57 protein-coding genes and 1 tRNA gene (2 of these 58 only partly in view) are annotated in these 54,064 nt (G+C 72.3%); 33 read left to right on the top strand and 25 right to left on the bottom strand.

Annotation, left to right across the window (positions count from 1 at the left end):
• Nucleotides 1-1,596: the 5' portion of an aldehyde ferredoxin oxidoreductase family protein gene (locus tag NO900_RS05760; protein ID WP_256408256.1), read on the bottom strand. 279 nt of this gene lie to the left of the window's left edge; the window shows 1,596 of its 1,875 coding nt (coding positions 1-1,596); the start codon lies at nt 1,594-1,596; its stop codon lies beyond the left edge, outside the window.
• Nucleotides 1,597-1,748: 152 nt separating this feature from the next.
• On the opposite strand from NO900_RS05760, the gene yqeC reads away from it, so the two are divergent.
• Nucleotides 1,749-2,480, top strand: coding sequence for a selenium cofactor biosynthesis protein YqeC (gene yqeC, locus NO900_RS05765; RefSeq protein ID WP_256408257.1), 732 nt, complete (start codon nt 1,749-1,751; stop codon nt 2,478-2,480).
• 29 nt (nt 2,481-2,509) lie between these two features.
• Here yqeC and NO900_RS05770 read toward each other — a convergent pair whose 3' ends face one another.
• Nucleotides 2,510-3,133 (bottom strand): hypothetical protein, encoded by a 624-nt coding sequence (locus NO900_RS05770; protein WP_256408258.1) that lies wholly within the window; start codon nt 3,131-3,133, stop codon nt 2,510-2,512.
• A 90-nt stretch (nt 3,134-3,223) separates the two neighbouring features.
• Here NO900_RS05770 and NO900_RS05775 point away from each other — a divergent pair, with 90 nt between their 5' ends.
• Nucleotides 3,224-4,351, top strand: coding sequence for a CobW family GTP-binding protein (locus NO900_RS05775; protein WP_256408259.1), 1,128 nt, complete (start codon nt 3,224-3,226; stop codon nt 4,349-4,351).
• Here NO900_RS05775 and NO900_RS05780 read toward each other — a convergent pair.
• Nucleotides 4,348-4,500, bottom strand: a complete 153-nt coding sequence (locus tag NO900_RS05780) for a hypothetical protein (protein WP_256408260.1) — start codon at nt 4,498-4,500, stop codon at nt 4,348-4,350. The genes NO900_RS05775 and NO900_RS05780 overlap by 4 nt on opposite strands.
• Before the next feature lie 148 nt (nt 4,501-4,648).
• Between NO900_RS05780 and NO900_RS05785 the strand changes: the two genes are divergently transcribed.
• Nucleotides 4,649-4,816, top strand: coding sequence for a hypothetical protein (locus NO900_RS05785; RefSeq protein ID WP_256408261.1), 168 nt, complete (start codon nt 4,649-4,651; stop codon nt 4,814-4,816).
• 45 nt (nt 4,817-4,861) lie between these two features.
• Here NO900_RS05785 and NO900_RS05790 read toward each other — a convergent pair whose 3' ends face one another.
• Nucleotides 4,862-6,031, bottom strand: a complete 1,170-nt coding sequence (locus NO900_RS05790) for a glutathione-independent formaldehyde dehydrogenase (RefSeq protein WP_256408262.1) — start codon at nt 6,029-6,031, stop codon at nt 4,862-4,864.
• A 203-nt stretch (nt 6,032-6,234) separates the two neighbouring features.
• On the opposite strand from NO900_RS05790, the gene fdhF reads away from it, so the two are divergent.
• The 4 genes from fdhF (at nt 6,235) to NO900_RS05810 (ending at nt 11,312) form a co-directional block, all read left to right on the top strand.
• On the top strand, nt 6,235-8,379 hold the full coding sequence (gene fdhF, locus NO900_RS05795) for a formate dehydrogenase subunit alpha (RefSeq protein WP_256408263.1): 2,145 nt from the start codon (nt 6,235-6,237) through the stop codon (nt 8,377-8,379).
• Nucleotides 8,380-8,472: 93 nt separating this feature from the next.
• Nucleotides 8,473-8,790, top strand: coding sequence for a DUF5785 family protein (locus tag NO900_RS05800; RefSeq protein ID WP_256408264.1), 318 nt, complete (start codon nt 8,473-8,475; stop codon nt 8,788-8,790).
• A 420-nt stretch (nt 8,791-9,210) separates the two neighbouring features.
• Nucleotides 9,211-10,269 carry an N-acetyltransferase DgcN family protein gene (locus NO900_RS05805; RefSeq protein WP_256408265.1) on the top strand — a complete coding sequence of 353 codons (1,059 nt, stop codon included), beginning with the start codon at nt 9,211-9,213 and terminating at the stop codon, nt 10,267-10,269.
• The gene (locus tag NO900_RS05810; RefSeq protein WP_256408266.1) at nt 10,266-11,312 is read left to right on the top strand and encodes a dipeptide epimerase; all 1,047 of its coding nucleotides are present in this window, start codon (nt 10,266-10,268) and stop codon (nt 11,310-11,312) included. Before NO900_RS05805 ends, NO900_RS05810 begins: the two co-directional genes overlap by 4 nt.
• Nucleotides 11,313-11,364: 52 nt before the next feature.
• On the opposite strand, the gene NO900_RS05815 is transcribed toward NO900_RS05810, so the two are convergent.
• The gene (locus tag NO900_RS05815) at nt 11,365-12,255 is read right to left on the bottom strand and encodes a PspA/IM30 family protein (protein ID WP_256408267.1); all 891 of its coding nucleotides are present in this window, start codon (nt 12,253-12,255) and stop codon (nt 11,365-11,367) included.
• A gap of 187 nt (nt 12,256-12,442) precedes the next feature.
• On the opposite strand from NO900_RS05815, the gene NO900_RS05820 reads away from it, so the two are divergent.
• Together NO900_RS05820 and NO900_RS05825 are read left to right on the top strand one after the other, a co-directional pair.
• Nucleotides 12,443-13,414, top strand: coding sequence for a sugar phosphate isomerase/epimerase family protein (locus tag NO900_RS05820; RefSeq protein ID WP_256408268.1), 972 nt, complete (start codon nt 12,443-12,445; stop codon nt 13,412-13,414).
• 19 nt (nt 13,415-13,433) lie between these two features.
• Nucleotides 13,434-14,579, top strand: coding sequence for a Gfo/Idh/MocA family protein (locus NO900_RS05825; protein ID WP_256408269.1), 1,146 nt, complete (start codon nt 13,434-13,436; stop codon nt 14,577-14,579).
• Nucleotides 14,580-14,609: 30 nt separating this feature from the next.
• Here the strand turns inward: NO900_RS05825 and NO900_RS05830 are convergent, their stop codons facing one another.
• Nucleotides 14,610-15,086 (bottom strand): type IV pilin domain-containing protein, encoded by a 477-nt coding sequence (locus tag NO900_RS05830; RefSeq protein ID WP_256408270.1) that lies wholly within the window; start codon nt 15,084-15,086, stop codon nt 14,610-14,612.
• A 150-nt stretch (nt 15,087-15,236) separates the two neighbouring features.
• Between NO900_RS05830 and NO900_RS05835 the strand changes: the two genes are divergently transcribed.
• A complete protein-coding gene (locus tag NO900_RS05835; RefSeq protein ID WP_256408271.1) occupies nt 15,237-15,851 on the top strand; it encodes a YIP1 family protein in 615 nt (204 codons plus the stop codon).
• 82 nt (nt 15,852-15,933) lie between these two features.
• Nucleotides 15,934-18,117: a DHH family phosphoesterase gene (locus tag NO900_RS05840; protein ID WP_256408272.1), complete on the top strand. Its 2,184-nt coding sequence runs from the start codon at nt 15,934-15,936 to the stop codon at nt 18,115-18,117.
• A 36-nt stretch (nt 18,118-18,153) separates the two neighbouring features.
• Here the strand turns inward: NO900_RS05840 and fer are convergent, their stop codons facing one another.
• Nucleotides 18,154-18,810 carry a ferredoxin Fer gene (gene fer / locus NO900_RS05845; protein WP_256408273.1) on the bottom strand — a complete coding sequence of 219 codons (657 nt, stop codon included), beginning with the start codon at nt 18,808-18,810 and terminating at the stop codon, nt 18,154-18,156.
• A gap of 152 nt (nt 18,811-18,962) precedes the next feature.
• Here fer and fen point away from each other — a divergent pair, with 152 nt between their 5' ends.
• From fen to gcvPB, 4 genes are all read left to right on the top strand, one after another.
• Complete coding sequence (gene fen / locus NO900_RS05850; protein ID WP_256408274.1) at nt 18,963-19,940, top strand: flap endonuclease-1; 978 nt, start codon at nt 18,963-18,965, stop codon at nt 19,938-19,940.
• A 233-nt stretch (nt 19,941-20,173) separates the two neighbouring features.
• The gene (gcvH, locus tag NO900_RS05855) at nt 20,174-20,557 is read left to right on the top strand and encodes a glycine cleavage system protein GcvH (protein ID WP_256408275.1); all 384 of its coding nucleotides are present in this window, start codon (nt 20,174-20,176) and stop codon (nt 20,555-20,557) included.
• Nucleotides 20,558-20,710: 153 nt separating this feature from the next.
• Entirely contained in the window at nt 20,711-22,039 is a 1,329-nt protein-coding gene (gcvPA, locus tag NO900_RS05860) for an aminomethyl-transferring glycine dehydrogenase subunit GcvPA (protein WP_256408276.1), read from the top strand.
• A complete protein-coding gene (gcvPB, locus tag NO900_RS05865) occupies nt 22,040-23,470 on the top strand; it encodes an aminomethyl-transferring glycine dehydrogenase subunit GcvPB (protein WP_256408277.1) in 1,431 nt (476 codons plus the stop codon).
• A gap of 42 nt (nt 23,471-23,512) precedes the next feature.
• Here gcvPB and NO900_RS05870 read toward each other — a convergent pair whose 3' ends face one another.
• The gene (locus NO900_RS05870) at nt 23,513-24,256 is read right to left on the bottom strand and encodes a helix-turn-helix domain-containing protein (protein ID WP_256408278.1); all 744 of its coding nucleotides are present in this window, start codon (nt 24,254-24,256) and stop codon (nt 23,513-23,515) included.
• A gap of 178 nt (nt 24,257-24,434) precedes the next feature.
• Between NO900_RS05870 and NO900_RS05875 the strand changes: the two genes are divergently transcribed.
• The gene (locus NO900_RS05875; protein ID WP_256408279.1) at nt 24,435-25,673 is read left to right on the top strand and encodes a threonine synthase; all 1,239 of its coding nucleotides are present in this window, start codon (nt 24,435-24,437) and stop codon (nt 25,671-25,673) included.
• A gap of 16 nt (nt 25,674-25,689) precedes the next feature.
• Here NO900_RS05875 and NO900_RS05880 read toward each other — a convergent pair whose 3' ends face one another.
• Nucleotides 25,690-26,166: a cupin domain-containing protein gene (locus NO900_RS05880; protein ID WP_256408280.1), complete on the bottom strand. Its 477-nt coding sequence runs from the start codon at nt 26,164-26,166 to the stop codon at nt 25,690-25,692.
• Here NO900_RS05880 and NO900_RS05885 point away from each other — a divergent pair.
• From NO900_RS05885 to NO900_RS05900, 4 genes are all read left to right on the top strand, one after another.
• Entirely contained in the window at nt 26,165-27,244 is a 1,080-nt protein-coding gene (locus NO900_RS05885) for a decarboxylating 6-phosphogluconate dehydrogenase (protein ID WP_303654683.1), read from the top strand. The genes NO900_RS05880 and NO900_RS05885 overlap by 2 nt on opposite strands.
• Before the next feature lie 111 nt (nt 27,245-27,355).
• The gene (locus NO900_RS05890; protein ID WP_256408423.1) at nt 27,356-27,700 is read left to right on the top strand and encodes a DUF5802 family protein; all 345 of its coding nucleotides are present in this window, start codon (nt 27,356-27,358) and stop codon (nt 27,698-27,700) included.
• A gap of 480 nt (nt 27,701-28,180) precedes the next feature.
• On the top strand, nt 28,181-29,089 hold the full coding sequence (locus NO900_RS05895; protein ID WP_256408282.1) for a Vms1/Ankzf1 family peptidyl-tRNA hydrolase: 909 nt from the start codon (nt 28,181-28,183) through the stop codon (nt 29,087-29,089).
• Between the two features lie 116 nt (nt 29,090-29,205).
• Nucleotides 29,206-31,416 carry a CARDB domain-containing protein gene (locus NO900_RS05900; protein ID WP_256408283.1) on the top strand — a complete coding sequence of 737 codons (2,211 nt, stop codon included), beginning with the start codon at nt 29,206-29,208 and terminating at the stop codon, nt 31,414-31,416.
• Here NO900_RS05900 and NO900_RS05905 read toward each other — a convergent pair whose 3' ends face one another.
• Genes NO900_RS05905 through NO900_RS05915 form a run of 3 tightly spaced genes read right to left on the bottom strand, consistent with a single transcriptional unit; the run spans nt 31,417 to nt 33,153 of the window.
• Nucleotides 31,417-31,827 carry a rhodanese-like domain-containing protein gene (locus tag NO900_RS05905; RefSeq protein ID WP_256408284.1) on the bottom strand — a complete coding sequence of 137 codons (411 nt, stop codon included), beginning with the start codon at nt 31,825-31,827 and terminating at the stop codon, nt 31,417-31,419.
• On the bottom strand, nt 31,827-32,153 hold the full coding sequence (locus NO900_RS05910; protein ID WP_256408285.1) for a cupin domain-containing protein: 327 nt from the start codon (nt 32,151-32,153) through the stop codon (nt 31,827-31,829). Before NO900_RS05910 ends, NO900_RS05905 begins: the two co-directional genes overlap by 1 nt.
• Nucleotides 32,154-32,196: 43 nt before the next feature.
• Nucleotides 32,197-33,153 carry an alpha/beta fold hydrolase gene (locus NO900_RS05915; protein ID WP_256408286.1) on the bottom strand — a complete coding sequence of 319 codons (957 nt, stop codon included), beginning with the start codon at nt 33,151-33,153 and terminating at the stop codon, nt 32,197-32,199.
• A gap of 310 nt (nt 33,154-33,463) precedes the next feature.
• Between NO900_RS05915 and NO900_RS05920 the strand changes: the two genes are divergently transcribed.
• Nucleotides 33,464-34,966, top strand: coding sequence for a sulfatase (locus NO900_RS05920; protein WP_256408287.1), 1,503 nt, complete (start codon nt 33,464-33,466; stop codon nt 34,964-34,966).
• Entirely contained in the window at nt 34,966-35,388 is a 423-nt protein-coding gene (locus NO900_RS05925) for a GtrA family protein (RefSeq protein ID WP_256408288.1), read from the top strand. Before NO900_RS05920 ends, NO900_RS05925 begins: the two co-directional genes overlap by 1 nt.
• 50 nt (nt 35,389-35,438) lie before the next feature.
• Here NO900_RS05925 and NO900_RS05930 read toward each other — a convergent pair whose 3' ends face one another.
• From NO900_RS05930 to trmY, 4 genes are all read right to left on the bottom strand, one after another.
• Nucleotides 35,439-36,140 carry a TVP38/TMEM64 family protein gene (locus NO900_RS05930; protein ID WP_256408289.1) on the bottom strand — a complete coding sequence of 234 codons (702 nt, stop codon included), beginning with the start codon at nt 36,138-36,140 and terminating at the stop codon, nt 35,439-35,441.
• A 168-nt stretch (nt 36,141-36,308) separates the two neighbouring features.
• A tRNA-Pro gene (locus tag NO900_RS05935) sits at nt 36,309-36,381 on the bottom strand.
• 358 nt (nt 36,382-36,739) lie between these two features.
• Nucleotides 36,740-37,204 (bottom strand): CHY zinc finger protein, encoded by a 465-nt coding sequence (locus NO900_RS05940; protein WP_256408290.1) that lies wholly within the window; start codon nt 37,202-37,204, stop codon nt 36,740-36,742.
• On the bottom strand, nt 37,185-37,817 hold the full coding sequence (gene trmY, locus NO900_RS05945) for a tRNA (pseudouridine(54)-N(1))-methyltransferase TrmY (protein ID WP_256408291.1): 633 nt from the start codon (nt 37,815-37,817) through the stop codon (nt 37,185-37,187). Before trmY ends, NO900_RS05940 begins: the two co-directional genes overlap by 20 nt.
• Nucleotides 37,818-37,868: 51 nt before the next feature.
• Here trmY and NO900_RS05950 point away from each other — a divergent pair, with 51 nt between their 5' ends.
• On the top strand, nt 37,869-38,012 hold the full coding sequence (locus NO900_RS05950; protein WP_256408292.1) for a hypothetical protein: 144 nt from the start codon (nt 37,869-37,871) through the stop codon (nt 38,010-38,012).
• A gap of 31 nt (nt 38,013-38,043) precedes the next feature.
• Here the strand turns inward: NO900_RS05950 and pyrF are convergent, their stop codons facing one another.
• From pyrF to NO900_RS05970, 4 genes are all read right to left on the bottom strand, one after another.
• Nucleotides 38,044-38,874, bottom strand: a complete 831-nt coding sequence (gene pyrF, locus NO900_RS05955) for an orotidine-5'-phosphate decarboxylase (RefSeq protein WP_256408293.1) — start codon at nt 38,872-38,874, stop codon at nt 38,044-38,046.
• 77 nt (nt 38,875-38,951) lie between these two features.
• Nucleotides 38,952-39,725: a class I SAM-dependent methyltransferase gene (locus NO900_RS05960; RefSeq protein WP_256408294.1), complete on the bottom strand. Its 774-nt coding sequence runs from the start codon at nt 39,723-39,725 to the stop codon at nt 38,952-38,954.
• Nucleotides 39,722-40,519 (bottom strand): hypothetical protein, encoded by a 798-nt coding sequence (locus tag NO900_RS05965; RefSeq protein WP_256408295.1) that lies wholly within the window; start codon nt 40,517-40,519, stop codon nt 39,722-39,724. The genes NO900_RS05960 and NO900_RS05965 overlap by 4 nt, the downstream gene beginning before the upstream one ends.
• Before the next feature lie 72 nt (nt 40,520-40,591).
• Nucleotides 40,592-42,226 carry a succinic semialdehyde dehydrogenase gene (locus NO900_RS05970; protein ID WP_256408296.1) on the bottom strand — a complete coding sequence of 545 codons (1,635 nt, stop codon included), beginning with the start codon at nt 42,224-42,226 and terminating at the stop codon, nt 40,592-40,594.
• A gap of 126 nt (nt 42,227-42,352) precedes the next feature.
• On the opposite strand from NO900_RS05970, the gene NO900_RS05975 reads away from it, so the two are divergent.
• From NO900_RS05975 to speB, 4 genes are all read left to right on the top strand, one after another.
• Nucleotides 42,353-43,504, top strand: coding sequence for an aminotransferase class I/II-fold pyridoxal phosphate-dependent enzyme (locus tag NO900_RS05975; RefSeq protein WP_256408297.1), 1,152 nt, complete (start codon nt 42,353-42,355; stop codon nt 43,502-43,504).
• A 1-nt stretch (nt 43,505) separates the two neighbouring features.
• A complete protein-coding gene (locus NO900_RS05980; RefSeq protein ID WP_256408298.1) occupies nt 43,506-43,790 on the top strand; it encodes a hypothetical protein in 285 nt (94 codons plus the stop codon).
• Nucleotides 43,791-43,896: 106 nt separating this feature from the next.
• Entirely contained in the window at nt 43,897-44,274 is a 378-nt protein-coding gene (locus NO900_RS05985; protein WP_256408299.1) for a translation initiation factor IF-5A, read from the top strand.
• 8 nt (nt 44,275-44,282) lie between these two features.
• Nucleotides 44,283-45,113: an agmatinase gene (gene speB / locus NO900_RS05990; protein WP_256408300.1), complete on the top strand. Its 831-nt coding sequence runs from the start codon at nt 44,283-44,285 to the stop codon at nt 45,111-45,113.
• A 43-nt stretch (nt 45,114-45,156) separates the two neighbouring features.
• On the opposite strand, the gene NO900_RS05995 is transcribed toward speB, so the two are convergent.
• Together NO900_RS05995 and NO900_RS06000 are read right to left on the bottom strand one after the other, a co-directional pair.
• A complete protein-coding gene (locus tag NO900_RS05995; protein ID WP_256408301.1) occupies nt 45,157-45,408 on the bottom strand; it encodes a SelT/SelW/SelH family protein in 252 nt (83 codons plus the stop codon).
• Between the two features lie 104 nt (nt 45,409-45,512).
• Complete coding sequence (locus NO900_RS06000; protein ID WP_256408302.1) at nt 45,513-47,084, bottom strand: amidohydrolase; 1,572 nt, start codon at nt 47,082-47,084, stop codon at nt 45,513-45,515.
• A gap of 120 nt (nt 47,085-47,204) precedes the next feature.
• Here NO900_RS06000 and NO900_RS06005 point away from each other — a divergent pair, with 120 nt between their 5' ends.
• Nucleotides 47,205-47,654 (top strand): universal stress protein, encoded by a 450-nt coding sequence (locus tag NO900_RS06005; RefSeq protein ID WP_256408303.1) that lies wholly within the window; start codon nt 47,205-47,207, stop codon nt 47,652-47,654.
• Nucleotides 47,655-47,832: 178 nt separating this feature from the next.
• Nucleotides 47,833-48,204: a DUF8153 family protein gene (locus NO900_RS06010; RefSeq protein WP_256408304.1), complete on the top strand. Its 372-nt coding sequence runs from the start codon at nt 47,833-47,835 to the stop codon at nt 48,202-48,204.
• A gap of 631 nt (nt 48,205-48,835) precedes the next feature.
• Here NO900_RS06010 and NO900_RS06015 read toward each other — a convergent pair.
• A complete protein-coding gene (locus NO900_RS06015) occupies nt 48,836-49,204 on the bottom strand; it encodes a hypothetical protein (RefSeq protein WP_256408305.1) in 369 nt (122 codons plus the stop codon).
• 72 nt (nt 49,205-49,276) lie between these two features.
• The gene (locus NO900_RS06020) at nt 49,277-50,236 is read right to left on the bottom strand and encodes an alpha/beta hydrolase (protein WP_256408306.1); all 960 of its coding nucleotides are present in this window, start codon (nt 50,234-50,236) and stop codon (nt 49,277-49,279) included.
• A 49-nt stretch (nt 50,237-50,285) separates the two neighbouring features.
• Between NO900_RS06020 and NO900_RS06025 the strand changes: the two genes are divergently transcribed.
• Together NO900_RS06025 and NO900_RS06030 are read left to right on the top strand one after the other, a co-directional pair.
• Nucleotides 50,286-51,731 carry a DEAD/DEAH box helicase family protein gene (locus NO900_RS06025; RefSeq protein ID WP_256408307.1) on the top strand — a complete coding sequence of 482 codons (1,446 nt, stop codon included), beginning with the start codon at nt 50,286-50,288 and terminating at the stop codon, nt 51,729-51,731.
• A 117-nt stretch (nt 51,732-51,848) separates the two neighbouring features.
• Complete coding sequence (locus NO900_RS06030; protein ID WP_256408308.1) at nt 51,849-52,058, top strand: hypothetical protein; 210 nt, start codon at nt 51,849-51,851, stop codon at nt 52,056-52,058.
• Nucleotides 52,059-52,088: 30 nt separating this feature from the next.
• On the opposite strand, the gene udk is transcribed toward NO900_RS06030, so the two are convergent.
• A complete protein-coding gene (gene udk / locus NO900_RS06035; protein ID WP_256408309.1) occupies nt 52,089-52,784 on the bottom strand; it encodes a uridine kinase in 696 nt (231 codons plus the stop codon).
• Between the two features lie 210 nt (nt 52,785-52,994).
• Between udk and NO900_RS06040 the strand changes: the two genes are divergently transcribed.
• Together NO900_RS06040 and NO900_RS06045 are read left to right on the top strand one after the other, a co-directional pair.
• Nucleotides 52,995-53,624, top strand: coding sequence for a CBS domain-containing protein (locus NO900_RS06040; protein ID WP_256408310.1), 630 nt, complete (start codon nt 52,995-52,997; stop codon nt 53,622-53,624).
• A gap of 101 nt (nt 53,625-53,725) precedes the next feature.
• Nucleotides 53,726-54,064 carry the 5' portion of a GNAT family N-acetyltransferase gene (locus NO900_RS06045; protein WP_256408311.1) on the top strand. 189 nt of this gene lie beyond the right edge of the window, so only the first 339 of its 528 coding nucleotides appear in the window; its start codon is at nt 53,726-53,728; its stop codon lies off the right edge, out of view.

The following is a 54,064-nucleotide window of genomic DNA, read 5'->3' on the forward strand; positions in this document are numbered from 1 at the left end:
GGTCCAGATCCGCTCGCCGGTCGTCGCGAGCGCGACGTCAGAGCCGGCGGCCGGGTGGTCGACCGCCGCGAGCCACTCCGCGCCGAGGTCGGTCCAGACCGCCTCGCCGACGAAGTCGTCGACGACGAGGCTCCAGAGCACGGACCGGGCGTTCTGTTCGCCGACCACGCCGCGCACCAGGTCGCCGGGCGAGCGCTCGCCGGCGGCGAACGGCTCGCTGTCCTGCGGTCGCGCCCGGCGGTGACACGCGCCGCGGTCGCTCGTCGCGTACGCGAGGGCGACGCCGACCGCGGCGCGGGGGTCGAAGCCGGGCAGCGCCATCGACTTCACCGTGGGCACCAACCCCTCGCCGCCGAACCGCGCCGCGGCGACGTCGATCCCGTCGGCGAGCGCGTCCGGGAGGTCGGGGTCGATGTCGAGGTCGGGAGGCGCCTCGCGGGCCGCGATCGCCTCCAGCAGTCGCTCGGCCCCGTCGGCGTCGCCGAACCCGACCGGACAGTCGACGACGCCCGCCTCCCCGGCGCGGACCGCCCACGCGACCGCGTTGCCCGCGCCGATCACGTCGAGGCCGAGCCGGTCGCAGACGCCGCAGAGCTCGACGACGCGGTCGAAGTCGTCGATCCCCAGCCCCGCGCCGAGCGTGATCGGCGCCGCGCCGCGCGGGACCACCTCGCCGTCGGGCGTGTCGATCCGGAAGCCGCCGGGGACGACCGGCCCGTCGCCCTCGGGGCGTCCCGGCTCGTCGCCGGCTCCCCGGTCGCCGACCCGCTCACGCCCCGTCGCGCGCTCCAGCGCGGCCTCGACCCCGATGTCGTCGGTCCCCTCGAACCCGGTCTCGGTCCACCCCTCGGCGGCGAGGATCCCGACCTCGTTCGCGTAGTCGACCGTCTCGACCGTCTCGCCGGCCGCCTGCCACTCGCCGGTCGGATCCCGGCCGTACGCCGCCGCGTCGCGGTCGCGGAGGGCCGCGAGGTCGTCCGGGACGGCCGGCGGGGGACCGCGGGCGACGACGGCCTTCAGGCGCTTCGATCCCATCACCGCGCCGGCCCCGCCGCGGCCCGCGTGGTGGGCGCCGCCGTCGCTCGCGACCGTCGCGTAGGCCGCCTCGCGCTCGCCGGCGGGACCGACGCAGGCGACCCCGGCGTCCGGGAAGCGCTCCGCGGTCTCGGCGGCGTCGGCGCCCCACGCGTCGCTCGGCTCGATCCGGGCGCGCCCCTCCTCGACCTCGATCCGGACCGGGCGGTCGGCGGCGCCGGTCACGAGCAGCCCGAGGCAGTCGTCGAGCGAGCCCGCGAGCCGGTCGGCGAAGTCGCCGCCGGCGTACGAGTCGAGGAAGCCGCCGGTGAGCGGGGACTTCGTCACCGCGGCGTAACGCGTCTCCCCGGGGAGGTAGCCCGCGAGCGGTCCGACGAGGAAACAGAGGAGGTTCGCCGGCCCCGTCGGGTCCGTCCCCGGCGACAGCGCCTCGTAGAGGTAGCGCGCGCCGAGCCCCTTCCCCCCGAGGAAGTCGCGCCGCCAGCCGCGCGGGACGCGCTCGCGGGCGGTCTCGCCGGCCGAGAGGTCGACGCGGAGGACGCGGGTTCGGCTCCGACTCATTCAGACGCCCTGCGCGGCGGAGACGTATCAATCTGTTCGCCGGCCGGCTCGGACCGCGTTCGGCGCCCGGCCCGGACCGTCCGGCCGCCGGTCCCGACCGCCGCGCCGACCGGACCGCCAGAGTGAGGCCCGCGGCGACCGAACGGCCGGCCATGGACCTGACGACCGCGCTCGACGCCCGCGACGCGACCGTCTGCGTCGTCGGCGCGGGCGGCAAGAAGTCGACGCTGTTCGCGCTCGCCGACCGACTCGACCGGGCGGTAGTGACCGCCAGCGTCCGGATCCCGATCTTCGACGACCGCGTCGCCGCGGTGCGCGTGACCGAGGACCCGATCGCCGCGATCGAGGCGGCGGAATCCGGCGACTGGCCGCTCGGGCTGGTCCCCGAGCGCGACCGGTCGGACCGGTACCTCGGGTACGACACCGACACGGTCGGCGGGATCGCCGACGCCGCGCCGGGCGCGACGCTCGTGAAGGCGGACGGCGCGCGGCTCCGGGAGTTCAAGGCGCCGGGCGACCGCGAGCCGCAGATCCCGTCGAACGCGGATGTCGTCGTCCCGATCGCGAGCGCGCACGTCGTCGGCGAGCCCCTCACCGAGGAGCTCGTCCACCGGCCGGACGCGGTCGCCGCGATCACGGGCCGCGAGATCGGCGACGAGATCCGCCCCGCCGACGTCGCGACCGTCCTCGCGAGCCCGGCCGGCGGGCTGAAGGGCGTCCCCGGCGGCGCGACCGCGATCCCGGTCGTGAACAAGGTCGACGACGAGTCGGACGCGGCCGCGGCCCGGGCGGTCGCCCGAGAGACCCTCTATCGCGCCGACGTGCCGCGCGTCCTCCTCACGCGCCTGATCGCGGACGATCCGGTCGTCGAGGTCGTCGAGTAGGGACCCGGCGAGCGGGCCGGCCGGTCCGTCTACGATCGCGCGTCAGAGAGCTCCTCGAACGACCGCCAGAGCGCCCGGTACAGCGTCCACGCGTCGACGCCGGTCCGCTCCATCACGGCCCGACAGGCGTCGTCGAACCGCCGGTAGTCGGCGATCGACGGCGGGTCCGGGTAGGGGTCGTCGAACTCGCCGGCCGCGGCCAACACCGCCCACGTCCGGCGGTCGATCGCGACGAACCGCTCGGGGGCGAGGAACTGGCAGAACCCCGACGCGACCGCGACGTCGACCCCGTCGAGCGCGGCGAGCGCGTCGAGGGCGGCGTCGACGTCGCGGTCGGCTGAGACATCGTCGTCGCTCCCGCCTTCGCCCCGCGTCCCGACCGCTTCCGCGGCCGTTTCGACGGCGTCCGCCACGTCGCCGAAGTCGTTGTCGCGGAACGCCTCCTCGCGCTCGCGCCGCTCTCGGTCCGGGTAGTCGCCGAGGTACCGCCGGAAGTACCACCGGACGACCCACTGGGCGTCCCGCCGACCGTACTCGTCGCCGGCGAACGTCTCCGGGACCGTCTCGACGTGTTGCAGCTCCACGTCGTACAGCGGTTCCGCCTCCGCGTACGCCCGGGCGCGGTCCCGGACGGTCGACTCGCTCAGGTCCATCGCCTCGCGGTAGGGGGGTCGAACGGATGAACGTTGGTCCCGATCGTTCCGATCGATCGTTTCATACCGGCGTGGTCACTGGTACCGCACATGACAGACGACCGGGTTCCGGTCACCGTCCTCAGCGGCTACCTCGGCGCCGGGAAGACGACGCTCGTCAACCACCTGCTCTCGAACCCCGGCGACCGGCGGATCGCCGTCATCCTGAACGACATGGGCGAGGTGAACGTCGACGCCGAGAAGATCGCCCGCGAGAACGACGAGGAGGGGGTCGTCGACCTCTCGAACGGCTGTATCTGCTGTCGGCTTCAGGACGACCTGCTCTCCGAGGCCGCCGCGCTCGCCGACTCGCGGGAGTTCGACTACCTCCTCGTCGAGTCGTCGGGCATCTCGGAGCCGGTGCCGATCGCCCGGGCGTTCACGGAAGGGACCGAGGACAGCGACGTCGACCCGCGGGAGCGGTTCCGGTTGGACACGATGGTCACCGTCCTCGACGCCTACGGCTTCTGGAAGGAGTTCGACGCGGGCGAGAGCCTCCCCGGCGGGGCGGAGCCGGAGACGGACCGCCCGCTCGCGGACGTGCTCGTCGAGGGGATCGAGTTCTGCGACGTGCTCCTCGTGAACAAGACCGACATGGTGCCCGACGACGTGCTCGACCGGATCGAGGCGGTCGCCGAGCGACTGGGACCGAGGGCGAAGCGGATCCGGACCACCTACTCCGCGGTCGACCCCGGCGAGGTGCTCGACACCGGGCGGTTCGACTTCGAGGCGGCGAAGGGGTCGGCGGGGTGGAAGCGCGCCATCGCCGACGAGGAGGGCGAGGGCCACGACCACGACGGCGGAGAGGGAGGCCACGACCACGCGCACCCCGAGGGCGCGGCTGCCGCGCACGGGGTCGGCTCGTTCGTCTACCGGTCGAGCGACCCCCTCGATCCGGGCGCGTTCGGCGAGTGGCTCGACGACTGGGACGGGTCGATCGTCCGGGCGAAGGGCGTGGTCCGGGTGGCGGGCACCGACGACGTGATCGGCGTGAGCCAGGCCGGCCCGTCGGTCCAGGCCGGGCCGATCGGCGAGTGGGGGCCGGACGACGACCGCCGGACGCGGCTCGTGTTCATCGGCGAGGACCTCGACGAGACACGGATTCGCGAGGAGCTGGCCGGACTCGCCGCGGAGGGCGGCGAGCCGACGGCGGACCCGGACGCGGTGTTCCCGATCTAGATCCCCAGTTCGCTCCGGAGGTCGTCCCACTCCTCGTGGAAGCCGTGGGTCGACTCCGTCTCCGCGCCGACCGCCGACTGGTACGTCTCGTCGTACTTCAGCAGCTCCCCCCACCCGTCGTGGAAGGCCCAGTTACAGTACTGACACATGACCGGGACCACGCGCCGGAGTGGCATACCCGTTTCGGCGCGGCGGCCCCGGAGGCCGCCTCAGGGGGTTCGTCCCGTCGACACCCTCAACCGTGCCGGGCGGTTACAGGGGACAGACACGGGGCGACCCGCGTCGACGGAGCGACCAATGCCAACCTACAGACGCGGCGGACACGTTCGCGGCGACGACGAGGGCGTGGAGCGGGAGTGCGACCTGTGCGACTGGTACTGCGTGGCCGACTCGTACCCGGCGCTCGTCCGCGAGTACCAGGCGCACCTCCGGAGCGACCACCCGAAGGCGTGGCTCCGGGCGTGAGCGCGGGCGGCGAAAAAAGCGGTGTCGATCGGGCGCGACGCGGTCTCAGGGCTCTAACAGGACCTTCGTGACGCCCTCCTCGCGGGCGTCGAACGCCTCGTACATCTCGGGGGCCTCTTCGAGGTCGACCCGGTGCGAGACGACCCAGCTCGGGTCCGCCCGGCCCTCGATGATCATGTCGCGGAGGTACCGGTTGTACTCCTTGACGTTACACTGGCCGGTGCCGCACTTGAGCCCCTTCTCGAAGAACTTCCCGAAGTCGATGCCGAGCCGCCCCTGCGCGGCCATGTCGTCGGGCGCGCCGGGATCCTCGGGGACGTAGAGGCCCGGAATGCCGAGCTCGCCGGTCGGTCGGACCACGCGGATCAGGTTGTTGATCACGACCGCCGGGTTCTCCTTGGCCGGGTCGTAGGAGTAGTCCTCGGTGTCGGTGTCGACGTCGTCCGGGTCGGTCGCCTGGTAGCCGACCGCGTCGACGCCCTTGTCGACCATCCCCCCGTGCTCCTCGATGATCTGGTCGACCGGGTCGCCCTCGGAGAAGTCGATCGCGTGGGCGTCGCAGTGGTCCTCCGCGAGCTCCAGTCGGCTCGGGACCTGGTCGACGACGTAGATCTCGGCCGCGCCCTTGATCTTCGCGCTGTAGGCGGCCATCAGGCCGACCGGACCGGCGCCGAAGATGGCGACCGACTCGCCGGGCTGGAGGTTCGCCAGCTCGGTGCCGTGCCACCCCGTCGGGAAGATGTCCGCGAGCAGCGAGAACGCGTCCTCGTGTTCGCGCCCCTCCGGCAGCTTCAGCGCGTTGTGATCGGCGTACGGGACGCGCAGCTTCTCGGCCTGTCCGCCCGGGTACGGCCCCATGGCGACGTAGCCGTACGCGCCGCCCGCGAAGCCGGGGTTGACGTTGGTACAGAAGCCGGTGTACCCCTCCTCGCAGTTCTGACAGAAACCGCAGGAGACGTTGAACGGCATGACGACGCGGTCCCCCTCCTCCAGCGTCGATACCGCCTCGCCGACCTCGCTGACGATCCCCATGTTCTCGTGGCCGAAGACGATCCCCTCCTCGGCCGCGGTCCGTCCCTCGTACATGTGGAGGTCGGAGCCGCAGATACAGGACGTCGTGATGTCGACGACGACGTCGTTCGGGTGTTCGATCTCCGGTTCGTCCACGTCCTCGACGGCCACTTCGTACGGGCCTTGATAGACAACTGCTCTCATGATGGTTCCAATTGTAACGTGTTAACAATACATACTAAATGTTTTTCCATTATAATTATGCTTAACAGATCTGGAACGCAAGGCGTTGGCAGTCGCCTCGCCTTCCGTGGAGCCTCGTCGCTTCCCGGCCGGGTCCACCGACACACTCATAGACCCGGACGATCGATCGTGTGGTATGTGTTCGCACGGGGAGGGTGAGACCGATGTCCAGTGAGCCGGACGACGCGACGAAGACGATCTGTCCGTACTGCGGCGTGGGCTGCGGGATCCGCGTGCTCGAAGGCGACGAGCCCGGGGAGATGCGGTTCACGCCGTGGGCCGACGCGCCGGTGAACGAGGGGAGCGTCTGCATCAAGGGCGGCGCGGCGACGCAGGTCGTCGACCACGAGGACCGGCTGACCGAGCCGCTGATCAAGGAGGACGGCGAGTTCCGCGAGGCGACGTGGGACGAGGCGCTCGGCCGCGTCGTCGACGAGATGGAGGGCATCCGCGAGGACCACGGCCCGGACGGGATGGGATTCTTCGGCTCCTCGAAGACGTTCAACGAGGAGAACTACCTCATCCAGAAGCTCGCGCGGCGGTACGGGACGAACCAGGTCGACAACTGCACGCGGATGTGTCACGCCTCCACCGTCTGGGCGCTGCGCACCAGCCTCGGAATGGGCGCGATGACGAACAGCATGGCCGACTTGGAGGACTCGGCGGACGTGCTGTGGATCCAGGGCGCGAACCCGGGCGAGCAGCACCCGATCGCCAACAGCCAGTACTTCCGGCAGGCCGTGCTGGAGGGCGCGACCGTCATCCAGGTCGACCCGCACGCGAACAAGACCACCCGGTCGTTCGAGATCGACGACACCGACCGGCACATGCACCTCCAGCTGAAGCCCGGCACCGACATCCCCCTGTTGAACGTCGTCCTGAAGACGATCCTGGAGCGCCACGAGGAAGAGCCCGACGCGGGCTGGATCGACGAGTCGTTCGTCGAGGAGCGCACCAAGGGGTTCGACCACCTGACGGAGACGCTCGCGGACTTCGACAAGGAGGCCGCCGCCGAGGAGTGCGGCGTCCCGCTCGAAGACATCGAGCTCGCCGCCGAGAAGTACGCGATGGCGAACGACGCCGCCATCTTCACCGGGATGGGGATGAGCCAGCACACCTGCGGCGTCGACAACGTCCAGAACGAGATCAACCTCGCGCTGATCACGGGGAACCTCGGCCGACCCGGGACCGGCGTCAACCCCCTGCGCGGGCAGAACAACGTCCAGGGCACCTGCGACGTGGGCGCGATGCCGAACGTCCTCCCGGGGTACCAGCTCGTCGACGACGACGAGGCGCGCGAGTCCGTCGAGGACGTGTGGGGCTTCGAGATCCCCGACGAGCCCGGGCTGACGAACGTCGAGATCTCCCACGCGATCGGCGACACCGTCCACGGGCTCTACGTCATGGGCGAGAACCCGATCATGAGCGAGCCCGACGGCAACGAGACGGAGCGCCGGTTCCGCGAGGAGCTCGACTTCATGGTGGTCCAGGACATCTTCATGACCGAGACCGCCGAGCTCGCGGACGTGGTCCTCCCGGCGACGACGTGGGCCGAGCGCGACGGCACCGTCACCAACACCGACCGCCGCGTCCAGCGCATGCGCGGGGTCCACAAGGTCCACGAGAACACGCGTCACGACCTCGACATCCTCTGTGAGGTCGGGACGCGGCTGTTCGACGGCGACGAGTTCGACTTCGACGGGCCCGAGGACGTGTTCGAGGAGCTGCGCGAGGTGTGCCCGATCATGCACGGGATGACCTACGACGCGCTCGGCGAGACGGGGATCCACTGGCCCTGCTACGAGGAGGGCGACGAGGGCGACTCGTTCCTCTACGAGGACGAGTTCGAGACCGAGGACGGCCTCGGCCGCATCGAGGGGGTCGTCCACCAGGAGCCGAAGGAGGTCCCCGACGAGGAGTACCCGCTCGTGTTGACCACCGCGCGGCTCGAAGAGCACTACAACACCGGGACGATGAGCCGCCGGTCGCCCACGCTCTCGAACCAGCACCCGGAGAACTTCGTCGACGTCCACCCGAACGACGCCGAGCGGTACGGGATCGAGGACGGCGACCACGTCGTCCTGAAGTCGCGCCGCGGCGAGATCACCGTCCGCGCCGACGTCACCGAGGACATCAAGGAGGGCGTCGTCTGGACCACGCCGCACTTCGCGGCCGCCTCCGCGAACCGCCTCACCAACGACGTGCTCGACGAGCGCTCGAAGATCCCCGAGTACAAGGCCGCGTCCGCCGAGATCGAGGTCGACATCGAGCCCGCGAGCGGCGACGCGCCGGCGTCCGCCGACGACTGAGCGGCGCGAACCGTCTCGCGCGGGCGGAAGCGCGGCCGCCTTCGCCGCCGTCGCATCCGAAACCACTATCCCCGATCCGGCGAATTCCACGGTATGGACTGGCCACACGACCCCGACGGCGAGCAGGGGAGCGAGGGCATGCGGCAGTACGGCCACGCCGTGCTCGCGAAGAAGATCGACGAGGCGGAGGACTTCCCGCTGACGGCCGCGGAGTACGTCGAGCAGTACGGCGACCACCCGATCCGGATCGACTACGAGACGGTCGTCTCGGTCGAGGAGATCTTCGAGGGCGTCGAGAAGGAGGAGTTCGCCGACTTCGTCGAGTTCCACCAGGAGCTCGGCCGCGCGATGCGCGAGAACGGCTACTGGTTCTACGAGGGCGCCGAGCAGTTCGTCGACGGCAGCGCCTGACTACGGATCTTTTGATTCCGGTGTTGCTCTTTTAAACGGGGTTCCTGCTCATCTATAAGCCGGTGACTGTGACCCGGCGACGAACGCTTCCAAAGCCCCAGTCGCGAGGCCGCCGTACGCTCGCTGCGCTCCTCACTCGGTCGCTCACTCCGTTCGCTCTCTCGTCGCGGTGCTTGCGTCGCCTACGGCGGCCTCGCGACTGCCCCTTTAAGTCCCACCCGACCGCACAGCACCTCACGCCTCCCCAGCCTCGCGGTTCGTTCGGGCCTCCCTGCGGTCGCCCTCACTCACCGCGTCCCTCGCGCGTGCTCCTCGCGGCCGCCGAGGACGGCCGCTCGCAGGCGCGCGCCACCGCGGTCTTTTCGTCTCTCCCGACCGCCGCTCGACTCTTTTAAGAACTCGCGGGGCGACCGAGCCACCATGGATCACGAGCGGATCGCCGTCCTCGCCCACGAGAAGTTCCCCGACCGCGCGAAGACCGCGCTCGGCGTGCTACGCTACGGCGACCAGGACGTCTTGGCCGTCCTCGACCGCGACCGCGCCGGCGACCGGGTGCGCGACCACGTCCCGGACGTCTCGGACGCGCCGATAGTCGCGTCGTTCGCGGACGCGCACGCGGCCGCCGACGGCGACCTCGACGCCCTCTATATCGGAATCGCGCCGATCGGCGGCGGCTTCGACGAGTCGTGGCGGGAGGACGTCGAGGCCGCGATCGAGGCCGGCTGCGACGTGGTGAGCGGCCTCCACTACTTCCTGAACGAGGACGAGGAACTCGCCGGACTGGCCGCCGAGCACGGCGTCGACCTCGTCGACGTGCGCGAGCCCGACGACGACCTGACGGTGGCGACGGGCGCCTCCGGCGACGTCGACGCCGACGTGGTGTGTACGGTCGGCACCGACTGCTCCGTCGGGAAGATGACGGCGTCGCTGGAGATCGTCGCCGCCGCCCGCGAGCGGGGGATCGACGCGGCGTTCGTCCCGACCGGCCAGACCGGGATCATGATCGCCGGGTGGGGGAATCCGATCGACCGCGTCGTCTCCGACTTCGCGGCCGGCGCGGTCGAGGACATGCTCGTCGAGGTCGGCGACGACCGCGAGCTCCTCGTCGTCGAGGGACAGGGGAGCATCGTCCACCCGGCGTACTCGGCGGTCACCTGCGGCATCCTCCACGGGTCGATGGCGGACGGCCTCGTCCTCTGTCACGCCGCGGGCCGCGAGGCCGTCCACGGCTACGAGTCGTTCGACCTCCCGCCGCTCGCCGACTACGTCGACCTCTACGAGGACCTGGCCGCGCCCGTCCGCGAGGCGAGCGTCGTCGCCGGCGCGCTCAACACGAAGGACGTCGCCGACGACGGCGCGGCCGCCGACGCGGTCGCCGAGTTCGCGGCGGAGACGGGCGTGCCCGCCGCCGACCCCGTCAGGGACGGCGCCGACGCGATCGTCGACGGGATCGTCGACGCGGGGCTCGGTGAGCGATGACCCTCGACACCGAGTTCGAGCGGGTCTCGCTCCCCTTGCAGGACCCGTTCACGATCGCTCGCGGCACGCAGACCGAGGCGGAGAACGTGATCGTCCGGATCGCGGACGAGGCCGGGATGACCGGCGTCGGCGGCGCCGCGCCCTCGGCCCACTACGGCGAGACCGCGGCCACGGTCGAGGCGGTGCTCCCGGAGCTCCTCTCGATCGTCGAAGCGGTCGACGACCCGCACGCGATCCGCGAGGTCGAGTCCCGCATGGCGAGCGCGATCGGCGACAACCCGGCCGCCCGCGCCGCCGTCTCGATCGCCGTTCACGACCTCGCCGCGAAGCGGCTCGGCGTCCCCCTCTACCGCCTCTGGGGCCTCGACCCGTCGACCGCGCCGGCGACCTCCTACACCGTCGGCCTCGACGAGACGGAGCGCGTCCGGGAGAAGGCCGCGGCCGCGGTCGAGGCGGGCTACCCGATCCTCAAGGTCAAGCTCGGGACCGACCGGGACCGCGAGCTGATCGACGCGGTGCGGGAGGCCGCGCCCGACGCCCGGCTCCGCGTCGACGCGAACGAGGCGTGGACCCCCCGCGAGGCCGTCGAGAAGAGCGCGTGGCTCGCCGACCGCGACGTGGAGTTCGTCGAGCAGCCGGTCCCCGCCGGGGACCCCGAGGGCCTCCGGTTCGTCTACGAGCGCTCGGCGCTCCCGATCGCCGCCGACGAGTCGTGCGTGACGCTCTCCGACGTCCCGGCGATCGCCGACCGCTGCGACATCGCGAACCTGAAGCTGATGAAGACCGGCGGGGTGTCGGAGGCGCGGCGGATGATCGCCGCGGCGCGGGCGCACGGCCTGGAGGTGATGTGCGGCTGCATGATCGAGTCGAACGCGTCGATCGCGGCGGCCGCGGGGCTCGCGCCGCTGCTGGACTACGCCGACCTCGACGGCTCGCTGCTGCTCGCCGAGGACCCGTACGAGGGCATCGACCTCACGGGCGGCGAGATCCGACTCGACGACCGGGACCGCGCCGGGACCGGCGCGCGCCTCGCGTCGGAGTGAGCCGGCTCGGGGGCGAGGGCGAGCGGGGGACTACGGGGGCTAGCGAACGATATCAGTTCCGCGGCTCGTCGGCCTCGGACTCCGACTCCTCTAACTCTACGTCGAGCTCCTCGTCGAGGTCGGCGCTCGAATCACCATCGAGGTCCGATTCGAGGTCGTCCGCGTCGATCTCCGACTCGATGTCGGAGAGCTCGGCGTCGACGTCCTCGTCGCTGACGGCGTCGGCGCCGCCGTTCGACGACCCGCCCTTGCCGAGTTCGCCCTTGAGCGTCTCCAGCTCGGCGTCAACCTCGCTGTCCGTCGAGAGGCTCTCCAGCTCGCGGTCGATGCTGTCCTTGTCGGAGAGCGCGTCCTCGAACGCGCCGGAGTCCTCCAGCTCGTCCATCGCCTCCGCGCGCGCCTCCATCTCTTCCGTGCGCTCCTCGGCGCGCTCGATGGACCGGGAGACGTCCTCCATCTCGTCGCCGACGCCCGTCATCGCCTCTGAGACGCGCGAGGACGCTTCTGCGGCCTCGTATCGCGCCTTCATCGTCTCCTTCTTCGTCCGGAACTCCTCGATGCGGTTCTGGAGCTTGTTCTTCTTCTCGACGAGCTGCTCTTGAGTGTTGTTCAGCTCCGCGATCTGGCCCTCCAGCTCCTCGATCTGGCTCATCTTCGACTTCTTCTTTTCGAGGGCCTTCCGCGCGAGATCGTCGCGGTCCTGCTGGACCGCCTCCCGGGCCTGTCGGTTGTGCTTCTCGACGTTCTCTTCGAGCTTCCGCTTCTGGATCTCCAGGCGCTTCTTCTGGGTCGTCAGGTCGGCGATCCCCTGCTTGACGTCCTGGAGCTCGTCGCGCATCTGTTCGTACGAGTAGTCGAGCGACTCCGTCGGATCCTCCGCCCGGTTCAGGAGGGCGTTCACCTTCGAGCGGATGACGTAGGAGGCGCGCGAGAGGATTCCCATGTCCCGTCATACGCGTTCCACCCGTTAAAACCTCATGTGGTTCGCGCTCCTCGAAACGGGTCGGCGCGCCCGCGAACATCGGTTTCGAGGGGTCGACCGCAGTTTTGAGGGGTCGCGCGCGAGAGCCCGCGCCGGCGGGTATCGCTCATCCTGAAGATTTATTCGGAGTGTTGCGCAATCCGCACGCATGGACATCGGCGTACTGACCGTTCCGCTCGGCGGCGAATCGATCGAGGACGCGACCGCGTATCTCGACGCGATCGGCGTCGACGCAGTCGAGCTCGGCGTCGGCGGATGGCCGGGCGAGGACCACGTCGACCGCGAGGCCCTCCTCGCCGACGAGGGCGCGCGCGAGGACCTGCTCGGGCTGCTCGACGAGCGCGGCCTGCGGATCTCCGCGCTGGCGACCCACAACAACCCGCTCCACCCCGACGAGGGGCGCGCGGCCGAGGCCGACCGCGAGCTCCGGGAGGCGATCGAACTGGCCGACCGGCTCGGCGTCGACGCGGTGACCTGCTTCTCCGGGCTTCCCGCCGGGGCGCCCGGCGACTCGACGCCCAACTGGGTCACGGCGCCGTGGCCGAGCGAGCACGCCGACGCCCTCGACTACCAGTGGGACGAGGTCGCGGTCCCGTACTGGGAGGACCTCGCGAAACACGCGGACCGTCACGGCGTCGACGTCGCCATCGAGATGCACCCGAACATGCTCGTCTACGAGCCGACCGGGATGCTCGCGCTGCGCGAGGCGACGAACGAGCGGATCGGCGCCAACTTCGACCCCTCGCACCTCTACTGGCAGGGGATCGACGTGACGGAGGCGATCCGCTTCCTCGGCGAACGCGACGCGATCCACCACGTCCACGCCAAGGACACGAAGGTGTACGACGCGAACGCCCGCGTGAAGGGCGTGCTCGACACGGCCGACTACACCGAGGAGGCCGACCGCTCGTGGCTGTTCCGCTCGATCGGCTACGGCCACGACGAGGCCCACTGGAAGGACGTCGTCTCGACGCTCCGGATGGTCGGCTACGAGGGCGCGCTCTCGATCGAACACGAGGACTCGCTCACCTCCTCGCGCGAGGGGTTGGAGAAGGCGGTCGACGTGCTCGACCGCGCCGTCTTCGAGACCGAACCGGGCGACGCCTACTGGGCGGAGTAAGCGGGAGGACGAGACCACGATGACACGAGAGCCACTCAAGATCGGCGTGCTGGGGTATCGATTCATGGGGAAGGCGCACGCGAACGCGCTGGCGCGGCTGCCGATGTTCTTCCCGGACGCGCCCGCGGTCGAGCGGCACACGCTCGTCGGGCGCGACGAGGAAGCCCTCGCGGACGCCGCGGACCGGTTCGGCTTCGCGCACACGGCGACCGACTGGGCGGAGGCGATCGACGAGGTGGACGTCTTCTACAACCTCGGGCCGAACCACGTCCACGCGGAGCCGTCGATCGCGGCCCTCGACGCGGGCGTCCCGGTCCTCTGCGAGAAGCCGCTCGCGCCGACCCTCGACGAGGCGGCGGCCATGCGCGACGCCGCGGCCGACGCCGACGTGCCCGCCGGCACCGCCTTCAACTACCGGTTCGTCCCGGCGATCCGCTACGCGAAGGGGCTGATCGCGGACGGCGAGCTCGGCGAGATCAGCCAGGTCCGCGGGCGCTACCTTCAGGACTGGCTGGCCGATCCCGACGCGCCGTGGGCGTGGCGCATGGACGCCGACATGGCGGGCTCGGGCGCGCTCGGCGACCTCGGCGCGCACACGATCGACCTCGTGGACTTCCTCGTCGGCGACGAGGTCGGCGGGATCGACCGGCTCTCCGGTCACCTGCAGACGTTCGTCGACGAGCGCCCGGTGTACGAGGAGGGCGACGGCGACGATGCCGAAGTCGAGGAGTACCGCGACGTGACCGTCGACGACGCCTACTCCGCGCAGGTCGCCTACGAGTCGGGCGCGACGGGGACCTTCGAGGCGACCCGGTTCGCGACCGGCCACAAGAACGACCACACGGTCGAGGTCCACGGCTCGAAGGGGAGCCTGAAGTTCTCCTTGGAGCGGCTCAACGAGCTGGAGGTGCTCCGCGAGGGCGACCGCGGCTTCCAGACGGTGCTCGTCACCGACGAGACGGACCCGTACGTCGACCGGTGGTGGCCCCCCGGTCACGTCATCGGCTGGGAGCACACCTTCGTCCACGAGAACTACGAGTTCCTCACCGCGGTCGCCGAGGGCCGCGAGTTCTCGCCGTCGTTCGCGGAGGGGTACCGGGTCCAGGGGATCCTCGACGCAATCGAGCGCTCCGACGAGCGCGGCGAGTGGGTGAGCGTCGAGTAGCGGCGCGGCCCGGCCCGGTTCGTCCCGCTCTCAGAACCCGCCCCCGCCGCCCGCGAGCGGGTCCGCGCTCGGTCCGTCCTCCTCGGCCCACTCGTCGACCGCCGACTCCTCGCCGTCGTAGGTGCCGAGGGTCTCGCGCGTGTCGAACGCCACCGGCTCCCAGACCACGTCGAACTGCTCGTTCCCGGTCGCGTTCGGGACGACCACGCGGTCGCCGGGCTCGACGACGCCGTCGCCGGGCCAGGCGCCGAACTCGACCTCGCCGTCGGGGTCCTCGCCGCGGACGTACAGCTCCTCGGCGGGGACGGGCTCGGGGCCGGCGGCGACGACGACGATCTCGCCGCCGTCGGCCTCGACCTGAAACTCGGCGTCCGGCGGCGCGACCCCGTCGATCAGCCCGAACATCGCGGCCCCGACGACCGCCAGCAGGAGGACGACGACGCCGACGAGCATCCCCGTGCCGGCTATCGGGGTGAACCCCCGCTCGTCGCTCCGGAAGGCGCGCATTCGACTACCGCTCCGCGCGCCCCGGTATAAGGGTTTACCCGCCGCTTATCAGACGGGAGAACGAGCCGCCCGCGGTCGCTCGGACCGGGTCGACGCGCGGTCGCGCTCCCGAACCGGAACCCCGTTATCCCGTCCGCCCGAAGGGCGCACGTGACATCGTGGATCGAGGACCCGGCGGGGGGACGAGCCCGGGGGCCGCGCGGGCTCGCTCGCGCCTGGGTCGAGGCCCTCGTCCGACCGCGTCGCCTCTTCGCGAACGGCGTGGCGCGCGGCGACCAGGCGCCCGCGCTGACGTTCGCCGTCGCCGTCGCCGCCGCGTTCGCGCTCGGCTGGATGGTCGCTGACCCCTCCGTAGTCCCCGGGATCGTCGCGTCGGTACCCGTCTCGGCGCTCGTCGCCTTCCTCGTCGTGGTCGCGCTCGCGGCCCCGGTGGGGCTCCACCTGACCGCGGCGGTCGCGACGGTGAGCGTCGTCGTCGCCAGCGTCGAGGTGCGGGGCGGGCTCGGACTGCGCGACCGCGGCGGGGTCAGCGAGACCGTGCAGGTCGTCGCGTACGCCAGCTCGCCGATGGCGCTCGCCGGGCCGCCGGTCCCGGCGCTGCGGATCGCCTGCGGCGCGTACGCGGCCGTCCTGCTGCTGCTCGGCTTCCGGACCGTTCACGGGACCTCGTGGCCGCGCACGCTCGTCGCCGGGGTCCCGCCGGCGCTGCTCGGCTACGGCGTCGGCTACCGCGTGATCGCGTCGGCCCGGACGCTCTTCGCGTGACCCCGCGCCGGCCGTTTTCGAAGCGTAGCTCCCGCGAGGCTTTCGACAACCGTTTTAGGCCCGAGGCTCTCGGTGTACTCAAATGGGATCCTGTATCATCTGTGGCGTCGACGTCGACGGCGGCGGGCGCATCTGCGACCCGCACCAGGAGGACGTCGTCTTCGACTTCCGCGGCGACTCACCCGATCAGCTCGTGCCCGATCGGTTCTACCGCGGCGTCGTCGACGGCTACGCCGAGTTCGGCGTGTTCGTCGACCTCGCCCCCGGCGTGACCGGGCTGCTCCACCGCTCCGAGCTCGACCGGCGGCTCGACAGCCTCGACTGGGAGCCGGGCGACGAGGTGTTCGTCCAGGTGAAGGGCGTCCGCGACAACGGGAACATCGACCTCGCGTGGTCGATCCGACAGGCCGACCGCGAGTTCCGCGGCGTGCTCGTCCAGGACGGCGACACCGAGCATCTGCCGGAGGCGGACGAGGGCGACGAGGAGGCGACCGACGAGGGACCGGACCGCGCTGACGCGACCGAAGGCGACGGGCCGACCGCCGAGGCCGACGCGGACGAGACCGAGGTCGTCGGCGAAGCGCCGGACGGACTCGCCGACGAGGCCGACGAGGTCGACGAGTCCGACGCGGCCGACGCGGCTGAAGCGGAGCCCGAGGTCGCGGGTGACGAGGCCGGGGACGACGAAACCGTAGACGACGAGGCCGGGGACGACGAAACCGTAGACGACGAGACGGGGACCGACGAGCCCGACGACCTCGACGACGACCGCGAGCGCGTCGAGATCGGCACCCTCTCCGAGGCCGTCGGCGACGCGGTGCGGATCGACGGCGAGGTCGTCGGCGTCCGGCAGACCGGCGGCCCCACCGTCTTCGAGGTGCGCGACGAGACCGGCGTCGTCGACGTGGCGGCGTTCGTCGAGCCGGGCGTCCGCGCGTACCCGGACGTCGAGGTCGGCGACGCGGTGCGGATCGACGGCGAGGTCGAGAGCCACCGTGGCGACGTGCAGGTCGAGTCCGAGGCGCTCGTCCTCCTCGACGGCGAGGCCGCCGAGGCGGTCCGCCGCCGGCTCGCCGAGGCGCTGACCGACGAGGCGCGCCCCGAGGGGCTCCAGCCGCTCGCGGGCGACGAGGCGGTCGCGCAGCTCGCCGACGGGCTGCTCGACGCCGCGGAGGCGGTCCGGCGCGCGGTCCTCGAATCGCGCCCGATCGTCGTGCGCCACCCCGCCACCGCCGACGGCTACGTCGCCGGCGCGGCGGTCGAGCGCGCCGTGCTCCCGCTGATCCGCGACGAGCACGCCAAGAGCGACGCCGAGTACCACTACTTCACCCGCCGCCCGCTCGACGACCCGGTGTACGGGATGGACGCGGCGACGAACGACGCGACCCGCATGCTGCAGGACCGCGACCGCCACGACGAGAAGCTCCCGCTGTTCCTCCTCGTCGGCACCGGCTCGACGGTCGAGTCGGCCGACGGCATCGACCTGCTCTCCGTCTACGGCGTGGACGCGGTCGTCGTCGACGCCGAGGTCGCCGACCCCGAGACCCGCGAGGCGGTCGACACGCTCGTCTCCCCGGAGATCGACGGGGTCGACGCCGACCTCTCGACGGGCGCGCTGGTCGCCTCGCTGGCCTCCGCGGTCAACGACGAGGTCCGCGCCGACCTGCGCCACCTCCCGGCCGTGAGCTACTGGGACGAGGCGCCCGACCGCTACGTCGACCTCGCCCGCGAGGCGGGCTACGACGTCGAGCGCGTCGCGGAGCTCCGCGAGGCGGTCGCGCTGGAGGCGTACTACCAGTCGTACCAAGACAAGCGGGAGCTCGTCGCCGACCTCCTCTTCGAGGACGGCGGCAACCTCGCCGCGCACGTCTCAGAGCAGTTCCGCGAGAAGCTGGAGACCGAGGTCGAGACCGCGACCGCCAACGTCGTCACCGAGGCGGTCGACGGCGTCGAGTTCGACGTGCTCGACACGGACGGCTACACCCACCGCTACGACTTCCCGCCGACGCCGCTCCTGCTCGACGACCTCCACCGCCGGCGCGCGAACGGCGAGGCGCACGCGACCGTCGGCATCGGCACCGACGAGCTGTACATCCGGACGAGCGAGGCGGTCTCCGTGCGCGACGTGGCCGAGCGCGCGGCCGAGCTCGCGCCCGCCGCCGACGTCGCGACGGCCGGGCTCCGCGAGGGGAAGATCGAGTTCCTCTCCGGCGAGCGCGACGCGGTCGAGGACGCCGTCGTCGCCGCCGTCGCCGAGGCGTTCTGAGCGGCGCGCCGCCCCGTCCGCGCCCGCCGACGGCGCTCACCGGCGCGTGAACGGTCCGGGGGGGAGGATGAGGTCGTCGAGTTCCGCGAGGTGTTTCACGTTGAAGACGACCTTCAGCTCGTCGCTCAGCGGGTACCCGTTACAGGAGAGCCGGAACCCCCGCTCCGCGAGCTCCTCCGGCATGATGTGGTTCGCCGGCTGCGAGAGCTCGCCCTCGACGAGGTACACCGCGCAGTTCGCGCAGGCCCCGCCGCGACAGGAGAACGGCCAGCTGAACCCGCGGTTCTCCGCGGCCTCCAGTAAGCTCTCGTCGGGCTCGACGAGCAGGCGCCCGTGCTCGGCCGCGCCGAGGTCGGCGTGCGACGCCTTCCGGAATAGGTCGTCGTCGTCGAGCGACCAGCCGTAGTCGGCGAGCGCGTCGTAGTCGAGGAACTCGACGCGCACGGGGTCCACCTCGGCGGCGTCGCCCTCGTCGTCGATCAGGTCGACGTCGGCGACCGCGGCGGCGTCGGCGCCGTCACCGTTTCGGCTCCGCTCGTCGATCTCGCGGTAGGCGCGCCTGACGAGCTGGAACTCCTCGACGGTCCCCCCCTGATCTGGGTGGGCCTCCTTCACCCGGTCGCGGTAGGCGCGCTCGATCGCGGCCTCGTCGGCGTCCTCGTCGACGTCCAACACCTCGAACGGCGAGACCATTCGCTACCGAATCGTAGTCGGCTGACGCACATAAACGCCCCACAATGCGGCAGGGTCGGGAGCCGGATCGGGGCGGTCGCGCGGGTCGCCGCCGGGCCCGGTCGGCCGCCCGAGTCGATAGTTTAAGAGCCGCGGCGCCCAGCGAATGCGTAATGGGAAACGCGGACCTGCGCGACCTCGCGGCCATCCGCGACGTCGCCTTCGAGGAGATCGAGGGGAGCGTCGTCGCCGTCGACGCGCACAACTGGCTGTACCGGTACCTCACGACGACGGTGAAGTGGACGTCCGAGGGGAAGTACACCACCGCCGACGGCGTCGAGGTCGCGAACCTGATCGGCGTCGTACAGGGGCTCCCGAAGTTCTTCGAACACGACCTGATCCCGGTCATGGTGTTCGACGGCGCCGTCACCGACCTGAAGGCCGACGAGGTCGCGGACCGCCGCGAGAAGCGCGAACGGGCGGAGGAGCGACGGGCCGCGGCCGAAGAGCGCGGGGACGCGGTCGAGGCCGCCCGGCTGGAGGCCCGCACCCAGCGGCTCACCGACGCGATCCAGGAGACGACCCGCGAGCTGCTCTCGCTGTTGGACGTACCGATAGTCGAGGCGCCCGCCGAGGGGGAGGCGCAGTGCGCGCACATGGCCGCGACGGGGACCGTCGACCACGCCGGCAGCGAGGACTACGACACGCTGCTGTTCGGCGCCCCGACCACCCTCCGCCAGCTCACGAGCAAGGGCGACCCGGAGCTGATGGAGCTCGCGGCGACGCTCGACGGGCTCGGCCTGGACCGCCAGGGGCTGATCGACGTCGCCATGCTGTGCGGCACCGACTTCAACGAGGGCGTTCACGGCGTCGGCCCCAAGACCGCGGTGACGGCGGTGAGAGAGCACGGCGACCTCTGGGGCGTCCTCGACGCGCGCGGCGCCGAGATCCCGAACGCCGCCGAGATCCGCGAGCTGTTCATGGACCCGCCGGCGACCGACGTCGACGTCGACGTCGACGTGAACCCCGACGTCGCGGCCGCCCGCGCGTACGTCGTCGACGAGTGGGGCGTCGCGGCCGACGAGGTCGAGCGCGGGTTCGAGCGGATCGAGGAGTCGCAGGTCCAGACCGGGCTCGACCGGTGGTCGTGACCGGCGGCGGAGGGCGGAGGCGGTCGGCGCGGTAACGACGCGGTGGCCGCGAACATACCTTTTATTTCCCGTCGCGGAAAGGGTGCAGTACACGTGTCGTGGACCACCTCTCGACCGCGGATTCCGCCGGTCGGCGCGCGCGGACGCCCCCGACGGACCCGTTCGACCCGGCTGGGCGCGCCGGGCGGACCGCGCCAGCCGGTCCGAGCTCCCCACGACGACCCCTTTCACCAATGAGCTTCGAAGTTCCCGACGAGCTACGGTACCTGGAATCGCACGAGTGGACCACGACCGGCGGCGACACCGTCCGGGTCGGCGTCTCCGACTTCGCGCAGGACGAGCTCGGCGACGTCGTCTTCGTCGAGCTCCCCGAGGTCGGCGACGAGGTGACCGCCGGCGAGCCGTTCGGCGTCGTCGAGTCGATCAAGGCGGTCTCGGACCTCTACGCGCCCGTCTCGGGCGAGGTCGTCGCCGTCAACGAGGAGCTGTTCGACCGCCCGGAGCTCGTCAACGAGGACCCGTACGGCGACGGCTGGATGCTCGAAGTCGCGCCGGTCGACGGCGGGGACGCCGACGGCCTCCTCGACGCCGACGAGTACGACGCGCAGATCGCGTAGCGACCGCGGACCGGGTTCCGACCCGGGGGCCGGATCGGGACCCACCACCGGACACACGACCATGACCACGCCACCCTTCGACGGACGACCCGGAACCGGACGACTGAGCGACGGCGGGCGCGCGCGAGCGCCCCGATACGCGGGGGCGGACCGATGAGCGGAACGAGCGGGACCCCGTACGCCCCACACACCGACGCGGAGACCGCGGCGATGCTCGAAGCGATCGGCGTCGACGACGAGGAGGCGCTGTTCGACATCCCGGACGACGTCGCCTTCGACGGCGAGTTCGGTATCGAGCCGCGCACGGAGCGGGAGATCCGCGCGGAGTGCTCGCGGATCTTCGCGCGGAACGACGACCTGACCGAGTTCCTCGGCCGGGGCCACTACGGCCACTACGTGCCGAGCGTCGTCGACCACCTCTCGGACCGCGCGGAGTTCCTCACGAGCTACACGCAGTACCAGCCGGAGATCTCGCAGGGGTTCCTCCAGGCGCTGTTCGAGTACCAGTCGATGCTCGTGGAGCTGACGGGGCTCCCGGTCGCGAACTGCTCGATGTACGACGCCGCGACCGCGCTCGGCGAGGCGGCGACGCTCGCGGACCGGGTCCGGTCGACCGCGGGCGACACCGTCCTCGTGCCCGAGCAGCTCCGCGAGGGGAAACGGGAGGTGCTCGCGAACTACTGCGACGGCGCCGACCTCGCCGTGGAGCCGTACCCGATGGCCGACGGCAACGCCGACGTCGACGCCCTCGCCGACCGCGTCGGCGACGACGTCGTCATGGTGTACGCCGAGAGCCCGACGGTCCGCGGCTGCGTCGAGGAGCGCCTCGGGGCGATCGGCGACCTCGCGGCCGACGGCGACGCGCTGTTCGTCCTCGGGTCGGACGCGGTGTCGCTCGCCGTCCTGGAGGAGCCGGCGAGCGTCGGCGCCGACGTCGTCGTCGGCGAGGCGAGCGCCCTCGGGCTCCCGACCGCCGACGGGATGGGGCTCGGGATCTTCGCCTGCAGCGACGAGTTCCTCCGGCAGGTGCCGGGGCGGCTCGTCGGCGCGAGCGAGGACGCCGACGGCGACCGGGCGTTCACGCTCACGCTCCAGACCCGCGAGCAGCACATCCGGAAGGAGCGGGCGACCTCCAACATCTGCACGAACCAGGCGTGGGTGGCGCTGCGCGCGGCGATCCACGCGGCGGCGCTCGGCCCGGGCGGCCTCGTCGACCTCGCGAACGACTGCGTCCGCGAGGCGGCCGCGCTCGCCGACCGGCTCGACGGGCTGAAGGGCGCGGTGGCGCCGGTCCACGACCGCCACCACGTCCGGGAGTTCGCCGTGCGCGTCGACCAGCCGGCCGCGGCGATCGCCGCCGACCTGGAGACCGAGGGGTTCGCGGTCCACGTCGTCGGCGAGCACCTCCTCCAGGTGTGCGTGACCGACCTGAACGCCGGGCGGGCGGACGACCTCGTCGCGGCGTTCGAGGAGGTGATCTGAGTGATCCACGACCAGGCCAACTACGAGCGCGAGACCGAGGCGGTCCGGGAGCCGCTGCTCTCGGAGAAGGGCGAGGCGACCGTCGACGTCGGGGCGGACTCCCCGCTCCCGGACGACCTGACGCGGGACGAGCTCACGCTCCCCGCGCCCTCCGAGCCGGAGATCGCCCGCCACTACACCCGGCTCTCGCAGATGAACTGGGCGATCGACGCCGGGCCGTACCCGCTCGGGAGCTGCACGATGAAGTACAACCCGAAGTTCACCGAGGACGTCGCCGCCGACCCGAACGCGGCGGTCCACCCGGACCGCTCGGAGCGGTCGACGCAGGGGAACTTGGAGCTCCGGTACCGGCTCCAGGAGTTCCTCGCGGAGATCGGCGGGATGGACGCCGTGACGCTCCAGCCGCCGGCGGGGGCGGCCGGCGAGCTCACCGGGATCCTCGTCGCGAAGGCGTACCACGAGCACCGCGGCGACGACCGCTCCGAGGTCGTGATCCCCGCCTCCGCGCACGGGACGAACTTCGCGACCGCCGCGACCGCCGGCTACGACGTGGTCGAGCTCCCCTCCGGCGACGACGGCCGCGTCGATGTCGAGGCGCTGGAGGCGGCCGTCGGCGACGACACGGCCGCCCTCATGCTCACGAACCCGAACACGGTCGGGCTCTTCGAGCGCGACATCACGGAGATCGCCGAGATCGTCCACGACGCCGGCGGCCTGCTCTACTACGACGGTGCGAACCTCAACGCCCTGCTCGGCCGCGGTCGCCCCGGGGACATGGGGTTCGACGTGATGCACTACAACGTCCACAAGACGTTCGCGACCCCCCACGGCGGCGGCGGCCCCGGGGCGGGCCCGGTCGGCGTCGTCGACGAGCTGGCCGAGTTCCTCCCGGCCCCGCAGGTCCGCGAGAACGAGGGCGCGAACGGGTACGAGCGCTTCGAGCCGGAGCGCACCATCGGGAAGGTCCACGGGTTCGCCGGGAACTGGCTCGTGCTGATCAAGGCGTACGCGTACATCGCTCGGCTCGGGGACGCGGGGCTCGCGGACGCGGCCGCGAAGGCCGTGTTGAACGCGAACTACCTCGCCGAGCGGATCGACCTGGACGTGCCCCACGGCCCCTTCCACCACGAGTTCGCGGCGACGGCGGGCGAGCGAGACGCCGCCGACGTCGCCAAGCGCATGCTCGACTTCGGCGTCCACCCGCCGACGACGAAGTGGCCCGAGATGGTGCCGGAGGCGATGCTGACGGAGCCGACCGAGATCGAGGGGAAGTCGTCGCTCGACGACCTCGCGGAGGCGTTCGACCTCGCGTACGCCGACACCGACGAGGCGCTCGACGCCGCGCCGAACCGGACCGCCGCGAGCCGGATCGACCAGGTCTCCGCCGCGCGGAACCCGCGGCTCTCGTGGCGGGCGCTGGACGGGGAGTAGCACGGGCGAGACCCGATCTCGGAGTCGCGCTTCCGTCGCCGGCTACGGTTCCGTCGCCGGGACCTCGGTCGCCTCCGAGCCGCGGGCGGCGTCGCCCTCGCAGCCGTCGTCGAGGCCGTCGATCGGCGCGCCCGAGGCCCCGCGGTCGGCGGCGGACGCGTCGGCGCCGAACTCCTCCTCGACGAACCACCGTAACACGCGTCCCTCGGCGCGGTGGAGCGTCTCGCTGCAGGTCGACTTGGCGATGTCGCGCTCGGCGGCCAGCTCCGTCAGCGTGCACCGCCGCGGCGTGTCGTAGTACCCCGCCTCGATCGCGGCGCGGACGAGGTCGCGCTGGGCCTCGGTGAGGACCGGCTCCGGCCCGTCGCCGCCCGCCGACTCGACCGTGGCGCCCGCGGCCGCGAGCCGCCGGCCGAACGCGGAGAGCCGCTCGCGGTCGCCGACCGCCGCGAGCGTCGCCCGCCCGTCCGCGACCTCGACGGGGGGTTCGACCGGAGCGCCGGCCCGCCGCGCGGCCGCGACGTACGACGGGGGCGGTCCGGCGACGCGGACGACGGTCTCCGCCGCGCGTCGCTCGACGACGTCCACGTCGTCGACGCGGTCGAGATCGCGGATCCCCTCGACGACGCCGGCGCGGTCGACGCCCGTCACCGCCAGCGCGGTGACGTCCGCGTCGTCCGCGGCCGCGGTTCCAGTCACCCGGAGCGTCGCGTCCGGGAACGACCGCGAGACCGCCCCGAGCCAGGAGTCGGCCGGGAGGTCGAGACGCAGTCGCGTCCGACTCATCGGTTCCACCTCGCGACCGCCGTCCCGCGGTGATCTCGGCGCATTCACACGACGCTACGGCGTCCCCCTCCCTCCCGCTGTCCCTTCATTCGTTTCGGAATTAAGGCGCTCGCCGGTCGGTCGGCGACCCCCCGCCGCGATCGGTGGACCGAAGTGGGCCGCGTTCGACCCCGGCCCCATGGAGACGACGGAGGCGTTCACCGGGCTCTCGTGCGTCGACTGCGCCGGGGCGTTCGACGCGGCGACGGCGACCCACCGCTGTCCCGACTGCGGCGGGATCTTGGACCCCGACTACGACTACGACCGGGTCGACCTGACGCCCGCGGCGCTCGCGGAGCGACCGTTCGAGTCGATGTGGCGGTACGCGGAGCTGCTCCCGTTCGCGCCGGGGACGGCGGTGACGCTCGGGGAGGGCGCGACGCCGCTGGTCGACTGCCCCGCGCTCGCCGACGCGATGGGCGTCGGCCGGGTCCTGTTGAAGGACGAGGGCGCGAACCCGACGGGGACGTTCAAGGACCGCGGGCAGTCCCTCGCGATGACCGCCGCGCGCCAGCACGGCGCCGAGGAGGTCGCGCTGAACAGCGCCGGCAACGCGGGGCAGGCGGCGGCCGCGTACGCCGCGCGGGCCGACCTCGACGCGCACGTGTTCCTCCCGTCGCGGGCGGGGTTCACGCAGAAGGCGATGACGGAGGTCCACGGCGCCGACCTCACGGTGGCCGATCCGATGGACGGGAGCTCGCAGATCGGCGACGCCGGGGCGGCGTACGCCGACGCGATGGAGGACCACCCCGACTGGTACTCGGCGAAGACGTTCGTCACGCCGTACCGGCACGAGGGGAAGAAGACGATGGCGCTGGAGCTGCTCGAACAGCTCGACTGGGAGGCGCCCGACGGGGTCGTCTACCCGACCGGCGGGGGCGTCGGGCTCGTCGGGATGCACAAGGCGGCCCGCGAGGTCCGCGACCTGGGGTGGACCGACGGGCTCGTCCCGATGTACGCCGCGCAGGCGGCGGGCTGTGCGCCGGTCGTCGACGCCTACGAGGCGGGCGCCGACCGCCACGAGCCGGTTCCGAACGACGAAGTCGACACGGCCTGTAACGGGATCGCGATCCCGGACCCGGGCGCGAGCCACCTGATCCTCGACGCGGTCCGGGAGTCCGACGGCGGGGCGGTGGCGACGACCGACCGCGCGATCCTCGACGCCGCGATCGAGGTCGCCCGGTCGGAGGGGCTGGAGGTCGGCGCGACCTGCGCGGCCGCCGTCTCGGGGGCGTTCGCGCTCGCGGAGTCGGGCGAGTTCGGTCCCGACGACACCGTCGTCCTGCTGAACACCGGCGCGGGCAACAAGGACGTCGACGCGCTCCGGGCGCACCTCGGGGAGCGGGAGGCCGCGGCCGAGGGCGAGATCGACTTGTGAGATCGCGAGCCGACGCTCACATCTCCCAGTAGTCGACGTCGCCGTCGACCTCGTAATACCCCTCCAGCGAGCGCTCCTCGCTGCCGCCCGGCGGCGACCCGACGTAGACGCCGAACGTCTCCGAGTCGGGGTAGACGGTCACGTCGGGCTCGGTCATCGTCGATAGCGCGAGGTAGCGGACCGGCTCGTCGCCCTCGTTGACCACGCGGTGCGCGCCGGACGCGTCGGCCGCGAACGCGACGTAGTCGCCCGCCTCGACCGCGTGCGTCTCGCCGTCGTGGCGGATGGTCGCCTCGCCCGCGAGGACGTAGAGCGCCTCCTCGTTGGCGGTGTGGTAGTGGTACGGCCACGACTTCGCGCCGGCCGGAAGCTCGTAGAGGCTACAGCCGATCCCCTCGCCGCCGGCCGCCTCCGCGAGCCGCTTCCGACGGAACCGCGTCTCGCCGCGGTCGGTCTCCGCCCAGTCGAGCTCGTCCTCGTTAACGCGTGGCATGGCCGTGGCACTCGGGCCGCGGGCAAAACGGTTCGGGGGTCGCGAGCCGCGTCGCCGCGGACCGCCGGCGGACCGACCGGCGGTCCGGGGCGCGGCCGGCCGCCGAACCGGAACCACTACGGCGGGCGGTCGCCACCCCTCGCGCATGGAACTCGGCGTCATCGGACTCGGGCGGATGGGGCGGATCGTCGCGGACCGGTCGCTGGCGGCGGGCCACGACGTGGTCGCGTTCGACCTCTCGGCGGAGGCGACCGCCGCGGCGGCCGAGGCGGGCGCGGAGGCGGCCGACTCGATCGCGGACCTCTGCGAGCGGCTGGACGGCTCGGACGGCTCGGACGGCGACGAGGGCGGCAAGCGCATCTGGCTCATGGTGCCCGCCGGCGACGCGGTCGACGCCACGCTCGCGGACCTGGAGCCACACCTCGACGCCGACGACGTGGTCGTCGACGGCGGGAACTCCCACTTCGAGGAGTCGGTCCGGCGCGCCCAGGGGACGGACGCGGCCTACCTCGACTGCGGCACGTCGGGCGGCCCGGCGAGCGCCGAGGCGGGCTTCTCGCTGATGGTCGGCGGCCCGGCGTGGGCGTACGAGGCGATGGTCCCCGTCTTCGACGCGGTCGCGACCGGGCCGGCCGGCCACGACCGGATGGGCGAGTCGGGGGCGGGCCACTACGTGAAGATGGTCCACAACGGCGTGGAGTACGCGCTGATGCAGGCGTACGGCGAGGGGTTCGAGCTGCTCGCCGAGGGCCGGTACGACCTCGACACGGAGTCGGTGGCGCGCACGTGGAACAACGGCGCCGTGATCCGGTCGTGGCTGCTGGAGCTCTGCGAGGAGGCGTTCCGCGAGGAAGGCAACGACCTCGGCGACGTGGCCGATCACGTCGCCGGCGGCTCCACCGGGACGTGGACGGTCGAGGAGGCGCTCGAACAGGAGGTCCCGGTGCCGCTCATCTATCAGGCGCTCGCGGAGCGGTTCGACTCCCGGAACGAGGGCCGCTTCTCCCGGCGGCTCGCGAACCGACTGCGATATGGCTTCGGCCGTCACGAGGTCGCGCGGCGGTCCGACGGGGAGTAGCGGGTCGCGGGCTCCGCGTTCGATCGACCCCCGCTTTCTTCCGATTATCGACTTCGATCGGCCTCCGGGCAACGCTTATATAGTATCGTGGCAGAGGATGACACGCACAGCATGTTCGAGCGATTTTCGAGCGGGTACTACCTGGGGGAACTGTACGTCGAGCCCCACGACGGCGAACGCGCCGTCATCCGGCGGGCCGACCACGAGCACGTCAACGAGCAGCTCTACGCGGACGGCGAGGGGGTCGAGCGGCTCGACGCGCCCCTCGTGATGAAGGTCGGCGGCGGGCACATCCCCGTCGGCGGCGACGACGACGTGCCGAGCGGAACGCTCGCGGTCCCCCACGAGATCGCGGACGAGAGCCTTCCGGACCGGCGGAACGTCCTGCTGGCGGACGCGGACCGGGCGGAGACGCTGCTGCGCTGGGAGGGCTGGGAGCCGCACGTGAACGCGTGATACGAGACCGGTTCCGTTGAGTTCGTTTTCGGTGGCATCTGCGCTCCGGTTGGTGGGTTATAATTAGTCGTTCACGGATCGGTGGGAAACCCCTCCAAAGCTCCAGCCGTCTGTTTATAAACGGTTGACCGCGGATCGGCGGGTGACACCTCCAAAGCCCCAGCCACGAGGAGCGCGCACGCTCGCTGCGTTCCTCGGTCGCTCACTCCGTTCGCTCCTTGCGGTACTTACGTCGCCTGCGCGCTCCTCGTGGCTGCCCCTTTGAGACCCGCCCCGCACGGCACCGCACGGCACCTCACGCCTCCCCAGCCTCGTCGGTCGCCCTTCGCGTTGCTCCGGGCGACCGACTCCCTCGCACCGTCGGCTCGCGGCCCTTCGGGCCGCTCACCGGGGCGCGCCACCGCGACGGTTTATAACTTGTTTCGAGATTCTTCCCGCCACAGACGCACCTTTTAGGTCGCCGGGGGTCGCCGTTCGGGTATGATCGACAGGCTGCTCGGGCGCGCCGAGCTGAAGGAGCGGATCGCGGAGTTAGAGGAGGAGAAGCGCCACCTCGAACGCCGCGCGGAGGCCGAGGAGGAGCGCCGCTCGGACGCGGTCGCCGACCGCCAGCGCGCCGAGGAGCGCGTCAACGAGCTCGAACACCGGATCGAGTCGCTGGAGGAGCGCCTGAGCCGCGCGGAGGGCGAGGAGGCGTCCGTCGAGTTCCGGCGCGTGAGCGACGCCCGCGGCCCGCGCCTGTCGGACATCCTCGACCGGTTTCGGGCCGTGGAGAGCGACGACCCGGAGGGGCTGCTCACGGCGTTCGTCCCGAGCGACGACGCGGTGCCGACGAGCGTCTCCGAGTGGTTCGGCGACCGCACCCGGTTGGTTCGGCGGGCCGCGCCCGCGGTCGTCCTCGCCGACGACTCGGGCGCCGTGAGCGCGGCGATCGCGCCCCCGATCGAGCCCGAGCCCTTCGACCGGTGGGCCGACGCGTTCCGCCTGGAGGCGGCGTGGTTCCGGCCGACCGGCCGGTTCGCCTTCGCGGTGGTCCGCTCGGACACGTTCGCGCTCGGCACCTACGAGGGGCGTGAGCGCGTCGCCTTCGAGGGGTTCACCTCCGACGTGAAGGAGGCCCACTCGAAGGGGGGGTTCTCGCAGGGGCGCTTCGAGCGCCGCCGCGAGGGCCAGATCGACGACCACCTGAAGAAGGCGAACCGGGAGCTGGCGGCCGTCGCCGACGCGGACGACGTCGACCGCGTGATCGCCGTCGGCGAGCGGAGCGCCCTCGGCGAGGTCCGCGAGCGCGCCGACGTCACCGACGTCTCGGACGCGACGGGGAAGCCGAAGGCCGCCCTCGAAGACGCCTTCCGCGACTTCTGGACCGCTCGGGTCCACGCGATCTGACGGCTCGCACCGGTCTGACGCCCCCGGTCGACGCCCCCCGATCCGACGCTCCGCTCCGCCCCGACCTCGCTGCCGCGGGGGACAGGCCTATCACCGCGACGCGCGGTAGTGAATTCATGACACGGTCGGGTTCGGACCCCGCGGTTCGGTCGGTCGTCGTCGCCTCGCTCGCCGCCGTCCTGCTCGTCGCGGCGCTCCCCCTCACCGGGGGCGTCGCGGTCGGGGGCGCGGAGGCCGCGGGGGAGCGCACCTTTCACGGGTCGGTCGGCCCCCAGTCGCTCGACGGGGAGACGAGCGTCTCGGTCGCGGCCGGGGACCGGGACGAAGACGCGACGCGGGTCGCCGACGCCGCCGCGAGTCAGGTCGCCGACGCCGACGCGATCCGCCTGCGGAACGAGCTGTCCCTGACCGCCGAGCCCGGGACGATCGGGGTGACGACGCGGGCGGCGCTCCCCGACCGAGTGACGGAGTTCCGGGTGACCCTGCTCAGCGCGAACGGCGCCGCGGTCGAGCCGGACGGGTTCGAGCGGGCCGGCGACGTCGCCCCCGGCGAGTCCGTCTGGGAGTGGGACGGCGAGACGGCGACCCCGTCGCTCAGCTACGCGATCGACGCCAACGACACCGTCGAGGAGACGGGACCGCTCGGCGCCCGCGGCACCTATCGATTCGTCGACACCGGGGAGTGGGCGCTGGTCAGGACGCCGCGGACGAGCTCGGTCTGGTCGTACACCGGACGGTACGAGGGCCAGGTCCGGCTGACGCGCGAGAACGTCGTCGACGGCGAGGGGGCCGCCTCGGGGGCGATGGCGTTCCTCGGCCCCCACGAGGAGCGCGTCCGCGAGGCCGGGGGACAGCGCTACCGGCTGATCGTCCCCGCCGCGGCCGACGCCGAGGCGACCCCCGACGAGGTCTTCGACGCCTTCGAGTCGGCGTCGACCGCGCTGCAGGTCGGCGCGAGGGACGAGACGGTGTTCGCGGTCGCCGCCCCCACGGACGGCGTCTCGTGGGGCGTCCGCGGGCTCCAGCTCGGCGACGCCGACCTGTGGGTCCGCGACGCGGAGCCGGCGGGCACGGCCGACGACGTCTGGACCCACGAGTACGTCCACACGCGGCAGGCGTTCCGGACCGAGGCGAGCGGCCGCTGGATCACCGAGGCGAGCGCGACGTACTACGCCGCGCTGTTCGCCTTGGAGCGCGGCGCCGCCGACTTCGACGAGTTCGAGGCGACCCTGGCCCGCGGCGAGCGCGACCCCGACGCCTCGGCGGTGCTCGCCGACCCCGGGACGTGGGAGCGGAACCCGGACTACACCAAGGGCGCGCTCGTCGTCGGCGAGATCGACCGCCGGCTCCGCGTCGCGACAGACGGGAGCGCCTCGCTCGCGACGGTCGTCCGCGAGCTGAACGCCGCGGGGGAGCCGGTCGGCAACGGCGACGTCCTTGACGCGATCGAGGCGGCCGCGGCCGACGGCGCCGACGCCGAGACCGCCGCCGCGGTCCGCGCGGAGGCCGAGCGCCTGACGACCGCGCGGGAGGCCCCCGAGACGTGGGACCGCGCGGCCCACGCCGAGGCGTTCGGCGAGACGCCGGCGCGCGTCGGCTACGCGGTCGCCGCCGACGGCGTCCGCGCGACCGGCGAGTACCGCGACCGGCCCGTGGTCCGCGACCCGGTCGAGCTCGTCGCGGGAGAGGCGCTCGCGGTCGACGTCGACGTCGCCAACACGGGCGGGGCCGCGGGCGAGTACGACCTCGCGCTGACGGTCGACGGCGACGCGGTCGCGACCCGGACGGGCTCGGTCGACGCCGGCGCGGAGACGACCGAGCGCTTCGAGCACGCCTTCCCGGAGCCCGGCGAGTACGCCGTCCGGATCGCCGGCGAGCGGCTGTCCGTCGTCGTCTCCGAGCCCGCGCCGCCGTCGGTCCGCGACGTCTCGGCCGACCCGGACCGCGCGAGCGCCGGCGACTCGGTTCGCGTGACCGCGACCGTCGCCAACGACGCGGGGCTCCCCGCCGGCGGCGACGTCGAGTTCCGCGTCGACGGCGAGACGGTCGCCGCGGTCCCCGTACGACTCGATTCGAACGACGAGACGACGATCGCCCGGAACGTCACGCTCGGAGAGCCGGGGGAAACCGGTGGAACCGACGGCGGCGACCGCGAGGTGACCGTGAGCGTCGCCGGCCCCGAGGACGAGGCGTCGACGACCGTCACGGTCGAGCGCGAGGGCCTCGGCGGCGGCGCGACCGACGACGGCGCGCCCGGATTCGGCATTGTCGTCGCAGCCGTCGCGGTGGTCGCCGCCGCCGGGCTGCTCGGCCGACGCGACCCCTGATCAGAACGGCGCCTCGGGCCCCTCGTCGGTCGGATCGTCGGCGTCGCCTCCCCGATCGGATTCCCCGTCCGGCGTCGCGATCAGCTCCTCCCCGGCGCGCTCCCACCCCTCGATCCCGTCCCGGAGGCTCTCGACGCGCGCGTCCTCGACGCCGGCGTAGCTCCCGATCAGCTGGGCCGCCTGTCGGCTGGCGACTCCGTGCGGGCAGACGGTCACGATCCGGGAGGCGCCCGCCAGCTCCTCGATCCGGGTCGTCAGCTCCGGGAACGGGACGGGCTCACTTCCGGGGAGGTGGCCGCGATCGAACGCCCGCCGGTCGCGGATGTCGACGATCCGGAGGTCGGCCGGGGGATCTTCGCCCTCGCCGTCGAGGAGCGCCGCCAGCTCCTCGGGGTCGATCTCGCCGTCCATCAGGAGAGCGGACAGAGGCTCGCCGTGAGCACGGCCCGCTCGTCCGTGTCGTTGCGTGCGCCGTGGACCGCGCCGCGCTCGTTCGGGACCACCGCGGGCGCCGCGAGCGCCGCCTCGGTCCCCTCCCTGACGACGGTCGGCTCCCCCTCGATCACGTGGAAGACGTTGGTCGCGTCGGCGTGCTCGTGCGGGTCGACGGCGGCGTCCGGGCCGAGCGCGAACGCCTTGACGAGCACGTCGTCGGTGACGACGAGCTCGGCGGTCTCCACCTCGCCCGGCGCGGGGTCGAGGTCGTCGACGGCGTCGGCGTATCTGTCGAGCGTCATGGCCGACCGTGGTCCCGTCGATACAAAAGCGTCGTGGCGGGCGCTACTCGCGAGCGCCGGGCGGGAGGGGGTCGGCGTGGTCGGCGATCGCCTCCGCGACCCGGTGCGGCTCCTCGTGGACGACCCAGTGCGTCGCGGCGTCGAGGGTCAGCAGTCGGCCCTCGGCGCAGCGCTCCACGCTCCGGCCGGCCATCCGCTTGGTGAGGAACCGATCCTTCGCGCCCCAGATCACCAGCGTCGGGACCTCGACGCGGGTGCGTTCGGGCTCGGGGCGGTCCCGGACGATCGCTCGGTACCAGTTCACCATCGCCTCGAAGGCGCCTTCGCGGTTCCACGCGCGGCGGTAGCGTCGAATGTCCTCGTCGCTGAACGTCCCCGGATTGCTGGAGTCGCGGAGTCCGCGGACGGCCAGCCGCCAGTTCCCCGCGCCGGCGACGGCCTCGGGGAGCTTCGGGAGCTGGAACGCGAGCATATACCAGCTCTTGAGCCGCTGGTCCCACGAGGTCCGCAGCGTCTCCCTGAAGACGGTCGGATGCGGGACGTTGACCGCGACGAACTCGGAGATCCGGTCGGCGTGATGGAGCGCGAGCCACCACCCGACCGCCGCGCCCCAGTCGTGACCGGCGACGGCGGCGATGTCGCGGCCGTACGCGTCGATCACGCCGACGACATCGCGGGCGAGCTCGCCGATCCGGTAGTCGCTCACGCGCGGCGGCCTCTCGGAGCAGTTGTACCCGCGCTGGTCGGGGACCACGACGCGGTAGCCCGCGTCGGCGAGCGCCGCGATCGCCTCGTGCCAGCCGTACCAGAACTCGGGGAACCCGTGGAGCAGGACGAGCAGCTTCCCGTCCTCGGGGCCCGCCTCGACGACGTGGAGCCGGACGCCGTTCGTCTCGACCGCCCGCGACTCGCCCGGCACCGACTCGGGGACCTCGTCGTCCGGGACGTCGGCGTCGAGGGCGTCGACCCCGCGGACCGCCTCGGTCGTCGCGTCGCTCATGCGTTCCGCTTCGCGCGCCCGCGGCAAATAGCTACGCTCCCGCCGCCTCCGGTACGCCCCCGTCGTCTCCGGGACGGTCACTCCGCCTCCGGTACGCTCCCGCCGTCTCCGAGATCGAAATCCTCAAGCCGCTGGCAGGCGCTCTCTGGGATATACTCGCGTCGCCGACGCGCGGTCGACGAGGCGCGGGCCGGCCGCCGGCTCGCGCCCCGATGTCGACCCCCGCCCCGATCGGACCGCCGGGTGCTCGCGGCGCGACCGGTCGGACCGTCCCGCGGCGCCGCGACGCCGGGGACACCCGTCGCATACCATGGCACCGGACACGTCACCCTCGGACGAGACCGTTTCGGACTCGTCCGGCCCGAACCGATCGCCCCCGGCCGACGCGGAGCGAGCGGTCTCGAACGTCGTCCTCGTCACGATCGACTCGCTGCGGGCCGACGCGATCGCGCCGTACGACGCGGACCGGATCTCGCCGGTGCTCGCCGACCTCGCCGACGACGGGACCGTCTTCGACCGAGCGTTCGCGACCGGGAACTGGACCCCCTTCTCGTTTCCCTCCATCCTCGCGTCGGAGCCGGTGTTCGCCCGGAACGGCGACATCGGCGTGAAAGGCGCGCGGACCCTCGCCTCCGTGCTCTCCGAGGCGGGTATCGCGACCGGGGGGTTCAACGCCGCCAACGGCTTCCTCACGTCTCACTGGGGGTATCCCGAGGGGTTCGACGAGTTCGAGCCGTTCGTCACCAGCGTCGGGTCGAGCCGGTACAGCCGGTACCTCGCCGCGCACCCGACGGTCGAGGCGTGGATCCAGCTGTTCGCCTCGCCGTTCCGCCGGCTCGGCTCCAAGCTCCGCGGGGAGAGCGACGAGCGCCCCTTCCTCGACGCCTCGCGGATGTTCGACGTCGAGGACGCCGCCACCGAGTTCATCGACGAGACGGACGGCCCGTTCTTCCTGTGGACCCACTACATGGACACCCACACGCCGTACGTCCCGGCGCCGCGGTACATCCGCGAGGTGTCGGACGGGCTCGTCGGGACCCACCGGATGCTCCACGCGCACACCCGGACGAGCCTCGGGCTGGAGGTCGGCGAGCGGACCCTCCGCGAGCTCCGGACGCTGTATCAGGCGACCGTCAAGCAGGTCGACGACAGCGTTGGGCGCGTGCTCGACGCGCTGGAGGCGGCCGGCGTCGCCGACGAGACGGCGATCGTGGTCGCTGGCGACCACGGCGAGGAGTTCCAGGAGCACGGCCACCTCGCGCACTACCCGAAGCTGTACGACGAGCTGGTCCGCGTCCCGCTCGTCGTGAACGTCCCCGGCGAGGACGGCGGGCGCGTGTCAGAACACGTCGGGCTCGACGCGGTCCCGCCGACCGTGGCCGACCTCTTCGGCGTCGAGTCGCCGCCGGAGTGGCGCGGGGAGTCGGTCGCGCCCGCGGTCCGTGGCGACGCCGAGCCCGACCAGGACCCCGTCGTCTCCGTCACCGTCCGCGGCGAGGAGGTGACCGAGCAGCCGATCCCGCGGTCGATGGCCGACGGCGACCTCCTCGTGAGCGTCCGGGACGCGGAGTGGACCTACATCGAGAACGCGGACACGGGCGAGACGGAGCTGTACCACTGCCCCTCCGACCCGACCCAGCAGATGGATCGCTCCGCGGACCCGACCGACGAGGAGCTGGCCGTCGTCGAGCGGTTCGCGCCAATCGCCGCCGACCACGTCGCCGAGCTCCGCGACCGGGAGGCCGACGCCGCCGGGGACGACGAGGTCGACGAGGACCTCGAAGCCCGGCTCGAGGCGCTCGGCTACCGGTGATGGTCCGGGCGTTCCTCCGCAACCTCCGCAGCGGCCCGATCGCCGTCCAGATGCGCCGGTTCGTCATTGTGGGCGCGTTCACCGCCGGGATACAGCAGGGCCTGCTGTGGGCGTTCGTCGACGCCGCCGGGCTCAACTACCTGATCGGCGCGACGATCGCCATCGAGATCACGATCCTCCTGTCGTACGTGTTCAACAACGCATGGACGTTCGAGGCGACCCAGCACACGGGCGTCGGCCAGTACCTCCGCGGCATGCTCAAGACGAACCTCGTGCGCGGGACCGCGATCCCGATCCAGCTCGGGATCCTCTACGGGCTCGTGGAGTGGGGCGGGATCATGTACCTCGTCGCCAACGTGATGGCCATCTTCGTCAGCGGGCTCTACCGCTTCGCGCTCGACTCGCAGTGGACGTGGGGGTGACCGCGGTACGGTGGTGGTACGGTGGTGGTACGGGCACGCCAAGCCCCCGGTCAGAACGGGAGCCGCGGCTCGACCCGGGCGATGACGTCGCGGATCGCCTCCTGCTTGTAGTAGCCGATCACCGACGCGAGCACGACGACGAGGATGAGCGCGATCCCGGAGAGGAAGCGCCCGCTCGCGAGCTCGCCGCCGGCGTACACCGTGAGCACGTACGCGGGGAGCCGGCCGACGGCGATGACGCCCATGAACGCGGGGAGCCGCCACTTCGTGAGGCCGCTCAGGAAGCAGATCGCGTCGTCCGGGAGCCCGGGGATGATCACGAACGCGAACAGGCCCGGGAGCCCGACCGTCTCGACGAAGCCGTCGAAGCGCTCGACGACGTCCTCGTGGAGCACGTCCTCGACGAACGACCGGCCGTAGCGCTTCGACAGCGAGAACGCGATCGCGCTCCCGATGAGCACCCCGGTGACGCTGTAGACGGTGCCGGCGAGCGGCCCGAAGAGGTACCCCGCGACGAGGGCGACGACCTGTCCCGGGACCGGCGCGACGATCACCTGGATCGCCTGGATGGCGACGAACACGAGCGGGGCGAGCACGCCGAACTGCCGGAGCCAGAGGCGGAGCGCCTCGGCGTCCATCAGGAACGCGGCGTACTCGCGGACGAAGAGGTAGAGGGCGACGAAGCCGACCGCGACGGCGACGGCGGCGAGGATCCCCCGCCGTCTGTCCGACGCAGAGGCGAAGAGCTTCATTCGTGTTACACCCGGCCAGCGGCGGACTTGAAGCTTGTTAAAGGAGGGATGGGATCCGGGGGCGTGCGGACCCGTCTCATACGTATCGATACAGAGAGCGATCGGGGGCGACACGCAGGTATGCGGTCGGATGTCTCTGTGCGGTCTTAAAAACGGATGCGGGAGAAGTGGGCCGGCACGAATTTGAATCGTGGTTACGGCCACCCGAAGGCCGAAGGATACCAAGCTACCCCACCGGCCCGCACTTGATAGAAGGCCGTTCGCTCTTTTAACCTTTCCGAAACGGGGGACGACCGAGGGGACTCGGCCGCGCGGCAGTCGGTCAGATCGTCCGTGAATTCGTAGGCATTGCGGGCTCTTGAGGTCCCAGTCGCTCGCTCATAATCGTCTGATCGCGGACCGACGGCGAACTACCACTACCCCAAAGCCCCAGCCGGGAGGCTGCCCTTTTGAGTCCTCCCACCCTCGACGGCACCGCAGCCTCACGCCTCCCCAGCCTCGCGGCTCCCTCCGCTTCGCTCCGGTCGCCGCGTCCCTCGCGCGTGCGGTTCGCGCCCTCCGGGCGCTCACCGGCACGCGCCGCCGCGCTACGTTGTCATTTATAAGCTGTCGTTCTCGCTTTCACCGCCGGATGTCGACGTCTCGAAGTACCGGTCGCGGTGCCTCCGGCAGCCGGGGTTGAACGCGGCGTCACAGCGCGGACAGGCGTCGTCGCCCGAGGGACCGCCCCTCTCGCTGTCAGGGGCGCGTTGCCCCTCTTCGTCGCCGTCGAGGTACTCGCGGACGGTGAGTGTCGCGCCGCAGACCCCGCAGAGCACGGCGGGCTCGTCGAAGCGGTCGCGGGGCCACGGCTCGGCCTCGTGGTTGGCGGCCGCGTCGTGGCAGGCGTCGCAGGGGTAGTACGCCTCACAGCAGCCGAACCGGAGCGCGATCACGTCGACGGGGTCGTCCCAGTGAGCGCAGCGCGTCTCGGGGTCGACGGCGACCCCGCGCAGGGGGACCGCGAACCGGTCGTCGGTCGCGGGCGCGGTCGTGGTCCGCCGGTCAGTAGGACTCGTACCCATCGGTGTCGAGCCAGTTGTGGACGACCGAAACGGCGTGGTCGGCGTGGAGCAGTTTGGGCCCGACGCGCACCCGGCGCTCCGCGCGCTCGGCGAGCGCGGTCTCCTCTCGGTCGGTGAAATCGCGGTGGTCCGAGAGGACGAACACGGGGTCCTCGGGCGGCGCGGCGTCGACGAGGGGGTCGCCGTCCTCGTGGAGCTGGACGAGCGTCGGGTCGGTCGACGCACCGCCGGTGCCGGCGGTGCCGCCCGCGTCGAGCAGTCGGTCGAGGGTCGCCGTCAGCCCCATCCGGCGGAGCTCGACGCCGGGCGAGACGTCGGCGGGCATGTGCCCGATCGCGTCGGGCTTCGCGGCGAGCGCGTCGCGGATCCGGGCGGCGACGTTGCGCTCGTCCGGGTGGAGGTGCCGGAGGCTGTCCGCGTCGAAGGTGACCGTGAGCGCGTCGCCGACGACGAGGTGGACCCGCACCGCCTCGCGGATCCCGTGCGAGAGGAAGACGCCGGTCGCGACGCACCGACAGAGCAGGTCGAGCCGGCCCGCGCCCGGCAGGTCCGACAGCGAGATCGCGTCCGGGTCGGTCGGCGCCTCGTGGCCGACGACGACGAACTGGCGCATACGGTCGGGTCGACCCGGACCCTCATAAGGCACGCGACCGGAGATCGACTCATGAGCGTCGCCGGACTCTGTCAGGTGTGCGAGGCGGCGCAGGCCCGCCACGCCTGCCCGCGGTGCGGGCGCGGCGTCTGCGACGACCACTGGAACGGGACCGTGAGCGCCTGCGCGGCGTGTACGCGGGGGCGGCAGCAGTGAGCGCCGGGACCGACGCGACCGCCGCGGGCCCCTACCGGTGCCGGTTCAGTCGCTTCTTGAGCCGCTTCGCCGCGTCGCCGGCGGCGCCGAAGTAGGTCGCCTCGTCGCCCGGGCGGCTCGACTCCTCGCCGGCGAAGATGATCCCGCGCGAGGAGTTGACGAGCCCCACGTCGACGGCGGCGTCCGGGCGGTCGGCGAGCCCGTGCTCGACCGCGGCCTCCGAGTCGCCGCCCTGCGCGCCGACGCCGGGGACGAGGAAGGGAATTTCGGGGACGACCTCGCGGACCTCGGCCAGCTCCTCGGGCGCGGTCGCGCCGACCACGAGCCCGACGTTGTCGTTCCCGTTCCACACGTCCGCGAGCGCCGCGACGCGCTCGTAGAGGGGTTCGCCGGAGGCGAGCTCGAGGTCCTGGAGGTCGCTGCCGCCCGGGTTCGAGGTGCGACAGAGGACGAAGACGCCCTTCTCCGCGCGGTCGAGGAACGGCTGGAGGGAGTCGCGGCCGAGGTAGGGGTTCACGGTGATCGCGTCGGCGTCGTCGAGCGCCGCGGCGTAGCGCCGCGTCGTGTTGCCGATGTCGGCGCGCTTCGCGTCGAGGAGGACCGGGACGTCCTTGCCGTGGGCGTAGGCGATCGTCTCTCGGAGCGCGCGCCAGCCGTCGGCGTCCTCGTAGAAGGCGGCGTTCGGCTTGTAGCAGGCCGCGTGCTCGTGGGTCGCGTCAATGATTCGGCGGTTGAACGCCCAGCGCGGCAGGTCCGCGTCGGCGACGAACTCGGGAAGCCGGCTCGGGTCCGGGTCGAGCCCGACCGAGACGACGCTGTCCGTCGACTCGATCCGGGCCGCGAGGGTCTCGAAGAAGCGCATGCCGCCCACTGCGTTCGGGGGCGCGCTAAACGTTGCGTTCCGCCCGCGTCTCGTCCGCCCCGGTCGGCGGCGCTCAGTCACTCGCGGCGGTCGCCCGAACTCCCGTGCCCGGCGCGCACCGTGATCGTCCCGAACAGGTACCGCTCCTCGCTCACGGTCCCCGTCCGGTCCGCGAGCGCCCGCCCCGCCGCCGCCGTCCGCGCGTCCAACCGTTCGAGCGGGTCGTCCGAGTCCAGGTCGAACAGCCGCCCGTTCAGTCGGGCGAACGCGGCGAGGGCGGCGTTCGCGGGGCGGCTCCCTCGGGGCGCGAACGCCGCGACGACGACGCCGTCGGCCAGGTCGCACCAGTCGCTCACGACCGCGTACGGGTCCGGGAACAGCGACGTGACGAACGTCGCGAGCACCGCGTCGGCCGACCGGACCGGCGGGTCGGTCGCGTCGCCCCGCACGAACGCGACGTTCTCCCACCCGCGACGCTCCGCCAGCCCCCGCGCCCGGTCGAGCATCGCGCCGGTGATGTCGACGCCGACGACGCGCCCGGTCGGGCCCACGGCCTCTCGAAGGGCGGGGGCGTTGACGCCGGGCCCGCAGCCGAACTCGACGACCGTGTCGCCCGGGTCGAGGTCGAGCGCGCGGACGCAGCCCGCCCGCACGCCCCCGACCGAGGCGGTCGCCCGCGCGAACCAGTCGTAGACCCGCGCCCACGCGCCGTAGCCGCGCTGGATCCGGCGTGCGACGCGCTCGTCGTCGGCCGCCGCGGGAGGATCGCCGCCCGGGCGCGCCTCGCCCGTCCCCGCGGCCGACCTCGACGCCGCCGACCGCGACCGCGGGCGCCGACGGTCCCGGGTCACGACCGGGCGCGGACCGCGGCGGGGGGCGTCTTCGGCCACCACAGCTCCGGGCCGTCGCGCGCGACGGTGGAGTAACACCGCTCGCTCCCGTCGCAGTCCCGCGGCCGCTGGTAGTCGATCCCCCGCTCCGCGAGGTACGTCACGTAGCCGTCGTCGACGCGGTCAAGCTTCTCGTGACACACCCACTTCTCGCCGTAGATCCGGGCCCCCACCCCGCGGTACGGACAGGTGAACTCCGTCCGCTCGGCACCGGCCTCGCTCCCGGTCTCGTCGATGTCGACGCCCACCGACCGGTACGCCAGCCGGAGCCGCCGAACGACCCGCTTCGGCGACGACGCGCCGAGGAAGAGCCCGTGCGCGAGTACGTAGCCGAAGTCGTGAAGCAGCCGCTCGAACCGCGTCAGGTCGTCCGGGTCGTCGTCGAGGGCCGACCGCACCGTCGCGTACCAGCCCGCGATCGCCGCCACCTCGTCGGCCGCCTCGTCGGCCGCCGCGAGCGCCCGGCGCTTCGCCGGGAGCGGCGCGGCGCCGTCGGAGAGCCGGAACGACGGCACCGCCTCGACGTGTTCGAGCACGTCTTCGCGGAGGATCTCGCCGTCGGCGTACCGCTCGGTCAGCGCCCCGAGCTCCGGGTACCACTCGCGCGTCAGCCTGCCGTACGTCCCGTCGAGGAGGTCGTCGACGCGGTCGAGGGGGTCGCCGTCGGCGCCCGAGCGGTTCGCCCCGTCGCCCTCTGCCGCCGCGGGGAACGATTCGACGACCCGCCGCAGTTCGGCCGGGTCCGGTCCTGCCATGGTGTCACGTGGCGGGCGACGGACTTGAATCCGGAGGTCGCCGGGCCAGCTCCGTCCCCGCCGCCGCCCGAGCTACCGCAGGCCGACCCGCTCTTTCAGCCGCCGCACCCCCCGGCTCGCCCGCCGCCCGAGCGCGGTCGCCGCGAACGCGCCGCGGACGAACCAGTCGGTGGGGATCCGGTCGGGGAAGCCGAGCGGGCCGACGCGCGATACCCCCACCGTCCGCGACTCCGCGTACCGCCGGATCCCCTCGGGGCCGTGGCGGCGGCCGAGCCCCGAGTCGCCGACCCCGCCCATCGGCGCGTCGACAGCCCCCCACGTCGCGAGGAAGCCGTCGTTGACGTTGACGGTGCCGCAGTCGACCTCGCGGGCGACCCGGGCGCCCCGCTCGCGGTCGGCGGTCCACACGCTCGCGTTGAGCCCGTACGGCGAGTCGTTGGCGGCGGCGACCGCCGCGGCCTCGTCCGGGACCGGCGTCACGACGACCACCGGGCCGAACGTCTCCTCGCAGGCGACCGTCGCGTCCGGCTCGACGCCCGTCAGGACCGTCGGCTCGTAGCAGTACGGCGCCACGTCCGGGCGGTGACGCCCCCCGGTCTTGACGGTCGCGCCCGCCTCCCGGGCCGACGCCACGTGGCCCCGGACGCGGTCGAGCTGGTCGGCGTCGATCAGCGAGCCGAGGTCGGCGTCGTAGTCGTAGCCGGTGCCGAGCGCGATCGCCTCCGTCTCCCGGACGAAGGCGTCGAGGAACGGCTCGTAGGCGGGCTCCTCGACGTAGATCCGCTCGGCCGAGAGGCAGAGCTGGCCGGCGTTCGAGAAGCAGGCGTCGACCGCGCCGCGGGCCGCCTCGTCGACGTCGGCGTCGCCGAGCACGACGAGGGGGTTGTTGCCGCCGAGCTCCAGCGAGCAGCCGATCAGGTTCCGCCCCGCGCGCTCGGCGACGGTCCGACCGGTCTCCGTGCTCCCGGTGAACGCGACGTAGTCGACCGCGTCGATCAGGGCGGGCCCGACCGTCGCCCCCTCGCCCGTGACGACCTGGAAGAGGTCGTCGGGGAGCCCGGCGATCTCCAGCAGCTCCGAGAGCGCGAGCGCCCCGTACGGCGTCTTCTCGTCGGGCTTGCAGACGACCGGGTCGCCCGCGGCGAGCGCCGGGAGCGCGTCCGCCATCGACAGCGTCAGCGGGTAGTTCCACGGCGAGATCACGCCGACGACGCCGACCGGGTCGTACGTGACCGTCGCGGTCGAGAGCCCCGGAACGGCCCCGCGCCGGCGCTCGTCGGCGAGCGCGCCGGGCGCCTCGTCCGCGAGGTACGCGCAGCCGGCCGGCACGTCGAACAGCTCCTCGACCGCCGTCCGGCGCGACTTCCCGGTCTCCAGCTGGAGGAGGTCGAGGAGCTCCTCGCGGCGGTCGAGCACGAGGTCGCCGAACCGGTCGATCACGGCCGCGCGCTCGGTCGGGGGGGTCTCGGCCCACTCGGCCTGCGCCGCCCGGGCGCGCTCGACCGCGGCGGCGACGTCGTCGCCGTCGCAGTCCGGGACCGAACCGATCCGCTCGGTCGTCGCCGGCGCGAACACGTCGACGGCGGCGTCTAACGGGTCGCTCTCGCCGGGCGCCGCGCGGCGCACGCGCTCGGCGAGGTCGTCGAGCCGTCGGGTCGAGAGGTGCGGCGCGTCGGCGAGCGCGGTGGGCGGATCTGTCGGGGGCATTGGACGCTTCGTGGGAGGGCCGGGGGCCGGAAAGCGGTGCCGGTGGACGGGCCCGACGCGCTCGCCGATCGGGTCGAGAGCGCGAGCAACCGTAGCACCTAACCTCGCGCCACTCCCACGTCCCGTATGCGCATCGACCCGTTCGGCCTCGAACGCTGGTTCGCGGAGTACGAGCACGAGGCCGACATCATGCTGGCCGAGAGCGGGATCCGGTCGCTGGACGCGAGCCGGTTCGACCTCGACCCCGGGACGCTCGACTACGTGATCCCGACGAACGGGGACCCCGAGTTCCGCGCGGCGGTCGGCGACCGGTACGGCCGGAGCGCCGACGAGGTGCTGTTCACCTGCGGGACCCAGGAGGCGAACTTCCTGACGTTCCTCTCGCTGCTCGGTGACGCCGAGGGCCCCGACGCCGACTCGCCCGTCGGCTCCGGCACCCACGCGGTCGTCGTCACCCCGACCTACCAGGCGCTGCACGCCGTCCCGGACGCGTTCGGCGAGGTGACCCGGGTCGAGCTGGAGCCGCCGGAGTGGGAGCTCGACCCCGACGCGGTCGCGGACGCGGCCCGCGACGACACCGCCGTGATCGTCGTCAACAATCCGAACAACCCCACCGGCCGGTACCACGACGAGGCGGCGGTGCGGGCGGTCTACGACGCCGCGGTCGATCACGACGCCTACCTCCTCTGCGACGAGGTGTACCGCCTGCTCGCCGACGACCCGCGGCCGCCGGTCGCGAGCCTCGGGTCTCACGGCATCTCGACGACGAGCCTCACGAAGGCGTACGGGCTCGCCGGCCTCCGGTTCGGCTGGGTCGCCGGCCCCGAGGCGGTCGTCGAGCGCGCCTGGCGGTGGAAGGATTACACCACCATCTCGCCGAGCCTGTTCGGCCAGCACGTCGCGAAGCAGGCGCTCGGTCGACGCGAGTCCCGGATCTTAGAGGAGAACCGCGAGCTGGCCGCGACGAACCGCGCGATCGTCGCCGACTGGCTCGACGACCGCGGCCTCGACTGGCACGACCCCGTCGGCGTCAACGGGTTCGTGACGGTCCCCGACGGCTTCGACGACGCCGAGGCGTTCTGCCGGACCGTCGTCGAGACGGAGAGCGTCGTGCTCGCGCCCGGCGGCCTGTTCGGGTTCCCGGACCGGTTCCGGATCGGGTTCGGGCTCCCGACCGAGGAGCTGGAGGAGGGCCTCCGACGGGTGAGCCGCGTGATCGAGGGCGGCGAGCGCGCCGCCGCGGGCGCGGGCGACGCCGGCGCCGACGGGGGTGCCTGAGATGGGGTTCTTCGAGGACCTCAAGGAGGACGTCGTCGGCTTCGTCCGCGACCCGACCGACGAGCAGAAGGCCCTGTTCGTCGCCGTCGTCGTCATGGCGATCGCCGACCGCGCGCTCTGGTGGATCGACTTCCCGTTCGTCGTCCGGACGACGGCGGCGGTCGGGGTCGGTTTCATCGGGCTGTTCGTCGCGAGCTACCTCCTCACCGGGCGGTTCGTCCCGCCCGACGGGAACGCGGACGACGAGGACGAGCCGGAGGAGTACGTCGACGAGATGGACCCGTAGCCGGCCCCCGGTCGGGACGGTCTCGACCCCGGTCGAAACGGTCCCGGTCCGCCCCGCACAACGCCGTTCCAAACCGTTTATACACGCGCCGGAGAAAGTAGCGGGCATGCCGCGAGAGCAGAAGCAGGTTCGCGAACTCCAGGAGGGCAGCTACGTGATGATGGACAGTTCGCCCTGCAAGATCAACCACTACAGCACAGCGAAACCCGGGAAACACGGCAGCGCCAAGGCGCGCGTCGAGGGCAAGGGCGTCTTCGACGACAAGAAGCGCTCGCTCTCCCAGCCGGTCGACGCGAAGGTCTGGGTCCCGATCATCCAGCGGAAGCAGGGACAGGTCGTCTCCGTCTCGGGGAACGACGCGCAGGTCATGGACCTCGACACCTACGAGACGTTCACGATGCGCATCCCCGAGGGCGAGGACTTCTCGTCTGACGACAACATCGAGTACCTCGAGTACGAGGGCCAGCGCAAGGTCGTCGGGTAGCTCGGGCCATGTTTCCGGGAGCGACGACGGACCGCGAAGCTGCTTCGTACGTGGTCGTCGGCGCTCCCCTCGACGCCACGACCACCTTTCAGCCGGGCACCCGGTTCGGACCGGACCGGGTCCGGCGATTCGCCGAGACCTACGACGATTACGACCGCAGGACGGACAGCGACTTCTCCGCGCTCGGCGTCCACGACGCCGGCGACGTGCGACCGTGGGACGACGTCGAAGCGTACCTCGACCACCTCGCCGCCGAGCTCCGGAGCGTCGCCCTCGACGGCGCCGTCCCGCTCCTCGTCGGCGGCGAGCACACCGTCACCTACGCCGGCGTCGACGCGGTCGACCCCGACGTCCTGGTCGTCTGCGACGCCCATCTCGACCTCCGGGACGCGTACGACGGCACCCCGTGGAGCCACGCCTGCGCGACGCGTCGATGTCTCGACGACCTCGGCGTCGACCGCGCCGTGATCGTCGGCGCGCGCACCGGTTCCGAGGCGGAGTGGGACCGCGCCGCGGAGGCCGATGTCGAAGTCGTGTCGCCCGAAGAGGCGCGCGACTGGATCGACGGCGTCGACGCGGACACGTTCGGAGACGAGTCCGTCTACTGCTCGGTCGACATCGACGGGCTCGACCCCGGCTTCGCGCCGGGGACGGGGACCATGGAGCCGTTCGGGCTCGCCCCGCGCGAGGTCCGCGACCTCGTGCGCGCCGTCGCGCCGCGCGCCGACGGCGTCGACGTCGTCGAGGTGAACGACCGCGACGACGGCCAGGCCGCGGCGCTGGCCGGAAAGCTCCTCCGGGAGTTCGTGCGGGCCCGCGCGACGGCCGAGGGCGGCTGATACCCCGCCGTCGGCCGCTCACGACGGCTTCGGGGCCGACTACCTACGACAGCTCCGTGAGCCGACCCCGGGCCGCGGTGACGGCCTCCATCGCGTCGATCCACTCGCGCGGGTCCGTACACCAGATGCGGTCGCCCTCGACGCTGACGCAGAACACGGAGTCGGTCGAGGGCGAGAGGGTCACCCCGTCGACGTCGGGCCGGTCGCCGAGGTACGAGTCGATCAGGCGTCGGGCGGTCTCCGCCTCCGGCCGGAGGCGGCTGCCGGCGGCGTACTCGATAGCTATCTCTGCCATACCGATCGCTAAGAACTACATGATTAATAACCACTGTTTTCTGGCAGGGATTGCGGCGTTCGCGGACCGGTATCGCCGCCACCCCGGTCGGCGACGCGACCGACTCAGCGGCCGTCGTACACGATCTCGCCGTCGACGACCGTCAGCGCGACGCCGACGTCGCGGATCGACTCCGGCTCCGCCCACGGGGACGCGTCGAGCGCCACGAGGTCGGCGCGCTTGCCGACCGCGACCGCGCCGAGCCGGTCCTCGTCGAAGCCCGCGTACGCCGCGCCGCGGGTGTACGCGCGCAGCGCCTCGGTCACCGTCAGCCGCTGTGACTCCGCCGGCGCGTTGACCGCGTGGTGGACGCCGAGCAGGGGGTCCATCGGCATCCCGTCGGAGCCGAACGCGAGGTTCACGCCCGCGTCGAGCATGTCGCGGTAGCGGTTCGTCGCGGCGGTTCGCTCGGGGCCGAGTCGGGCCTCGTACAGCCCGCCCTCGCCGGCCCACTTGAGGAAGTTCGGCTGGACGCTGGCGACGACGCCGGCGTCGGCGAGCCGCTCGATGGCCGCGTCGTCGGCGAGCTCGACGTGCTCGATCTGGTGGCGCGCCTCGCCCGGATCGGTCCGAGAGGCCTCCTCGTACGCGTCGAGGACCGCGTCGACCGCCTCGTCGCCGATGGCGTGCGCCGTGAACTGGTAGCCGGCCGCCGTCGCCTCGGCGACCGCCTCTCCCAGCTCGTCGGGGTCGACGACCCACTGGCCGGTCTCGTCGGGGGCGTCCGCGTACGGCTCGGAGAGCCGCGCCGTCCGGCCGCCGAAGCTCCCGTCCGTGTACGACTTGATCGCGCCGGTCTCGACCATTCCGCTCCCGTCGTTCGTCCGGAGACCGACCTCGCGGAGCGCGTCGAGGTGGTCGCTCCAGTAGTTGATCCGCACGCGAGCGGTCAGATCGCCGGCCGCGTCGAGGTCGCGGTAGACCCGCGGCGCGTGGGAGTCGCGCACCATGTCGTGGAACCCCGTGATCCCCTTCGCGGCGCAGTCGGCGAGCGCGGCCTCGACGACCTCGCGCGTCTCGGTCGGGCCGGGCTCGACCGCCTCGTAGACCGGGTCGATCGCGCTCTCTAGGAGGACGCCGGTCGCCTCGCCGTCGGCGTCGGTCGGCACCGTCTCGTCGGGGGCCGCGGCGAGCGCGTCGGCGAACCGGTCGAGGGCGACCCCGTTGACCGCGGCGACGTGCATGTCCTCGCGGAAGGCGGCGACGGGCCGCTCCGTCGAGACGCGGTCGAGGTCGTCGCGCGTCAGGTAGCGCGCCTCGTTCCACGTCGACTCGTCGTAGCCGTAGCCGAGGACCCACTCGTCGCCGGTCCCGTCTCCCTCGGCGACCGCCGCCGCCCGCTCCGTCAGGAGGTCGACCGCCTCCCCCGGCGAGTCGGCGGCCGAGAGGTCGGCGTGGACGAGGTAGCGCCCGACCGTCGTCAGGTGGGTGTGCGCGTCGACGAAGCCGGGGAGGAGGACGCGCCCGCCGAGGTCGACGACGTCGGTATCGACCCCTTCGAGGAACTCGATTTCCCGGGTGCGCCCGACCCGGACGATCGCGCCGTCCCGGACCGCGACCGCCTCGCGGGTCTCGTCGGGCGCGGCGAGCGTGTGGACCTCCCCGTTCACGAACAGTCTGTCCGCGGCCGCTGTCATGGCCGAACCCGGGAGTACCAGCGTGTTAACCGTTCGGGAAACGGCGACCGCGGACGGCCGGGGACCGGCGTCGCGGGGACCGCCGACCGATTTATTCGGCGACCGCGCGAACTACCGCGCATGTACGACCGGATCCTGCTCCCCACGGACGGCAGCGAGGGCGTCGACCGCGCGATCGACCACGCCGTCGACGCCGCCGAGCGCTACGACGCGACCCTCCACGTGTTGTACGTCGTCGACACTGACGTCATCAACGCCTACTCCGGCGACGAGTTCGTCGACGGCGCGGAGGGCGCCGAGGAGACGTTAGAGGAGCGCGGCCGCGAGGCGCTCGACGCGGTGGCGGCCCACGCCCGCGACGCCGGCGTCGACGTCGTCACCGACCTGGTGTTCGGCGTCCCTCACGAGGAGATACTCGGCTACGTCGACGAGGCGGACATCGACCTGACGGTGATGGGGTCGAAGACGCGCTCCGGCGACTACCGGCGGATGCTCGGCTCCGTCACCGAGCGCGTCTCGCGCCGGTCGACCGCGCCGGTCAGCATCGTGAAGACGACCGTCGCGGAGTGAGGCGGGTTCGGTGACCCCGGCGTCGGTCGACGCCTCTCGGTCTGTGGGCGTCGGTGCGGGCCACGCCCGCTTCGCGGAATCGCTCTCCTTCGGTCTCGTTGAACGCCTCGAAATTAGCGGACGTTCCCGACGAGAGACGACTCCGATCATTCAACTGGAGCGTAGACGACGCGCCGGTATGCGACGGTCCATCCGGTACGCCCTCTCGGCGGTCGTCGGTCTCGGAGCGATGGCGCTGACGGTCGTCGTCGACGACGGAACCGTCGGTCTCGTGGCGATGATTCCGCTCATATACGGGACGACGACGGCGTTCGCGCTCGACAACGTGGCGCTGATCCGAACCGTGTACGGCGAGGGGTCGTCGCGGACGGTCGGGACGGTCGGCGGGGGTATCGGCGCGGGAAGCCTGACCGGTCTTTTCCAGCAGTCGTTCGCGGCGGGAGTCGCGGGCTACGGCCTGTTCGTCCTCGGGATGGCGCTCGTCACCGCGGAGATCGGCGGCCGGACGGGCGGGTATCGCTCCGCGGCGTCGAACGAGACCGAGCCGTAACACGCGGTACCAGATACGGACTCCGGGACGCTGTCGCCATCCTCGGTAGGAGATGCACTCTGGGGAGGGATGACCGGTCAATGCAGACTCCGCGACGATCGATAGCGGGAGTACGTGTATCAGTTCGGTTGGTCGGTTGTTTACAACTGATCGAACGGCGTCGGTGTCGGCCGTTTACGAGTGATCGATGACTCCGCGGTGAAGACCTCCAAAGCCCCAGTCGCTGCGGACGGCGCACGCTCGTTGCGCTCCTCGCTCGCGTCGCTCGCTGCGGTGCTTACATCGCCTGCGCCGTCCGCAGCGACTGCCCCTTTGAGTCCCACCCGTACAGCACCGCAACCGCACCTCACGCCTCCCCAGCCTCGCGGTTCGCGCTCTCCGAGCGCTCACCGCGTCCCTCGCGGGCTGGCTCGCGGCCGCCGGTGGCGGCCGCTCGCAGGCGCGCCACCGCACCGTATTCAGTTATTAGCGACTGTCGCAGTCGCTCATCATCATTTAAATACGCTCCTGCCACCACCGATCTGCAATACCCACTCCGGCTATCAGGATTTAACGACTGCCGCTTCAGCTCAGTCCGTCTCTGAAAGGTCGGGGTCAACGGATCCTTCCGACCCGTTCCGCACGCGCCCGATCAGATCGCGCTCAGCGACCGAACGAAGGGCACGCCGACGGCGTCGACGCCCGCGAACGGCAGCACCGAGAGCACCAACACCGCCGACGCCCACGCGACGAACCCGATGACCCCCGCGTGGACCCACGAGGACCCGTAGCGCGCCCGGATGACCCAGACCCACGCGAGAAGCGGGATGAAGTCGCCGATCAGCGGGACCCACGAGAGGAAGAAGGCGGCGAGCCCCCAGACGATCGCGCCGACGAGCGCCGTGAACACGGCGTGGCCGTAGTCGCGCGTGTCGGTGACGACCGCGGCGGCGATGAAGATGGCCAGCCCGCCGACGAGCAGGCTGACGGCGAAGGTGACGGCCGATCCGATGAGACTCATGCAACTCCGTTTCGCGGCCGGACACTTGGGGCCGTCGACGGCGGCTCGCCCCGTCCGGAGTTCGGTCCGCGCCTACAGCCTCTCGCGCGCGTCGGCGGCGACCGCGTCGAGCGCGTCGCCCGCGGTCTCGACCCGGTCGGTGAGGCTACAGAACCCGTGCGCCATCGCTGGGTAATGACGGTGTTCCACCGGGGTCCCCTCGCGCTCGAACCGCTCCGCGAGCGCGACCCCGTCGTCGCGGAGGGGGTCGAACCCGGCGGTGACGACCGTCGCGGGCGGCAGGTCGCCCAGATCGGTCGCCCGAAGCGGCACCGCGTAGGGGTTCGCGGCGTCGACCGGACTGCGGAGGTACCGCTCGTAGAACCACCGCATGTCGGCGCGGGTCAGCAGGGGCCCCGCCGCGTTCTCGCGGTACGAGTTCGTCTCGAAGTCGTGCCCCGCGATCGGATACAGCAGGAACTGGCCGGCGGGGGCGGGCGGGTCACCGAGCTCGCGAGCGCGGAGCGACGCCGCGACCGCGAGCGCGCCGCCCGCGCTGGTGCCGGAGACGCCGAGCCGGTCGGGGTCGCCGCCGAACGCGACCGCGTCGTCCGCGACCCACTCGACGGCCGCGGCCGCCTCGTCGACGGCGACCGGGAACGGGTGCTCGGGCGCGAGCCGGTAGTCGACCGAGACGACGACCGCGTCGGCGCGGACCGCGAGCTCGCGGCAGATCCCGTCGACGGAGTCGAGGGTGCCGAGCGTCCAGCCCCCGCCGTGGAAGTGGACGAGGGCGCGAGCGGGACCCCCGTCGGCTCCGGTCGATTCGACCGCCGCGTCCGGCCGGTACACCCGCACCGGCACCTCGCCGTGCGGTCCGGCGAACGCGAGGTCGCGCACGTCGGCGACCGCGGGCTCCGGGTCACCGGAGAACACCTCGTCCTCGACGCGCCTCGCGGCGTCGACGGAGAGCGCGTGCCACTCGGGGAGCCCGAGCGCCTCGATCTCGTCGACGACGGCCGCCAGTTCGGGGTCGAGTTCGTCCGCGCGCATGCCGGGAGGAGGCGGTGCCCCTTTGTAAGTCGGTCGGCAACGTCCGGCGATGAACGTCCGGCTGACCTACGAGGACGGGACGATCCGGGTCGACGCCGGCGGCCCCGCCGACGGCGACGCGGGGAGGTCGGCCGACGGCGAGGCGACCGGCGACCGGTCGACCGACGCCGACCCCCTCCAACCGCTCCCGCCACTTCCGGGCGTCGAGACCGATCCGCGCTCGGGGACCGGTCGGGCACCGGCCTACCGCTACGCCGCGATCCGACGGGCGCTGGAGGTGGCCGGCGCGAGCGTCGACGACCGCGTGCTGGACGCGAGCGACCGGGCCGCGCGCGAGGCCGGGCTCCCGGACGCGCTCGCGACGGACTACGACCTGCGCGAGTACCAGCGCGAGGCGCTCGACGCGTGGCGCGAGGCGGGCGACCGCGGCGTGCTCGAACTCCCAACCGGGGCCGGCAAGACCGTGATCGCGATCCGCGCGATGGTCGAGCTCGGGGTTCCGACGCTCGTCGTCGTCCCCACGGTCGACCTCCTCGACCAGTGGGGTCGGGAGCTGGAGACGGAGTTCGACGTTCCGATCGGGCGGTTCGGCGGCGGGGAACAGCGCCGCGAGGCGATCACGGTGTCGACGTACGACTCGGCGTACCTGAAGGCCGAGGACGTCGGCGACGCCTTCGAGCTCGTCGTCTTCGACGAGGTCCACCACCTCGGCGGCGAGGGGTACCGCGACGTCGCGCGGCTGCTCGCGGCGCCCGCGCGGCTCGGCCTCACCGCGACGTTCGAGCGCCCCGACGGGGCCCACGAGGCGGTCGCGGAACTGATCGGCGAGCGCGTCCACGCGCTCGACGTCGACGACCTCGCGGGCGACCACCTCGCCCCGTACGACATCCGCCGGATCGAGGTGGAGCTCACCGACGCGGAGCGCGAGCGCTACGAGGAGAAACAGGGGACGTTCGTCGAGTACGTCCGCGACGCGGGGATCACGTTTTCGAGCGGGAGCGACTATCAGGAACTGGTCAAGCGCTCCGGCAACGATCCGGCGGCCCGCGAGGCGCTCCTGGCGAAACAGGAGGCCCGCGAGGTCATGATGAACGCGGACCGGAAGGTCGAGCGGCTGGAGTCGATCCTCGACCGCCACCGCGACGACCGCGTGATCGTCTTCACCGCGCACACCGACCTCGTCTACCGGCTCTCCGAGCGGTTCCTGCTCCCCGCGATCACCGCCGAGACGGGCGCGAAGGAGCGCCGCGAGATCCTGGAGCGCTTCCGCGACGGCACCTACGGCCGGGTGGTCGCCGCGAACGTCCTCGACGAGGGCGTCGACGTGCCCGACGCCAACGTCGCCGTCGTGCTCTCCGGGTCGGGCAGCGAGCGCGAGTTCACCCAGCGGCTCGGGCGGGTGCTCCGCCCCAAGGAGGACGGCGGGCGGGCGATCCTCTACGAGGTCGTCAGCGCGGAGACCGCCGAGGAGCGGGTGGCGAGTCGGCGACGGTGACGGCCCCCGCCGGACCCGACGAGGCCGTCCGTCGTCCGTACGGCCGCGGACGCCCCGTCTCTCACGACGTGAGAAGATGTAGACACAGCTATACGTTCCGGCGCCGAACAGTCCGAAATGACGTGTACTCACTGCGGCGCGGCGGACCCCGACAGCTACGTCCTCCGCTTCTCTCCGGAGGGCCGGGACGCTCAGCGGATGGATCTGAAACTCTGTGACGACTGCCTCGAACGGTTCCTCGCCGAGGGAAACGCCGAACTCGTCTCTCCGAACATCGTGGCGATCGACGACGACCCGTCCGGCGAGCTCCTCGACCGTCGCCGTTAGGCGGGTCCGCCTACCGCGAACTCGGTCCGTTCAGTCGTCGTCGACGTCGAGCGAGCGCTTCTCGCCGAGTTCCTCCTCCAAGCTCCCGCGCTCCCAGCTCCTGACGGCGTCGCCCTCGACTTCCGCCCGAAGCTTCTCCTCTAAGAGGTTCACGGCGACGCTGTTGGCGCCCTCCGGAATGATCACGTCGGCGTGCTTCTTCGAGGGCTCGATGAACTGCTCGTGCATCGGCTTCACCGTCGAGAGGTACTGGTCGATGACGCCCTCCAGGTCGCGGCCGCGCTCGATCACGTCCCGACGAATGCGCCGCAGAATACGCACGTCGGCGTCTGTCTCGACGAACAGCCGGAGGTCCATCATGTCGTTTATCTCCTCGTCGTACAGCGCCAGGATCCCCTCCAACACGATGACGTCGGTCGGCTCGACCGCGACGCGCTCGTCCTTCCGGTTGTGGATCTCGAAGTCGTACTGCGGCATCCGGACGGACTGGCCCTCCAGCAGCGCTTCGAGGTGCTCGCGGAGGAGCTCCCACTCGAACGCTGAGGGGTGGTCGTAGTTGACGGACTGCCGCTCCTCGAAGTCCAGATGGGAGAGGTCCTCGTAGTAGTTGTCGAGCGGGATCCGGGTGACGCTGTCGCCGAGGTCGCGGGTGACGAGCCGGGAGACGGTCGTCTTACCCGCGCCGGTCCCCCCCGCGATCCCGATCACGAACGAGGGAATGGCCATGTCCCCGCTCGAACGCCGGAGGGTTTGAACCCTCCTCTTCGCGCCGCGCGACGGCCCTCCCCGAGCGTCGACGTCGGGGCACGTCGGCGGACGCCGCCCGTCCGAGCACCCCGAAACCGTCGTTTTCCGCACCGATCGGGCGGCTACGTTCGGAACCGGTATAACGATACCGGGGGCAGCTTTTAGCCGCTCGCGGCGAATCCACGTCCTATGCGAACAGACACCACGGTTCGCGACGTGATGCACCGCGAGTTCCTCGGCGTGAGCGAGTCCGACCGGCTGGCCGACGCGGCCGCCCTGCTGGTGGAGGAGGACACCGACTGCCTCGTCGTCGTCCGGGGCGGGGAGCCCGTCGGGCGGCTGGACTGCCGGAGCGCGCTCGGCGCGCTGCTCGACGCCGACGGCTGGCGCCCCGGCGACGCCGACGGCCCCACCGTCGGCGCCGTGATGGGACCGCCCCTCCCGACGGTGGCGCCGGACGACTCGCTCGCGACCGTCGAGGAGCGGCTCGTCGCCGAGGGCGTCGACCGGGTCGTGGCGGTCGGGGAGGGTGAGGCGGTCGGCGTCGTCACCGCCGGCGACGCGCTGGCCGCGGGGGCGCCGCGGACCGGCGACGGCGCCCGCGAGACGGTCCCCGGCGACGAGTCGCTCCGCGGGACGCGGCGCGGCGACGAGGGGCCGCTCGGCGCCGACGGCGGCGTCGACGCCGCGAGCGGGACCGCCGCGGCGGACGTCTCCGAACCGGCGACGCAGGGGGTCTGCGAGAGCTGCGGGGCCCTGGTCCCCGACCTGGTGACCGACAACGGGCAGGCCGTCTGCCCGGAGTGTCGCGAGGTGTGAACCGAGTTGGGACCGGAGCGCTCTCTACTCCCGTCCGAATCCTCGCTCCCCCCGCCGTCCGCCGGTAGCCTCATCCCGCGCCGCCCCGAAGCGGGAACCGAATGTCCGACGCCGAGGGGCCGACGGTCGCGCCGGCGACCGTCGACGACGTCGACGACGTCACCGACCTGTGGATCGCGCTGGCGGAGGGCCAGCGGCGCCACGGCTCGACGCTGCTCGCCGAGCCGAACCGCACCGCGGTCCGCGAGTGGGTCGCGCGCTCCGTCGTCACCGGAGAGCTGCTCGTCGCCCGCGACGGCGACGACGGCCCGATCGGGTTCGTCGGCTTCGCGCTCGACCGGGAGGGGTACGAGCGCGACCGCGTCCGCGGAACGGTGAGCAACCTGTTCGTCGTCCCCGAGCGACGGGGGGAGGGGATCGGCGCCGACCTGCTCGATGCG

It is taken from the genome of Halorubrum rutilum (assembly GCF_024494565.1).

Excerpts from the sequence above, each read along its gene's own strand:
- NO900_RS05785 (WP_256408261.1), top strand. The coding sequence starts at position 4,649 with ATGCCAACCTACAGACGCGGCGGACACGTTCGCGGCGACGACGAGGGC.
- NO900_RS05910 (WP_256408285.1), bottom strand. The coding sequence starts at position 32,153 with ATGACGCTCGACAGATACGCCGACGCCGTCGACGACCTCGACCCCGCG.
- fen (WP_256408274.1), top strand. The coding sequence starts at position 18,963 with ATGGGAAACGCGGACCTGCGCGACCTCGCGGCCATCCGCGACGTCGCC.
- NO900_RS06005 (WP_256408303.1), top strand. The coding sequence starts at position 47,205 with ATGTACGACCGGATCCTGCTCCCCACGGACGGCAGCGAGGGCGTCGAC.
- speB (WP_256408300.1), top strand. The coding sequence starts at position 44,283 with ATGTTTCCGGGAGCGACGACGGACCGCGAAGCTGCTTCGTACGTGGTC.
- NO900_RS06030 (WP_256408308.1), top strand. The coding sequence starts at position 51,849 with ATGACGTGTACTCACTGCGGCGCGGCGGACCCCGACAGCTACGTCCTC.
- NO900_RS06015 (WP_256408305.1), bottom strand. The coding sequence starts at position 49,204 with ATGAGTCTCATCGGATCGGCCGTCACCTTCGCCGTCAGCCTGCTCGTC.
- NO900_RS05810 (WP_256408266.1), top strand. The coding sequence starts at position 10,266 with ATGACCCTCGACACCGAGTTCGAGCGGGTCTCGCTCCCCTTGCAGGAC.
- NO900_RS05895 (WP_256408282.1), top strand. The coding sequence starts at position 28,181 with ATGATCGACAGGCTGCTCGGGCGCGCCGAGCTGAAGGAGCGGATCGCG.
- NO900_RS06025 (WP_256408307.1), top strand. The coding sequence starts at position 50,286 with ATGAACGTCCGGCTGACCTACGAGGACGGGACGATCCGGGTCGACGCC.
- NO900_RS05970 (WP_256408296.1), bottom strand. The coding sequence starts at position 42,226 with ATGCCCCCGACAGATCCGCCCACCGCGCTCGCCGACGCGCCGCACCTC.
- NO900_RS05780 (WP_256408260.1), bottom strand. The coding sequence starts at position 4,500 with ATGTGTCAGTACTGTAACTGGGCCTTCCACGACGGGTGGGGGGAGCTG.
- NO900_RS05900 (WP_256408283.1), top strand. The coding sequence starts at position 29,206 with ATGACACGGTCGGGTTCGGACCCCGCGGTTCGGTCGGTCGTCGTCGCC.
- NO900_RS05775 (WP_256408259.1), top strand. The coding sequence starts at position 3,224 with ATGACAGACGACCGGGTTCCGGTCACCGTCCTCAGCGGCTACCTCGGC.
- NO900_RS05950 (WP_256408292.1), top strand. The coding sequence starts at position 37,869 with ATGAGCGTCGCCGGACTCTGTCAGGTGTGCGAGGCGGCGCAGGCCCGC.
- NO900_RS05920 (WP_256408287.1), top strand. The coding sequence starts at position 33,464 with ATGGCACCGGACACGTCACCCTCGGACGAGACCGTTTCGGACTCGTCC.
- yqeC (WP_256408257.1), top strand. The coding sequence starts at position 1,749 with ATGGACCTGACGACCGCGCTCGACGCCCGCGACGCGACCGTCTGCGTC.
- fdhF (WP_256408263.1), top strand. The coding sequence starts at position 6,235 with ATGTCCAGTGAGCCGGACGACGCGACGAAGACGATCTGTCCGTACTGC.
- NO900_RS06020 (WP_256408306.1), bottom strand. The coding sequence starts at position 50,236 with ATGCGCGCGGACGAACTCGACCCCGAACTGGCGGCCGTCGTCGACGAG.
- NO900_RS05790 (WP_256408262.1), bottom strand. The coding sequence starts at position 6,031 with ATGAGAGCAGTTGTCTATCAAGGCCCGTACGAAGTGGCCGTCGAGGAC.
- NO900_RS05825 (WP_256408269.1), top strand. The coding sequence starts at position 13,434 with ATGACACGAGAGCCACTCAAGATCGGCGTGCTGGGGTATCGATTCATG.
- NO900_RS05820 (WP_256408268.1), top strand. The coding sequence starts at position 12,443 with ATGGACATCGGCGTACTGACCGTTCCGCTCGGCGGCGAATCGATCGAG.
- NO900_RS05890 (WP_256408423.1), top strand. The coding sequence starts at position 27,356 with ATGTTCGAGCGATTTTCGAGCGGGTACTACCTGGGGGAACTGTACGTC.
- NO900_RS05805 (WP_256408265.1), top strand. The coding sequence starts at position 9,211 with ATGGATCACGAGCGGATCGCCGTCCTCGCCCACGAGAAGTTCCCCGAC.
- NO900_RS05975 (WP_256408297.1), top strand. The coding sequence starts at position 42,353 with ATGCGCATCGACCCGTTCGGCCTCGAACGCTGGTTCGCGGAGTACGAG.
- NO900_RS05965 (WP_256408295.1), bottom strand. The coding sequence starts at position 40,519 with ATGGCAGGACCGGACCCGGCCGAACTGCGGCGGGTCGTCGAATCGTTC.
- NO900_RS06000 (WP_256408302.1), bottom strand. The coding sequence starts at position 47,084 with ATGACAGCGGCCGCGGACAGACTGTTCGTGAACGGGGAGGTCCACACG.
- NO900_RS05930 (WP_256408289.1), bottom strand. The coding sequence starts at position 36,140 with ATGAAGCTCTTCGCCTCTGCGTCGGACAGACGGCGGGGGATCCTCGCC.
- gcvH (WP_256408275.1), top strand. The coding sequence starts at position 20,174 with ATGAGCTTCGAAGTTCCCGACGAGCTACGGTACCTGGAATCGCACGAG.
- NO900_RS06040 (WP_256408310.1), top strand. The coding sequence starts at position 52,995 with ATGCGAACAGACACCACGGTTCGCGACGTGATGCACCGCGAGTTCCTC.
- fer (WP_256408273.1), bottom strand. The coding sequence starts at position 18,810 with ATGGTCTCGCCGTTCGAGGTGTTGGACGTCGACGAGGACGCCGACGAG.
- NO900_RS05815 (WP_256408267.1), bottom strand. The coding sequence starts at position 12,255 with ATGGGAATCCTCTCGCGCGCCTCCTACGTCATCCGCTCGAAGGTGAAC.
- NO900_RS05925 (WP_256408288.1), top strand. The coding sequence starts at position 34,966 with ATGGTCCGGGCGTTCCTCCGCAACCTCCGCAGCGGCCCGATCGCCGTC.
- NO900_RS05870 (WP_256408278.1), bottom strand. The coding sequence starts at position 24,256 with ATGAGTCGGACGCGACTGCGTCTCGACCTCCCGGCCGACTCCTGGCTC.
- gcvPA (WP_256408276.1), top strand. The coding sequence starts at position 20,711 with ATGAGCGGAACGAGCGGGACCCCGTACGCCCCACACACCGACGCGGAG.
- NO900_RS05940 (WP_256408290.1), bottom strand. The coding sequence starts at position 37,204 with ATGGGTACGAGTCCTACTGACCGGCGGACCACGACCGCGCCCGCGACC.
- NO900_RS05840 (WP_256408272.1), top strand. The coding sequence starts at position 15,934 with ATGGGATCCTGTATCATCTGTGGCGTCGACGTCGACGGCGGCGGGCGC.
- NO900_RS05880 (WP_256408280.1), bottom strand. The coding sequence starts at position 26,166 with ATGCCACGCGTTAACGAGGACGAGCTCGACTGGGCGGAGACCGACCGC.
- NO900_RS05995 (WP_256408301.1), bottom strand. The coding sequence starts at position 45,408 with ATGGCAGAGATAGCTATCGAGTACGCCGCCGGCAGCCGCCTCCGGCCG.
- trmY (WP_256408291.1), bottom strand. The coding sequence starts at position 37,817 with ATGCGCCAGTTCGTCGTCGTCGGCCACGAGGCGCCGACCGACCCGGAC.
- NO900_RS05980 (WP_256408298.1), top strand. The coding sequence starts at position 43,506 with ATGGGGTTCTTCGAGGACCTCAAGGAGGACGTCGTCGGCTTCGTCCGC.
- NO900_RS05875 (WP_256408279.1), top strand. The coding sequence starts at position 24,435 with ATGGAGACGACGGAGGCGTTCACCGGGCTCTCGTGCGTCGACTGCGCC.
- NO900_RS05985 (WP_256408299.1), top strand. The coding sequence starts at position 43,897 with ATGCCGCGAGAGCAGAAGCAGGTTCGCGAACTCCAGGAGGGCAGCTAC.
- pyrF (WP_256408293.1), bottom strand. The coding sequence starts at position 38,874 with ATGCGCTTCTTCGAGACCCTCGCGGCCCGGATCGAGTCGACGGACAGC.
- NO900_RS05885 (WP_303654683.1), top strand. The coding sequence starts at position 26,165 with ATGGCCGTGGCACTCGGGCCGCGGGCAAAACGGTTCGGGGGTCGCGAG.
- NO900_RS05830 (WP_256408270.1), bottom strand. The coding sequence starts at position 15,086 with ATGCGCGCCTTCCGGAGCGACGAGCGGGGGTTCACCCCGATAGCCGGC.
- NO900_RS06010 (WP_256408304.1), top strand. The coding sequence starts at position 47,833 with ATGCGACGGTCCATCCGGTACGCCCTCTCGGCGGTCGTCGGTCTCGGA.
- NO900_RS05915 (WP_256408286.1), bottom strand. The coding sequence starts at position 33,153 with ATGAGCGACGCGACGACCGAGGCGGTCCGCGGGGTCGACGCCCTCGAC.
- NO900_RS05770 (WP_256408258.1), bottom strand. The coding sequence starts at position 3,133 with ATGGACCTGAGCGAGTCGACCGTCCGGGACCGCGCCCGGGCGTACGCG.
- NO900_RS05905 (WP_256408284.1), bottom strand. The coding sequence starts at position 31,827 with ATGGACGGCGAGATCGACCCCGAGGAGCTGGCGGCGCTCCTCGACGGC.
- NO900_RS05800 (WP_256408264.1), top strand. The coding sequence starts at position 8,473 with ATGGACTGGCCACACGACCCCGACGGCGAGCAGGGGAGCGAGGGCATG.
- udk (WP_256408309.1), bottom strand. The coding sequence starts at position 52,784 with ATGGCCATTCCCTCGTTCGTGATCGGGATCGCGGGGGGGACCGGCGCG.